Origin of the sequence: Thiohalocapsa marina, assembly GCF_008632335.1 — a bacterium.
Lineage (GTDB): Bacteria > Pseudomonadota > Gammaproteobacteria > Chromatiales > Chromatiaceae > Thiohalocapsa > Thiohalocapsa marina.
In genome coordinates this window covers 1-55,719 of record NZ_VWXX01000001.1, presented here as the reverse complement: position 1 = coordinate 55,719, position 55,719 = coordinate 1, and the positions used below count along the sequence as shown (strand labels likewise).

Genomic DNA, 55,719 nt, shown 5'->3' with positions numbered 1-55,719 from the left:
GCTATGAGTCGCCGTGCCTCCGGACTGAAGGCCTGGGTGATCCAGCGGGTCAGCGCCATCTACCTGGCCCTGTTCGGCACCTACCTGGCCATCCGCTTCGCCTTTGCCGCGCCCGCCGACCATGCCGCCATGATCGCCTGGGTGACCACGCCCTGGGTGGCCGTGGGGCTGCTGGTTTTCGTCCCCGTGCTGCTGGCCCATGCCTGGGTCGGCATCCGTGATGTCCTCATGGACTATGTCAAGCCCATCGGCCTTCGGGTCACTGCCCTGAGCCTGTTCGGCTTGCTATTTCTCGCCTCCGGACTCTGGGCCGTGCAGGCCATCATCGTCGCCCGGATCGCCTGATCCCGGCCCCAGCAGCGGAATCCGTCATGCCCATACCTCACAGAAAATTCGACGCCCTGATCATCGGCGCCGGCGGCGCCGGACTCAACGCGGCGCTGCGCCTTGCCAGCGCCGACCTGCGGGTGGCCGTGGTGTCGAAGGTGTTCCCCACCCGCTCCCATACCGTCGCCGCTCAGGGCGGCGTCAATGCCGCCCTGGCCAATGTGCTGCCGGACAACTGGCATTGGCACATGTTCGACACCGTCAAGGGCTCCGACTACCTGGGTGACCAGGACGCCATCGAGTATATGTGCCGCGAGGCCATCCCGACGGTCTACGAACTGGAACACGCCGGCGTGCCCTTCTCGCGGCTCGACAACGGCAAGATCTACCAGCGCGCCTTCGGCGGCCAGAGCCAGGACTTCGGCGGCGACCAGGCGGCGCGCACCTGTGCGGCGGCCGACCGCACCGGGCACGCCATCCTGCACACGCTGTATCAACAGAACGTCCGCGCCAGGACCCACTTCTTCGACGAATACTTCGCCGTCGACCTGATCCGCGACGAAGAGGGCGTGGCCATCGGCGCGCTGACGCTGGACATCGAGACCGGCGAGCCCCTGGTCATCGAGGCCAAGTCGACGCTGCTGGCCACCGGCGGCAACGGCCAGGTCTTCCGCACCACCACCAACGCCTTCATCAACACCGGCGACGGCATGGCCATGGCCCTGCGCGCGGGCGTTCCGCTGCAGGACATGGAGTTCTACCAGTTCCATCCCACCGGCGTCGCCGGCAAGGGCATGCTGATTACCGAGGGCGCCCGCGGCGAGGGCGGCTTCCTGGTCAACGCCGACGGCGAGCGCTTCATGGAGCGCTACGCACCGCGCGCCCTTGACCTGGCCAGCCGCGACGTGGTGTCCCGCTCCATGGTCACCGAGATCCGCGAAGGCCGCGGCTGCGGGCCGAACAAGGACCACGTGCTGCTCAAGCTGGACCACCTGGGCGCCGATGTGGTGCACCACCGACTGCCGGGCATCAGCGACATCTGCCGCGTCTTCCTCGGCATCGATCCGGCCAAGGACGCGATTCCTGTATTCCCCACCGCGCACTATGCCATGGGCGGCATCCCCACCGACCGTAACGCCCGGGTCGTCGCGCCGGCACGGCACGGACCGGAAGAAGTGGTTCCGGGCCTCTACGCCGCCGGTGAATGCGCCTGCGTGTCGGTCCATGGTGCCAACCGCCTGGGTGGCAACTCGCTGCTGGACATCCTGGTGTTCGGCCGCGCCGCCGGTACCGACATCCTGCGTTACGTGGCGGAGAATCCGAACCATCGCCCCATGCGCGATGCGGACATCGAGCCTGCCCTGGCGCGACTGCAACGCTGGGAGCGCACCGGCGACGGCGACAGCGTGCATGCGGTCAAGGCCGAACTGCGCAAGTTGATGGAAGACCACTGCGGCGTGTTCCGCGACCACGAGACCATGGCCGCCGGCGTGGAGAAGCTGAATGCCTTACGTGCGCGCGTCGAGGACGTGCGTCTGCAGGATCACAGCAAGGTATTCAACACCGCCCGCATCGAGGCGCTGGAACTGGACAACCTGGTGGACGTTGGCATGGCCACCCTGATGTCTGCGCTGCACCGCGAAGAGAGCCGCGGCGCCCACTCGCGGGTGGATTTCCCCGAGCGCGACGATGAGCGCTGGATGCGGCACAGCCTCTATGCACGCGACGGCGACCGCATGGACTTCAAGCCCGTGCGCACCAAGCCGCTTACCGTCGAGTCCTTTCCGCCCAAGGCCAGGGTGTACTGAGCATGAAGATCAGCGTTTACCGTTATCACCCCGAGACCGATACCAAGCCGCGGATGCAGACCTTCGAGGTCGAGGAGCGTCCGGGCATGATGCTGCGCGAGGCGCTGCTGGAGATCAAGGCCCAGGACGAGACCTTCGCCTTCCGCCACTCCTGCGGCGAGGGCGTCTGTGGCTCCGATGGCATGAACGTCAACGGCAAGAACATGTTGGCCTGCGTCACCCTGGTGGCCGACCTCAAACAGCCCATCGAGGTACGCCCGTTTCCGGGGCGGCCGGTGATCCGCGACCTGGTCGTGGACATGACCCAGTTCTACGAACAGTACCGCAACGTGCAGCCCTACCTGGTGCGCAAGGACCCGTTGCCGGAACAGGAGATCCTGCAGTCACCGGAAGAGCGCGATAAGCTCGACGGTCTGTACGAGTGCATCCTCTGCGGCTGCTGCTCCACCGCCTGTCCGTCGTTCTGGTGGAATCCGGACAAGTTCCACGGCCCGGCGGCGCTGCTGCAGTCCTGGCGCTTCCTGGCGGACAGCCGTGACCAGGCCACCGACGAGCGGCTGGATGCGCTGGAAGGCCCCTACAAGCTGTTCCGCTGCCACACCATCATGAACTGCGTCGAGGTCTGTCCCAAGGGGCTGAACCCCACCAAGGCCATCGGCCAGATCAAGGATCTGATGCTCGAGAAGTCGGTGTGAGCGCAGCGCCGCAGAACCCTGAACCAGCGCAGGGGCTGGAGCAGGAAGCGGATCAGGAGCAGGTTCGCCTGCGCTGGCAATGCCGTCGCGGCATGCTGGAACTGGACCTGTTGCTGAACCGCTTCCTGGACCTCGCCTTCACGGACCTGCCGCCGCAACAGCGCCAAGCGTTCGAGCGACTGCTTGGCTATCAGGACCAGATCATCTACGACTGGTTCATGGGGCAGGCCGTTCCCGCCGATCCGCTGCTGCGGCAACTGGTGGCCGAGGTCCGTCGGGCGATGGCGCACGGCGGGCCATGAACAGCTGATACAGCAGCGGGATCACGATCAGCGTCAGCACGGTGGAGAAGCCGAGCCCCCAGACGATGGCCGTGGCCACCGGCCCCCAGACCAGCGAGTGACCGCCGAGCCCGGTGGCCAGGGAAAACAGCCCGGCGATGGTGGTCAGCGAGGTGATCAGCACCGGGATGAAACGCCGCCGCGCGGCATAGACGGTGGCATGCAGCAGGCTCATACCGTCGCGCAGACGCTGATTGGCGGCGGAGATCAGTACGATGGCGGCGTTGACCGCGATGCCGGCCAGCGCCACCACCCCGTAGAGCGTATACAGGCTCAGCGGGTTGCTGGTGATCAGCAGGCCGAAGACCACCCCGGTAAAGGCCATGGGCACTGTGCTGAGGATGATCAGCGGCTGCAGGTAGCTGCGGAATTGCGTGCCCAGGATGGCATACATCAGGCCGACGCCGAGCACGAACAGCAGCGTCAGCTGGTCGATGCTCTCCTGGATGTCGTCGAGCTGACCGGCAAAGTCCAGATCGATGCCGGGAAACTGCGGCTGCACCCTCTGCCAGGCCTCGGCGATGCGCCGGTTGGCGGTCACCGTGTCCAGCGCCGGATCGGTCAGGTCCGCCTCCACGGTGATGGCGCGGCGGAAGTCGTAGTGCCGGATGTTGCCGAGCCCCTGCTGACGCGTCTCCTGCACCAGTTCCGCCAGCGGGATGGCACCGCCCTCCGCCAGCGGCAGGCGCACCTGCAGCAGGTCGGCGATGTCGGCATTCGCCCGGCGCGCGGCCTTGACCCGCACCTCCACCTTTTCGCCGGCATGGCGCAGGTCCGCCACCACCAGCCCGTCGATCAGCAACTGCACACTGCGACTGACCTCCAGTGGATCCAGGCCAGCGCGGTTGATGGCATCCGCATCCAGGCGCAGCACCAGCTCCGAGCGGCCGCGACTGGCGTCGTCCTGGATATCGGACACCCCCGGCAGACCGCTCAGGATGTCGCGCACCGCATCCGCCGCGGCGCGCAGTTCGTCGTAGTCGTCGCCGCGCACCTTGACATTGATGGGTTTCTCCGCCGGCGGTCCGCCGGCCAGGCGCAGAAACGAGATCTGCACTGGCCCCGGCGTGGCCATGACCTCCGCGCGCATGGACTCGATCATGGCCTCCACCGAGCGCAGCCCCGGCCCGACGGGGTTCAGCCCCACCAGGAGCTGGCCGTACTGGTCGCCGAGACGGGCCTCGGTCTCGGTGAACATGTTGCCGGCGTAGGCGACCATGGCACGGACCTCGCCGGGCCGCACCCGGGCCTGCACCTTCTGCTCGATCTGCCGCACCTTGGCCAGGGTCTGATCCAGCGGCGTCTCCGGTGGCATCTCCACATTCACGTAGAACAGGCGCACGGTGTCGGCGGCAAAGAAATCCAGTCGCACCAGCCCCGCGGCGATGGCCGCCACCGCACCGCCGAACAGCACCCCCGCCAGTCCCAGCGCCAGCCCGCGATGGCGCAGCGCCAGCACAAGGGCTCGTACGTAGCGGATCTGCAACCGATGGGTCAGGCGCATGCGCCAGCGCTGGAATCGCGACGGCCGGCGAAAGCTCACCCGCGCGGCGATGACATGGGCCGGTAGCATCCAGAAGGCCTCCAGCAGCGACAGGGCCAGCGCCAGCACCACCACCATGGGCACCACGCGCATGAAGTCACCGAGCATGCCCGGCATCAGCAGCAGCGGACCGAAGGCCGCCATGGTGGTGAGCACAGCCGCCGTCACTGGCGCGGCAACCTCGCGCAGGGCGGCCAGCGCCGCGTCGGTGGCGTCCATGCCCTGGCGCAGCCGGTGATAGATGGCCTCCACCACCACCACCGCGTCGTCCACCAGCATGCCCAGCACGATGACCACCCCCAGCAGGACCATCACGTTCAGGGTCTGGCCCAGGGCCCCGAGCAGCAGGAAGGTGCCCGCCAGCACGAACGGGATGCCGATGGCCGTGAGCGTGGCGATGCGCACGCCGAGAAAGGTCCAGGCCACGGCCAGCACCAGGAACAGGCCGATCAGGGCATTGTTCTGCATCAGCCGGATGGCGTTCACCGTGGGCACCGTCTGGTCGTCGCTGAGCACCAGCTCGACGCCGGTGCGGTCGCTCAGGGCATTGCGCGCGTCGATGTAGTCCCTGATCCGCGCCACCAGTTCCAGGGTGTTGCTGTCCGCCTGCTTCATGACGGCCAGCAGCACCGCCGGGCGGCCGTCGAAGCTCACCAGTTCTGCCGGCTCCTCGCGGGCCCGGGACACCTGGGCGATGTCAGCCAGCAGCACCTCGCCCGGGGCACCGACCACCGGCCGCCGCGCCAGGTGGGTCGGATCGGCGTCCGAGCCCACCACCCGCACCAGCCAGCTCTGCTCGCCAACGCGGGCATCGCCGGCGGCGATGTCCTGGAAGAAGGCGGTGACCGTATCGGCGACCTGGCCCGGCGACAGCCCCAGGGCCTCGAGCCGCAGCGGATCGAACGCGATGTGCAACTCCGGGTCCGCCAGACCCAGGGGATCCACCCGGTCCACCCCGGTCATGCGCTCCAGGTCCTTTTCCACGTTGCGCGCCTGGATCCGCAGGGTTTCGTCGTCCGCCTGACCCACCACCACCAGCGACGCCGACGGGAAGGCGTTGGCGCTGGTGATCTCCAGGATGATCGGGTCCTCGGCGGCGGCCGGCATCTCGTCCTGGGCGTTCTGCACCTCGCGCCGCAGGTCGTTGACGCGCTTGTCGAAGGTGCGCGGGTCGATGTCTTCGAAGCGCACCAGGATGCTGGAGATGGATTCGCGGCTGTTGGAAGAGACGAACTTGATGTCCTGCACCCGGCGCAGGGCGTCCTCCAGCGGATCGGTGACCTTTTTCTCGACGTCCAGCGCCGCCGCGCCGGGCAGCACGGTACTGATGATGATCCAGTTGAAGTTCAGCGTCGGGTCCTGCTGCCGCGGCAGGCCGAGATAGGCCAGCAGGCCCACGACCAGCACCAGCGCGAAGGTCAGGTTGGCCAGCACATGGTTGCGCAACAGTTGCCGATACATGCCGTCGTCTTGGAAGTAGGTCGTTGTGTTCCGGTGCGGGTCCGATTTCGAGTTCGGGTCCAGATCCGAATAGCTGTCAATCTTCCGCCACGACCACCACGGCCTCGCCCGGACGCAGGCGCTGGCGACCGTCGACGATCAGCGCAGTATCGCCGGACAGGTCCACCACCGCCGCCTGGCCTTCGATGGCCCGGGGCAGGGGATGGAAGCGGGCTCGGGCACCTTCGGCATGGAACAGTCCCAGCTGTCCTTCGCGTCGCACCAGGTACTGGGCCGGCAGCCGCCATTGACCGTCGTGCCAGACCAGCCGGCCGGCGGCACCGGCGGGGGGATGGACCGGGGGATGAGTGGGGGCCGCCTCAGCCCTGAAGGCCAGCCGGACCTCGCGTGTGCGCAGCCGTTCATCCACCACGGGCAGCACCCGGCGCACCTCTACTGCATGGTCCGTCCCGGCATGGGTGAAGCGCAACGCTGTGGCCTGCAACAGACCTGCGATGTCGCCTTCGCGCAGCCGGGCGCTGAGCTCAATCCGCCCGGTGGACACCAGCCGCAGCAACAGCGTGCCGGGGCTGGCCAGCCCGCCGGTGTCCGCTAGCCGCTCGGTGACGACGCCGGCAAAAGGGGCCCGCACCGTGCAGCGTTCCACGTCAAGCCCGGCCTGCACCAGCGTCTGTCGCTGCACGTCCATGGTGGCGCTCAGGCTGTCCAGCTCGCTGCGGCGCTGATCGACGATCTCGTCGCTGATGCTGTCCTTGCGCTTCAGGTCCAGCGCGCGGTCCAGCTGGCTTTGGGCGAACCGGCGCCGCGCCTCCAGCTCCGCCAGACTGGCCTGGGCGGCGGCCAGCCGCGACTGGTAGACCCGGCAGTCCAGGCGGACCAGCGGGTCACCGGACTGGACCCGGTCGCCGACCCGAACCGCGATGGACTCGATGCGCGCGCTGATCTCGGCGCCCAGGGCCGGCGCGTCGATGGCGATGACGGTGGCCGGAACATCACGCTGCGCCGGCACCAGCACCGTCGCCAAGGGCACGGTGGTGACCGACACTGCCGCCCGGTCTGCGGCGGCGGTTACCGCAGGTATCGAGGCCGAGGTCGCAGCGGTTTCGTCGGCGAGGGCAGCAGCCGGCCCATGAACCAGGGCCAGGGCCAGCATGACTGCCATCAGCGAGCGCGGACGCGGCCTGTATGCAGCAGGCACCCGAGTGAAGCTACCGCGACCTGAGCGGCCGTGGCTCACGGATCGCGTCGGGCTGTGAGCCCGTAGGGCGCCGGTGGCAGGATCGGTTCGCGTCCGAGGACCAGATCCGTCAGCAACCGGGCCGAGGCCGGGCCGGTGACCAGGCCGTTGCGGAAATGTCCGGCGTTCACGAACAGGCCCTCCACGCCGGGGACCTGGCCGATGTAGGGGATGCCGCTGGGCGACGCCGGGCGCAGCCCCGCCCAGTGGTCCTCGACGGGCGCCCGCCGCAACAGCGGGAAGGCCTCAACCGCCATCTGGTACAGCGCCTCCTTGGCCGCTGCCGTGGTCTGCTTCTCGAAACCGGCGTCTTCCAGGGTGCTGCCGAACAGCACCCGGCCGTCACGACGCGGAATGACATAGTGGTCGCGGAACAGGGCCACATGGCGGATGCGTCCGGGCCTGGCGGCAAACAGCAGCATCTGCCCGCGCACCGGCCGGATGTCCGGCGCCTGCTCCAGCTTTTCCAGCAGCTGCGCCGTCCAGGCGCCGGTACAGACCACCACCCGCTCCGCCGCCAGGTCACCGCCGGTGGTGCGCACGCCGTCGATCCGTCCCTGCTCGACCCGGAATTCGATAACCTTTTCGTGTTCGCGCAGCCGGATCCGGCCCTCCACCGCCGCCCGCAGGGCCTTGGTCAGCCGCGGGTTGCGCACCTGCGCGATCTCCGGCATCCACATGGCCTCGGCGGCGTTGGTACGCAGTTCCGGCTCGGTGGCCGCGATGCCGGCCGCGTCCAGCGTGCTCATGGCCGCCTGATGCCGCGCGGCCCAGGCCAATGCCGATTCGGTGTCGTCCGGATCGACGATCAGCAGGCCGGAGCGAAGATATTCGGCATCCACACCCGTCTGCGCCAACAGGGTCTGGCAAAGCTCCGCGTAGACCGCCTGACTCCAGCGGGCGAGGGCAGTGACCGCATCGGCGTAGCGCCAGGGATAGAGCGGTGACAGGATGCCACCGCCGGCCCATGAGGATTCGCGACCGGTACCCCCCATCTCCACCAGGGTCACCCGCTCACCGGCCTGGGCCAGCTCGCGGGCGGTCATCAGGCCAATGACACCGCCGCCGATGATCAGGATCTCGCTCATGGGGCCGCCGGCGTCTGCAGTTCCTTGGGCAGCGCAAAGACCACGTTTTCGCGGATTCCGGCCTGTTCTTCCACCGCGCCGGCACCCCAGGCGCGCAGCTGGTCGATGATCTGGCGCACCAGCACCTCGGGGGCAGAGGCACCGGCGGTGAGGCCTACCCGCGCCCCTTCCGGGATCCACTCCCGGCGCAGGTCCGCCGGGCCGTCGATCAGGTAGGCCGGCGTGCCCTGGCGTTCCGCCAGTTCGCGCAGGCGGTTGGAATTGGAGCTGTTGGCCGAGCCCACCACCAGGATCAGATCGGCCTGTTCCGCCAGGCTGCGCACCGCGTCCTGACGGTTCTGGGTGGCGTAGCAGATATCGCTCTTGCGCGGCCCCATGAGATTGGGAAAGCGCGCCTTGAGGGCGGCGATGATGCCGGCGGTGTCATCCACCGACAGGGTGGTCTGGGTCACGTAGGCGACGTTGTCCGGGTCGCGGACGTGGAGCCCGGCGACCTCGTCGGCAGTCTCCAGCAGATGGATGCGTCCCGCGTCGTCGCGGCACTGGCCCAGGGTCCCTTCCACCTCCGGATGGCCGCGGTGCCCAATCAGCACCACGTCGGCGCCGTTGCGGCAATGCCGCGCGACCTCCAGGTGCACCTTGGTGACCAGGGGGCAGGTGGCGTCGAACACCCGCAGCCCGCGGCTGGCCGCCTGTTCGCGCACCTGTTGCGATACCCCGTGGGCGCTGAAGATGCAGGTCGCGTCATCGGGGATGGCGTCGATGTCGTCGACGAAGATGGCGCCGCGCGCCTTCAGGCCATCGACGACGAACCGGTTATGGACCACTTCGTGGCGGACATAGACCGGTGCACCAAAGCGTTCGAGCACGCGCTCGACGATGTCGATGGCGCGGTCGACGCCGGCGCAGAAGCCCCGCGGATTGGCCAGGAGGATCTGGGTGGTGTTGGAATCGGACATGCATGTGCCTGCGGGCAGGGTGAACCAGAGTTTGGATTCTAGCAGTCGCAGCGCCCGCAGGCAGGCTGGACTGGCACAGGATCTGCGTGGTTTGGGCCCGTGACGATGCAGGGCGCGAACCCATCCGGAGCCCGTCGCCACTCAGCCGCGGCTGGTGCGCCAGGCGATCCAGAGCTTGCGCAGCGGCGTCAGCCCGATGCGCCGGTCGAGCAGGTCGAAGTCTGCGCGCACCAGTTCCTGCAGCAGGGCCGCATGGATGCGCAACTGGATGCGGATCGGCAACGGTAGCGCGGCAGCGGCCGCCGCCGGAAAGGGCGCCGGCGCCAGTTCCGCCAGCAGGCCGCAAAGCCTGGCACGTCGGGATGGATCCGGATGCGGCCCGCCGGTGCCGGCCTGTGCGGACTGAGCCATGGCGGTCCGAACCAGTTCGGACTGGCTGAGCCCGATCTGTTCCAGCAGGTCCTGCGGGGCGATCTCGCGGCCCTGGCGCAGCAGCCGGCCCACGGCACGCAACTGCCGTACCTGAGTGCACCAGGCCCCGGCATCCCGGGCCCCGGCCAGGGTCGCGTCGTCCGTGAGCCTGTTGCACGGGTCCCAATGGCAGTGGCAGATTAACTGGAACAACGCACCGCGGTCGTCACCCAGGCGATGCCAGTGGGCGGCCCGGGTGGTGGAGCGGCTGCCCTGCAACTCGTCTTCCACCCGCCGGGCCATGTCCAGGAAGGGATCCAGCGGCAGCGCGTGGGAGCGCTGAGCCGGCTCCAGCGGCCGGCACAGGGGGTGTTGCGCCCTGCCTTCGAGGCCGCGGCCGATCTCGTCCCGCCACCAGTCCAGCTTGCGCCGGGCGACGCCGGGATCGGAGACCTGCACCAGGATGTGGCGCAACTCCCGCCGCAGCGCGAACAGGGCGGCGAGGGCGTCGCGCCGCCCTGCTGCGCTGAAGCGGATACTGTAGTAGTCCGCCGACCCCGGCGGCGTGGCCGGGTTCGGGAACCGCCACCCATCCGCCGCGGCGGACCCGGGGCCTCCGCTCCTGGTCATCCGCGCCCGCGCTCCACCCAGTCCAGCACCTCCAGCGGATGGGCGATCAGCCCGTCGGCCCCCCAGTCGCCGGGAGGCGTTTCGGTGCCGAGATAGCCATAGCCGGCGGCGAGGGTACCCATGCCCGCCGCACGGCCGGCAACGATGTCGCGGGCGTCGTCGCCGACGTACCAGCAGTGGGCCGGATCCTGCCCGATCAGGCGCGTGGCGTGGAGCAGGGGTTCCGGATGCGGCTTTGCGTGGGGGGTGGTGTCGCCGCTGACGACGCAGGCCGGCGGCCTGTGTATGCCATGGGCCGCCAGATCGAGCCGAGCCATCAGGGGTTCCGTGAGCCAGCCGGGCTTGTTGGTGACGATGCCCCAGCAGAGCCCCCGGGCGTCGAGCTGCGCCAGGAGGTCCGCCATGCCCGGGAAGGGCCGGGTATGGCGGCAGATGTCATCGGCATAGAGCGCCAGATAGTCGTCGCGCAGGCGTTCATAGCCGTCGGCGTCCGGCGTCAGGCCGAAGCCCACCGCCAGCATGCCGCGGGAGCCGCTGGAGACATGCGCCCGCGCGTGCTCGACGGTGACCGGTGCACGACCGTGCCGCTGCAGCAGGCGATTCAGCGCCGCGACCATGTCGGCGGCGGTGTCGGCGAAGGTCCCGTCGAGATCGAACAGCACCGCCCCCGGTGTATCGCCTGGGCCATGGTGACGCGCTCCGTCCGACGCGGCACCCTGCGTACGCGTGCGGTTCATTCGGCGCGCAACCTGATGCAGGGACCAATCTCAGCCATGCGCGGGCCGGCGACAGGTCACCATGTAGTTGACGTCGAGATCGTCCTTGTCGAGCCGGTACGCCCTGGTCAGCGGGTTGTAGGTCAGGCCGGTGATGTCGGTCAGGCGCAGGTCGGTGCCGCGGATCCAGGCGTCGAGTTCCGAGGGCTTGATGAAGCGGGCAAAGTCGTGGGTACCGCGAGGCAGCAGGTTCAGCAGGTACTCGGCGCCGATGATCGCGAACAGGTAGGCCTTGGGGTTGCGGTTCAGCGTCGACAGGAAGACATGGCCGCCTGGGCGCACCAGCCGGGCGCAGGCAGCGATGACGGAACCCGGGTCCGGCACATGCTCCAGCAGTTCCATACAGGTGACCACATCGAAGCTGCCCGGGCGTTCCTCCGCCAGGTCCTCCACCGTGATCTGGCGGTAGTCCACCTCGACGCCGGTTTCCAGCGTATGCAGTTCTGCCACGCGCAACGGCTCCTCCCCCATGTCGATGCCCAGCACCCTGGCACCGGCCAGGGCCATGGACTCGGACAGGATGCCGCCGCCGCAGCCGACGTCCAGCACGTCCTTGCCCGCGATCCGGGCGGTGCGATCGATGTAGTCCAGCCGCAATGGGTTGATGTCATGGAGGGACTTGAACTCGCTGTCGGGATCCCACCATCGGGCCGCCAGGGCCTCGAATTTGCTGATTTCGGCGTGATCGACGTTATGGCGTGTTTCGGTCATGGCTGTTCTGATTGGCACGGCGTTGTTCGGGCGCGGAGATGGCGGCGGCAATTGTAACCCCTTTGCGGTTTGAACCGGGATTCGAATCCGGATGTGCTGTCCCTCGGATGCTGCGTGCACCGCGTTGGGGCGTTTCTGCTATCTTGAAGCATCATCGAACAGCCGGCGGGTCGGGCGACATGAGACCAGATGCGAGCAGGGGACAGCCGACGACGATCGAACACGAAAGGGCGCCTGCTGCGACGGATCACAGTGCGCACGTCCCCGGTACGATCGATCAAGGCGCCACCGGTCAAGGTACCACGGGCAGTGCATGGGCGCGGCCCCTGGTCGCGGTGCTGCTGCCCCTGGTGCTGGCTGGCCCGGTGGCGGCGGATGCGCTGTATCGCTGGGAGGACGACGAAGGCGTCGTCTCTTACACGGATGTCATCCCCCCGGAGCAGGTGAAGCGCGGGCATGTCGTCATCTCGCCGGACGGGGTCAGGCTGGCCACCATCCCGCGCGTGCTGACCGAGGAAGAGGCCCGCATGGAGCGGGAACTGCAACTGCTGCGGGCGGAACAGGAACGGTTGCAGCAGCAGCAACGGGTCACGGACCTGGCCCTGTTGCGCACCTTTCGCGGCGTCGACGAGATGCTGTCGATGCTGCGCAGCAAGCTCGACGCGGTGGACTCGCTGCTTGCGGTGACTCGCCGCAACATCCGTCATCAGCAGGTGTGGCTTGCCAGCCTGGCACCGCAGCTGGTCGATCCGGCGCTACCGGCCAATGGGGCGACCGGCAAGGCGACCGGCGATCAGGCCGACCTGAAGCACCAGGTCGCCGCCGCCATCGCTTCCATCAAGGAGTCCATGCGGGTCATCCTTCAGCGCGAGCGCCAGAAGCGCCAGGTACTGGAGGTCTTCGAGCGCGATGTCGAGCGTTTTCAGCAACTCAAGGGGTTGATACCAAAGGCGCTCGATGAGCTGGCGCCAGAGGTCTATGCCATTCCCAGCGACCGCCTGCTGGTCTGCCGCAGCCAGGAGTCCTGCGAGCGCCTGTGGTCACTGGCGCAGGAGTACGCACGCGATCGCGGACCCGCGCCCCTGATCACGCACGAGCCCGACCTCTGGATGACGGGGCCGGCGCAGGACCAGGGTCAGGACAGCATTGCCCTGACCCTGGTCCGCATCTGGGACGCGCCGGGCGAGCGGGCCTCCATCGTGCTGGACCTGCAATGCGCCGGGGGTACGGCCGGCGGCGGTGTCTGCTCCGCGGCGCAACGCCAGGCGGTCTGGGACGACCTGGCCGTGGCCGTGCGCGCCGACGGACGCCTGTACCGCTGGGTGGGCGAGCACGGACGGGTCTACTACATCGACGTGATCCCGCCCGGTCCCCTGCCGGATCAACGCATCACGTTGCCCCTGGACGGCCTCAGCCCGCCCACCGAAGAACGCAACCTGACGCCCCGGGAGGCGCTCCGCGAGCGCGAGCTGAAGGAGTTGCGGACCCAGCAGGAACGCCTGCTCGCGCAGCAGGTGGTGACGGATGAGGCCCTGTTGCGGACCTTTCCTACCCTGGATGACATGATCGCAGCGCGGGACCGCAAGCTGGCGGAACTCGACGAGATGATCCAGGTGACACAGCGAAACATCCGCTATCAGCAGACCTGGCTGGGCAGCCTGAACCAGGACCTGGCGCAACCGGATGGACGCAGCGCCCAGGCCAGCTACCTGATCGCACGCCAGATCGCCGCTGCAAAGCGCTCGATCGAGGAGTCCAGTCGCGTGATCCTGCAACAGGAGCAGGAAAAACAGGCCGTGCTCGATGCCTTTGCGCTGGACAAGCAGCGCTACCTTGAACTGAAAAGGCCCCCGTCGACCCCGATCCCGAAGGCTTCCGCCCGGGGTCCCGCCGGCGATTGATCATACCTGCAATGCCCAAGTCGCACCCCAGAGCAGGCATATCCAATGACCGCCCTCCAGCGCAGCACAAGCACACCGGCACCCAGGGTCTGTGCCACAGGGCCAGCGGGCATCCCGTCGGCCAGAGCGCGCCGCGTCAGGCTGGCGCTTGTCTGGCTGCTGCTCTGGCTGCTGGTCTGGCTGCCTTTGCAGGCCCAAGGCGGGCAGCGACTGACCATCCTGCACTTCAACGACTTCCACGGCCAGCTGCAACCCATGGCAGCCGCCCCCGGGTTGCCATCCCGCGGCGGCATCGCGCGCCTGGCCAGTGCGGTGCAGGCGGTGCGCTCGCAGGAGGCCACGGCTCCGGTGCTGCTGCTGTTCGCCGGTGACCTGCTGCAGGGCACGCCCACATCCACCGCCTTCCTGGGGCGTCCGGACCTGGACCTGTTCGCCGACATCGGCGTGGATGCCGCCGTCATGGGCAACCATGAGCTGGATTTCGGCCAGGACAACTTCCGCGCCTTGCTGGCGGCGGCCCGCTTTCCGCTGCTGGCGGCCAATGTCCGGGCCTCGCCGGAGCCCTTTGCAACACAGCCCTGGGTCTTGCTGCAGCCGGCACCCGGACTGCGTGTCGCCCTGCTCGGACTGGTGACGCAGGAACTGACCTCCACCACGCACCCCCGCCACACCCGCGGCATACAGGCGCTGGACCCGATACACACGGCCCGGCACTGGGTGTCGCGGTTGCGCCCGGAGGCCGACCTGCTGGTGGTGCTGTCGCACCTCGGAGTGGATGGTGATCGAGCGCTCGCCCGGGCGGTGCCGGGCATCGATGTCATCATCGGCGGGCACGATCACTTGCGCCTAACCGAACCCCTTGTGGAGGCGGGCGTGCCCATCCTGCAGGCCGGCGCGCGGGGGGCGGACCTGGGCTGGCTCTCGCTGGCGCTGACCCCGCACGGCATGGAGATCCTCGACTACCGGCTGATGCCCATCGACCAGCACCTGCCGGAGCAGCCGGTGGTGGCGGCCCGGGTGGCGGAACTGCAACAAGGGCTGGACGCGGAACTGTCCGTCGTGGTCGGACGGCTGGCCACCGACCTGGATGCGCGGCGGGAGGTGATCCGCCGCCACGAAACCGGCTTCGGCAACCTGGTCGCGGACCTGGCGCGCAGGCTCACGGCGAGCGACGTGGCGCTGTTCAACGCCGGCGGCTTCCGCGCATCGATCCCTGCGGGACCAGTCAGCCTGGAGCAGATCTACACCGCCTTGCCATTCGGCGGCGAGCTGGTCACCGGGACACTGGACGGGGCGCAGTTGCAACAGGCCCTGGCGCAATCAGCGGAACTGCCGCCCCAGAACAATCCCGGTGGTTTCCTGCAGGTCTCGGGTGTGCGCCTGGTCATCGACGACGGCCAGCTCAGTGACCTGCGCATCGGCGACGCCCCGGTGGAGCCGGGGCACCGATATCGGGTGGTCATGCCGGATTTTCTGGCGGCTGGCGGCGATGGCTATGAGGTCCTGTCACGGCTGCAGGATCCGGTGCGGACCGGCTGGCTGGTCACGGACATGCTCATTGAGGCCCTGCGCAACGGCGAACCCCTGCGGGCAGCCACGGACGGGCGCATCCAGCGCCGCTATTGAACGCTGCCGAAGGACTTGTCCACCGCACCAGCCGGCGCACGCAGGCCCGCGAGGCGGCAGCCCTGAGCGACGGGGCCGCCGGGAAAGATGCCGTACAGATACTTGAGCCCGCCCTTGGCGTGAAAGCGTTCGTCCAGCGCGTCGTGCAACTGGCGCACATTGGGCTGGGAATGCTCGGCGAAGTAGCCTTGCAGCGCCCCGATAACGTCCCAGTGATCCGGCGTCAGCTCGACCCCGTCGGCGGCCGCCGCGGCCGTTGCCGCTTGTGGCGTCCAGGCGTCCGGCGCCTGCGGAAAGTCCGGATCGCGCACGACGGCGCCCGGATTCATGATCTCTTGCATCGTATCGGCCATAATCGTCTCCTGGTCATCCTCTGCGGTGGCTTGTAACAGCTGTTCCGCTATGCTCCGGCTCTGGTGGAACGGCAGACGCGTGTCGCCGGCGGCCGGCTTCAGCCTGGCGGGCATTGGGTATACACTCCCTACCCGCAGGCCAGAGTCTAGCGCAGATCGTCTGGCAGCGCGTCGACGGCCGCCTAGCGCCAACCATGGCGGATTTATGCCTTTGCCGAGACTCGACTTGCCGCGGAGTATGCAGACAGACAATTGCCGGCCTTCCAGCCCGCAAGACGGAAAACACCCATGAAACAAACGGATTTCCACCCGGATGCCTCACCGGGTCTTTCCCCGGGGCTGGTCCCGGATCGCCCGGCAGATCGCCCACTGGATCTTTCGGGCGTCGACTGCCTTCTGTTCGAGGACGCCGCCGCGGTTGCCGAGGCGGCGGCCGAGTGGATTCTGGAACAGGCGCGCCGGGCCATTGCCGCGCGGGGCGCCTTTCGCATCGTGCTGGCGGGGGGAACCACGCCGCTGATGGCCTATCGGCGTCTGGCGCAGGCGCAGTCTGCGGACTGGTCTGCCTGGCATGTCTACCACGGCGACGAACGCTGCCTGCCCGCAGACGACGCCGAGCGCAACAGCCGCGCCGCTGATCAGGCCTGGCTGGGGCGCGTGTCCATTCCGCCCCGGCAGATCCACGTGATTCCTGCCGAACTGGGCCCGGAGGCGGCGGCCCTGGACTATCAGCAGCCGGTGGCGGCGGCCCTGCCGTTCGACCTGGTGCTGCTGGGCATGGGCGAGGACGGCCATACCGCCAGCCTGTTTCCGGACCGGCCGCTGCCATCGGCGGAGCAGGAAGATACCCTGGTCATGCCTGTGCAGGATGCCCCCAAGCCCCCGCCGGAGCGTGTATCGCTGACGCCGAGGGCCTTGTGCGCGTCCCGGGAGATCCTGCTGCTGATCACCGGCGCCGCCAAGCATGCGGCCCTGGTGCGCTGGCAGGCCGGCGAATCCCTGCCGGCGGCGTGCATCGCCCGTGCGGGCAATACCACCGTGCTGCTGGACCGGGCTGCCGCAGGATGACACAGCAACTCGCCCTGGCCATCGGGCTGCATCAACTGGCCACCCTGGTGTGGATCGGCGGCATGTTCTTTGCCCACTTCGCGCTGCGGCAGGCCGCCCAGCGCACCCTGGAGCCGCCGCAACGGCTGCGGCTGATGCTTGGCGTGTTCGAGCGTTTCTTCGTCTGGGTCTGGCTGGCGGTGGTTGTGCTGTGGGCCAGCGGCCTGTGGGTGTTCGTGGGGGTCTACAGCGGCAGCATGGGTTGGCATGTGCACACCATGATGGCGCTGGCGCTGCTGATGACGGCGCTGTTCGCCTACATCTACTTTGTGCCCTACCGCGCGCTGGCCAGGCGGGTGGCGGAGCAGGACTGGCCCGCCGCCGCGGAGCGACTGGGGCGCATCCGCGCAGTCATTCTGATCAACCTGCTGCTGGGACTGGTGACCGCCGGCCTGGGATCCGCCGGTCGCTACCTGGCCTGAAGGCCGTCGCGGGACCGAATGTCCCGCAGGCTGCGCGGGACATCGGTTGACTAAATCAGCCGATCGATCAAATCAGAAGGCGGGGCCGGCCTCCTTGCCCAGCTTTTTCAGGATCACCGCCAGGGGGCAGAAGCCTGTGAAGGCAGACTGCAACAGGTTCAGCCCGACAAAGGCGGTGAACCACAGCCAGTAGGGGCTGACGTAGTGGGCCAGCAGCACGGAGAGCAGGACGAAACTGCCGGCCACGGCCAGCACGATGCGTTCGATGGACATGGAAAACCTCGTGGGAAATCAGGGTATGGCAGGAATAGCCTGCTAAGCTTAAGCAAGTCCCTGACCCGCTGCAACACGACGAGGTTCGCCAGCACGGTGAATAACGCATCCGCTTCCGCTGCAACTGATCCCGCCGCATCCGGCGCCGCGGGGCGCTTCGACCGCTTGATCCAGGGCCTGCTGCATCCGGGCGCCTATCCCCACGCGGTGGGGGAGATCGAGCGGATCGAGACGCATATCTCCGTGGTGCTGCTGGCCGGTGACTATGCCTACAAGCTGAAGAAGCCGGTTGATCTGGGCTTTCTGGACTTCTCCACCCTGGAGCGCCGACGGGACTTCTGCCACGAGGAACTGCGGCTCAACCAGCGCCTGGCACCGGACTACTATCTGGCCGTCGTCCCGGTGACCGGGACGGTGGACGCACCCAGGCTGGGCGGTGTCGGCCCGATGTCAGGACCAGCTGCAGACTCAGCATCAGGCCCGGCGTCAGGCCAAGAGCAGGGTCCGGTGCTGGAGTATGCGGTGCAGATGCGGCGGTTTCCGTCCTCGGCGCTGCTCACCTGTCAGGCGCTGGACGGCCCGCTGGTGGACGCACTGGCGGCGCGGATCGCCGCGTTCCATGCCGCCGTGCCCTGTGCGCCGCCGGATACGCCCTACGGGACGCCGGAGGCGGTGATCGCGCCCATGCGCGCCAACTTCGCGCACAGTCGAGCCGTCGTGCAGGCGGGTCAGATGCGCGGTGCGCTGGAGCGGCTGGCGCGCTGGACCGAACTGCGCTTCCAGCAACTGCGCCCGCAGATCGAGCAACGCCGCCGCGACGGTTTCGTGCGCGAATGCCATGGCGACCTGCATCGCGGCAACATCGCGCGGGTGGACGGCGATCTGGTGATCTTCGACTGCATCGAGTTCAGCCCGATGCTGCGCTGGATCGACACCATCAGCGAACTGGCATTTCTGGGCATGGACCTGCGGGAGCGGGGCGAGACCGCGCTGGCGCGGCGTCTGCTCAACCGTTATCTGGAACTCACCGGCGACTACGGCGGGCTGGCGCTGCTGCGCTTCTATCAGGTCTACCGGGCCATGGTGCGGGCCAAGGTCATCGGCATCCGCCTGTCCCAGGGCCATCTGCAGCCGATGCAACGACAGGCCGCCCGGGACGAACTGCACAAGTATCTGGTGCTGGCCCGTCGCCTGAGTCTGCGCGAGCGTCCCTGGATCTGCATCACCACCGGCGTGTCCGGCTGCGGCAAGTCATGGCTGGCCGCCCGGCTGTGCGAGCGGCTGCCGTTGATCCACATCCGCTCCGATGTGGAGCGCAAACGGCTGTTCGGCCTGTCGCCGGAGGCGCGCACGAGCCCGGGACCCGATACCGCCCGAACCGGCATCGATGCCGGCATCTACGGTGCCGACGCAAGCCGGCGCACCTACCAACGCCTGGCGGCGCTGGCGCGGCAGATCATCACGGCGGGCTTTCCGGTGCTAGTGGATGCCACCTTTCTCAAGGCGGCCCAGCGAGGGGCATTTCGCGCGCTGGCCGCGGAGCTGGGCTGCGACTTCAGGATCCTTGCGCTGGAGGCGCCCGACGCGCTGCTGCGCCGGCGCGTCGCAGAGCGCCTGGCGGCGGCCAAGGATGCCTCCGAAGCCGACCTGCGGGTGCTCGATCACCAGCTCAAGACACGCGAACCGCTCACCGAGGCGGAACGGCGCCAGGCCGTCACGATCGATACCAGCGGCGAGCCGGACGTCGATGCCCTTGTGGAGGCGTTGCGCAACCCGCAAGCCAGCGTGAAGCGGCCGTAGGTTGATTCAGCCCGCGCTTTCCGGGCCCCGCGCATGCCGTTTCAGGCCGCCGACAACAGGTTGCGCGCCGCCGGGGTCTTCTGGCCAGTGGTGCTTCGGATAGCGCCCGCGCATCTCCTTTCTGACCTCGGCGTAGGCACCACCCCAAAAACCCGGCAGGTCGCCGGTCACCTGCAGTGGTCGGCCGGCAGGGGACAGCAGGTGCAGCAACAGGGGCTGACGCCCGCCGAAGATGGCCGGTGTGCCGCCGGTGCCGAACATCTCCTGCATCGGCACCGCCAGCACGGGCTGCTCGCCGGCGCCATAGTCGATGCGCCGGCGCGGTCCGGCCGGTGTCGCAAAGGTCTCCGGCGCCAGCTGTTCCAGACGGCGCGCGGCCTCCCAACCCAGGTGCTGATGCAGCACATCCGCCAGAGCCAGGGCACGGGCATCCGCCAGCCGGTACCGACCCACCAGCCAGGGGCCGAGCCAAAGGCCGAGCGTGGCCTTCAGGCCCGCGTCGGACAGGTCCGGCCAGCCACCATCGGGCTCCAGGCGACGGGCCAGCGCCACCCGCGCCTGCAGTTGCCGGGCGGCGGGGGTCCAGTCCAGGGCGCCGCCGAGATCGCGGGCCACGGCCTCGAGCAACAGCGCCAGCGCCGCCGCCTCGTCGGCGATCGGCGCCGGGCGTGACTCCAGGCGGATGGCCCCCAGACGTGACTCGTCACGGGCGCTGACCGCCGCGCGCTCTGCATCCCAGTACTGCACACGGCGGTGTTCGATCCGGTGGGCGGCAAGCCGGCGCACCTCCGGCTCGGTGAGCGAAAGCGCGGCGCGGATACGGTTGTCGCCGCCGGACGCCTCCAGGTCGGCAATGACCAGCCAGGGCTCCCGGCCAAGGTCATCCTCCGCCGGCATGGCAGCGCCCGCACCGCTTGCCAGCAGAAAGCGGGCGGTTGCGGCACCGGTGGAAGCCGTGCTGTCCACGCGACGGCAGGCGATGCGTTCCGGATAGGCCAGGGCCAGCAGGGCCCCCGGGCTGGCGGGCGGATCGGATCCGTAGGTTCCGTCCGGGCCGGTCGGCCTGGTCTGGGGGGCGGGGACGTTCGACGCACCCTCCGGCAGCGAACACAGCCGCTGAAACTGCTCACTCAGCCGCCGGATGGCGGCAAGCCGGTGCGCATCGAACCCCGCCGCGCGCGCGTCCGTCGCCCGGCGACGGCCGCCCGCCAGCGCCTGAAGCCGCAGTTCCAGATCCACCGGCCGGGGCTCGCCGCGTCGGGCCAGCCAGGGATCCCGTTCGCTGATCAGCGCCGCCAGGTCCGCCGCCAGCGGTAGCGCCTGGGCGGGCGTCTCGGTCAGCATGTGGGCCAGGCGCGGATGCGCGGGCAGGGCCGCCATGCGTCGCCCGGTGGCGGTGATGGCACCTTGGGGGTCCAGCGCGCCGAGCATCCGCAACAGGTCCACGGCCTGCTCCCAGGCGGCGGCCGGCGGCGGGTCCAGCCATGCCAGCTGCGCTGGATCGGAGATGCCCCAGAGGGCGAGTTCCAATGCCATGGGGGCCAGATCCGCCTGCAGGATCTCCGCCGGGCGATGTGCCGGTCGGCGCTGTTCCTGCTCCGAGGTCCACAGCCGCAGGCAGATGCCGGGCCCCAGCCGGCCGGCCCGCCCGGCACGCTGGGCGGCAGCAGCCTGGGAGATGGGCTCCGTGACCAGACGGGTAAGCCCGCGCGCCGGCTGGAAACGGGGCTTGCGCGTGAGGCCGCTGTCGATGACCACCGAGATGCCCTCGATGGTCAGCGAGGTCTCGGCGATGTCGGTGGCCAGCACGACACGGCGGCGACCGTTGGCAAGCGGCCGCAGTGCCTTGTCCTGGGCGGCCAGCGGCAGGCTGCCGTGCAGGGGCAGGAGCGCGATCTCACGAAGGTCGGCGAGCTGGTCGGTGACGCGCCGGATCTCGCCGGCGCCTGGCAGGAAGACCAGCAGATCGCCGGCATGTTGGCGCAGGGCATCGCGGATGGTGCCGGGAACGGCATCCACCGCATCCGCGGGGGGCAGTTCCACATGCCGCAGGCTGACCGGATGGGCCCGCCCCTGGCCGTGGATCACCGGCGCGCCACCCAGCAGCGTTGCCACGGCCCTGGCATCCAGGGTGGCAGACATGACCAGGATGCGCAGGTCCGGCCGCAGCGCGGTGGCGTCCAGGGTCAGGGCCAGGCCGAGATCGGCGTTCAGGCTGCGCTCGTGGAACTCGTCGAAGATGACGAGTCCGCAGCCGTCGAGTTCAGGATCCGATTGCAGGCGGCGGGTGAGGATGCCCTCGGTGAGCACCTGGATGCGTGTTCGCGGGCCGATGCGCCGCTCGAAACGCACCTGATGGCCGACGCGCTCGCCCACGGCCTCGCCCAGCAGGTGCGCCATCCGCGCGGCGGCCAGACGGGCGGCGGGGCGCCGCGGCTCCAGCATCAGGATCGTCCGTCCGGCGAGCCAGGGCGCATCCAGCAGCGCCAGGGGAACCCGGGTGGTCTTGCCCGAGCCCGTGGGGGCGGTCAGCACCGCATGGCCGCGGGCGAGGGCCGCATCGAGGGCCGGCAGCACCGGCTCGATGGGCAGGGCGTCGTCCGCAGACATCAGGCGCAAGTGTCATCGGCCTCCGGTGGTGAGATCTCGGACGCTGTCGGTCAGCTCGCGCCGCGTCCGGATGCCCGGGTATCCGCCACGGCGGGCGCGGTCCGGTTGCCCTGCGCCAGGGCGGTGCGCAGCCTCGCACCGGTACCCACCGGCACCAGCACCCGATGGGGTCCGTTGCTGGGGGTCTTGTTGCGTTTGAGGCCGGGGTTGAGATCGCGCAGGGTCTGCAGCGAGACACCGCAGGCGCTGGCCGCCTGCGCCAGATCGATCTGGTCCCGGGCCTCGACGACCTCAAGCCGGGCCCGATTCTCCAGCGTCGGCATGCGCAGGCCGTAGCGTCCGGGCTCGCGCACCATGCTGGCGATGGCCAGGAACTTCGGCACGTACAGCTCTGTCTCGGTGGGCAGATCCAGCGACCAGTAATCCGTGGGCTTGCCCTGCGCCCGGTTCCGCTCCTGGGCGGCGCGCACGCGCGCGGGTCCGGCGTTGTACGAGGCCAGGGCCAGGGCCCAGTCGCCGTCGAACTCCGCCCGCAGCTGTTTCAGGTAGGCGATGGCGCCCCGGGTGGAGGCCAGGATGTCGTTGCGGGCGTCGTACCAGCCGTCCTGCCGCAGCCCCATCTCGGTGCCTGTGTAGGGCATGAACTGCCACATGCCGGCGGCCCGCTTGGGCGAGACCGCCCGCGGGTTGTAGCGGCTTTCCACCTCCGGCAGCAGGGCCAGTTCCGGTGGCAGACCGGCGTGCTCCAGTTCACCGACGATGATGTGCAGATAGGGGCGCGCGCGCCGGTTCAGATCGGTAAGATAGTCACCATTGCGGCGTAGGTCGTTGCTGGCCTGTTCGATGCGCGGGTGGTACGTGACGCCGAGCGTGGAACCTTGGCGGACGCGATCCCAGAGATCGCCCCCGGGTCCCGGATCACGGTAGATTGCGTGGCCGGCGCTCGGGCCGCCACCGACAACGCGGACATCCACCGCGGGCCGGACGTAGCCGTACTCCCGGGCCGACACCACATGCGTGGAGGCGTCGATGGCGCTTTTGGTCGCCGTACGGCCGGACCCGGTGGCGCTGCAGCCGCTGGTGGTGACAAGGCCGAGGAGCGACAGGGCAGCAAGAGCGGTGGCAGGCAGGGCGACAACGCCGGAACGCGATGACGGCATGGGGCGCATCCTGTTCGTGGCAAAAAAGGAAAATTGGCGGCCGATCAAGCTGATGACGACGTGATCGTGCCTTCGACGCTGGAATATACGGGAAAACCCGACGTGTTTCTACATCTCGCACATCGCAGCCAAGGCGGCATGCCCCCCATGCGCGTCGAGAATGAACCGTCACATGTCGGGGCGGATGACCGATGAGTGTCGACCTGACAACGGGGATTGCGATCTTCGCAGGTTGCGTGTCGGCAGCGGGTGCGGCATGAAGCCCTGCCGTTGCGGCGATGCCGACCTGCTGACGTCGCTGGACCACTGGTATGCCAGCCCCTTGGGGCAGCATGTGGCGCGCAGCGAGTCCGCCTGCCTCGAATGGCTGCTGGCTGACTGTTTCGGCCACTACCTGCTGCAGGTGGGCGCACCGGAGCAGTTCTGCGATGCCTTCCAACAGTGCCGGATCCGCCATCGGGTGGTGCTGGCCGAAGGGGCCATGGATCAAGAGACCTGCACCGGCGGGACCGGCATCCGCGCCCGCATCCGGGCACGGCCGTTCGAGCTGCCCTTGGCCTCCGGCAGTGTCGATTCAGTGGTGCTGCCCCACACCCTGGACTTCAGCCCGGAGGCGCACCGCGTGCTGCGCGAGGTGGAGCGGGTGCTGATACCCGAAGGCCGGGTGATCCTGTTCTGCTTCAACCCCCTCAGCACCTGGGGGCTGATGCGCTGGCTGCCGCGGCAGTCCCGCCAGGTACCCTGGTGCGGGGGGCAGATGACGCCCTTTCGCATCGGCGACTGGCTGCGGCTGCTTGGCCTGCAAGTGGAGACGCGCGACATGCTGCTGTTTCGGCCGCCCATCCGCGGCGCCTTCACCCCGCGCATGGACTGGCTCGACACCTGGGGCGGCAACTGGTGGCCCCTGTTTGGTGGTGTCTACGCCCTGCGGGCGGTCAAGCGGGTCACCCCACTGACGCCCGTTCGGCCGCGCTGGCGGCGCCGCGCGCCGCTGTTGCCAGGTCGCGCGGTGGAGCCCACCGCCAGGCGCAACCGCCATGGCTAGACCGGTCGAGATCTTCACCGACGGCGCCTGCAAGGGCAATCCCGGTCCGGGCGGCTGGGGCGCCCTGCTGCGGTTCGGCGCGCATGAGAAGGAACTGAAGGGCGGCGAACCCGACACCACCAACAACCGCATGGAACTGATGGCCGTGATCCAGTCGCTTGAGGCCCTGACCCGCCCCTGCGCGGTCGAGCTGACGGTCGACTCCCGCTATGTGCGCGACGGCGTCGAACGCTGGATGCCGCGCTGGAAGCGCAACGGCTGGCTGACCCGGGAGCGAAAGCCGGTGAAGAACAAGGACCTCTGGGAACGCCTGGACCAGGCGATGACCGGCCATCAGATCCGCTGGAACTGGATCAAGGGCCACAGCGGCCATGCCGAGAACGAGCGTGCCGACCAGCTCGCAAACCAGGGCATTCCGCGCAGCCGCAGCCGCGGATGATTCGTTGTGGCGGTCGCTGATGGCCGCGAACTGGCCGATGGAGGCTGAGTATATGCGTCAGATCGTCCTGGACACCGAAACCACCGGGCTGGAGCCCTCCGAGGGCCACCGCATCATCGAGATCGGCTGCGTCGAACTGGTGCAGCGCCAGACAACCGGCCACAACTTCCATCGCTACCTGCAGCCGGATCGCGAGATCGATGCCGGCGCGGTGGAGGTGCATGGTATCTCCAATGCCTTCCTCGCCGACAAGCCGCGCTTCGCGGATGTGGCGGAGGCATTCATCGACTACTGCCGCGGCGCCGAACTCATCATCCACAATGCCCCCTTCGATGTGGGCTTTCTGAACCACGAGCTGCGGTTGTGGCGAAAGGACGCCCCCAGCATCGAGCAACTCTGCACCGTTGTCGACAGCCTGGTGATGGCGCGGCGGCTGCATCCCAACCAGCGCAATAGCCTGGACGCGCTGTGCAAGCGCTACGACATCGATAACACCCACCGCGAATTGCACGGTGCATTGCTGGACGCCGAAATCCTGGCGGACGTCTATCTGGCCATGACCGGGGGGCAGGTGAGCCTGCAACTCGGCGCCGGCGAACAGGCGGCCTTCGGGCGAGAGGCGATCCCGCTGCGCCGTCTGTCCGCCCAGCGGCCACCACTGCGGGTGGTGCGCGCCAGCGACGCCGAACTGGCCGCCCATGCCGCGCGCCTGGATGCCATCGACAAGGCCAGCGGCGGCGCCTGTGTGTGGCGAGCGGCACAAGAGGGTTGATCGACATTGGTCTTGTAAGAGCGTGGATCGCCATGAGTTAGGCCATACCGATTGCTTGCTTGATGAGAATCCCAGAATGTCCAAGAACCATCTGATTATTGGTGCGAGTTCCGGTGTGGGAGCCGCATTGTGTCGCGAACTCTCCGCGCGCAACCACACTGTGGTGCATGCCTCGCGTCAGCCCGATACCGCGGCCCTGGGCGCGAAGGCAGTGACCTGGGATGCCCGCGACGATGCCTTTCCGACCGATGAACTGCCCGAGACACTGGACGGACTGGTCTACTGTCCGGGCAGCATCCGTCTCAAGCCATTCGGGCGGATGAAGCCGGAGGAATTTCGCGACGACTTCGAGCTCAATCTGGTCGGTGCAGTCAAGGCCATTCAGGCGGCGTTACCGGCGCTGGCACGCAGCGAGTCGGCCTCGGTGCTGTTGTTCAGCACGGTCGCGGTTCAGACCGGCATGCCGTATCACGCATCGGTCGCCGCGGCCAAGGGTGCGGTCGAGGGCCTGACGCGGTCCCTGGCGGCGGAATTTGCACCAAGGATCCGCGTCAACGCCATCGCGCCGACACTGACCGATACACCGCTGGCCGCCCGGCTGCTCGGCAGCGAGGAAAAACGGCGTGCCGCGGCGGAGCGCCACCCGCTGAAACGCGTGATCGCACCGGAGGAAACAGCCAGAACGGCCCTTTGGTTGCTGGAGGATGCGCCTTCGGTGACTGGCCAGATCATACGGCTCGACGCAGGCATCGGGAGCCTGCATTTACTATAGGGCGACCGCTGATCCACTCGAGCCAGGCGCCCCTGATCATTCGAGCTCTATCCCATGACAACCCGTTTTCCTGAAACCCCCAGCATCGCCATCATCGGGCTCGGCTACGTCGGCCTGCCGCTGGCGGTCGAGTTCGGCCGCCTGTTGCCGACCATCGGCTTCGACATCGATGCCCGCCGCATCCGCGAACTCACCGACGGCCTCGACCGCACCCGTGAGGTGGAGGCCGAGGAACTGGCAGCGGCCACCCAGCTGCGCTACACCACCAACCTCGATGACGTGCGCCACTGCAGCGTCTTCATCGTCACGGTGCCGACGCCCATCGACGATAGCCGCAACCCGGACCTGACCCCACTGCTCCGCGCCAGCGAGACGGTGGGGCAGGTGCTGAAGCCGGGCGACATCGTGATCTATGAATCCACCGTCTTTCCGGGCTGCACCGAGGAGGTCTGCGTACCGCTGCTGGAGCGGTTGTCCGGGCTGCGGTATCTGAGCGGCGAGGCCGGGGACCGGGTGATGGATACAACTGTAGCTGCGACCGGTGCAGCGGCTGACACCGCCGATTCGGGCGGCTTTTACTGTGGCTACAGCCCCGAGCGCATCAACCCCGGCGACAAGACCCATCGCCTGCCGGATATCCGCAAGGTCACATCCGGCTCGACCCCGCTGGCGGCCGATTATGTGGACAGCCTGTATCGGCGCATCATCCGCGCCGGCACCCACAAGGCCTCCAGCCTGCGCGTGGCCGAGGCGGCGAAGGTGATCGAGAATACCCAACGTGATGTCAATATCGCGCTGATCAACGAGCTGGCGCTGATCTTCAACCGCTTAGGAATCGACACCGAAGAGGTGCTGCAGGCGGCCGGCACCAAGTGGAATTTCCTGCCGTTTCGCCCCGGCCTGGTCGGTGGCCACTGCATCGGCGTCGATCCCTACTACCTGACGCACAAGGCGCAGCAGGTGGGTCTGCATCCGGAAATGATCCTCTCCGGCCGGCGCACCAACGACGGCATGGGCCGCTATGTGGCCGGTCAGCTGGTCAAGGCCATGTTGCGCAAGCGCATTCAGGTCGAGGGCGCCCGCGCGCTGGTGCTAGGCCTGACCTTCAAGGAAAACTGCCCGGACCTGCGCAACACCCGGGTGGTGGACATCCTGGCGGAATTGGCGGACTACCACATCGCAGTGGATGTGCATGACCCCTGGGTCGACCCTGACGAGGCCGAGGCGGAGTATGACGTGCGCCCGGTCGCGGATCCCGAGCCCGGCGCCTACGACGCGATTGTGCTGGCGGTGGCCCACCGGGAATTCGCCGAGCAGGGCGCGGACTGGGTGCGGGGCTTTGGGCGTGCGTCGTCAGTGGTCTATGACCTCAAGTATGTGCTGCCGGCGGAGGCCGTTGACTTGCGGCTGTAACTTCAATTCAAGGACAACTTCAATTCGGGGACAGTGTCTCGAATGCCCTTGTCCCGATTCGGGCAACTAAATACACTGTCCCTGGTTTTCGTCCAGGAAGAACAGTTCGCGCAGGACCGCGGTGGCGTAGCTTCCCGGGGGCAGGGTGAAGCAAAGCAGCACCTGGCCTGAGTCCGCGCCGGATGCCACATCCGAGACCTGAGCAGAGTCGTGATCAGACCCCTGCTCCGAGACTGAATCCGGGACAGGGTCCGAATCCGACGCCGCATCCGGTGCCGGAAACTCCAGACCGATGTGCTCGGGCAACAGGCCCAGGGGGCGTCGCTCCTGGCGCAGGTCGGCCGCGGCCAGTCCCGCCAGCCAGTTGGGGAATCGGTCCGCCACCGCCGTCTCCAGGTCTGCCACGTCGGCGGTGGTCAGGGGCTCTCCGGCGCCGAACAGCGGCCCGGTGGGTTGCAGGTCGCCGCTGTCCACCCGCGCACGGATGTCGTCGTCGATCTGCTCCGCGAGAAAGTGCGAATGGCTGCCGAACAGTTGCAGCCGTTCGCCGGGCAGGGCCTGACGCCAGGTCCGCTGCTGCACCCGTGTTGCCAGCACCTCGTTGAACAGCTGGCTGCGGGCCGCGGACAGCCACAGACCGCGCTGATGCCGGTCCGGTTGCCGGGCGCCGCGACGGCCGCCCTTGGCGCTGGTCTGGTTGTCCGACTGGGTGCGGAACAGGGCATCGGCGCGGATCAGATTGCCGTCGTCGTGGCCGAAGCGTTGCGGGCCGAAGTAGTTCGGCACGCCGTCGATGGCGATGGTCTTGAGGCGTTGCGCCAGGCCGTCCAGATCCCCCTGCACGGCACGCAGGCGCAGCCTGAAATGATTGGCCGCCAGCAGACCACGGCGCAGCTTGCGCCGGTGGCGGTGACATTCCAGCACCTCGATCCCCTCGGCCTCCAGCGGCGACCAGTCCGGCGGCTGCTGGTTGCCCAGCAGCACCGAGAACCACTGGGTGGTGACGGCGTGGCGATCCTTCAGTCCGGCGTAGCCGACCGCCTTGGCCGGGATGCCGCAGAGCCGGGCCAGCAGGCGGGCGGTCCATTCGGTGTTGGCGCCGGTCTTGCGGACTCGCAGCAGGCAGTGTTCGCCTTCGCCGTCCGGGCCGAAGGCGAGTTCCTCCTCGACGATGAAGTCCTCCGGTCGCGCGCGCAGCACGCCACGCACGGGGGGCTCGCCATAGGCACGCGGCAGGTCGTCGAAGCGCAGCCAGGACGGCAGCGTCACGGCATTGGCGACGGCGTTCATTCGTTCAGCAGCACCACGGCAAAGGCGGCGATGCCCTCGCCGCGCCCGGTGAAGCCCATGCGCTCGGTGGTGGTGGCCTTGACGTTGACCCGCTCCGGCGGGCAGGCCAGGTCTGTCGCCAGGGTCCGGCGCATGGCCTCCACATGGGGGGCGAGCTTCGGCGCCTGGGCGGCGATGGTGATGTCGGCATTGTGCACCGTCAGGCCGCGCTGTTGCAGGCTGGCCATGACCCGCTGCAGCAGGATGCGGCTGTCGATGCCGGCATAGGCAGCGTCGGTATCCGGAAAATGGTGGCCGATGTCGCCAAGACCGGCGGCGCCGAGCAGTGCGTCACAGAGGGCATGCACCACCACGTCGCCATCGGAATGGGCTGCCAGGCCCTGCGTGTGCTCGATCTCCACGCCGCCGAGCACCAGGCGGCGGTCCGGCGCGAACCGGTGTGCGTCGATACCCTGTCCTATCCGCATGGTCGCCCTTGCTGCTCCAGAAAAAAGCGCGCCAGGGGGAGATCCTCCGGCCGCGTGATCTTGATGTTGTCGCCATGCCCTTCCACCAGGCGCGGCTGCAGGCCCAGCAGCTCCACGGCGCTGGCATCATCCGTGACCGCCTGCTGCCGCCTGTCGGCCTCGCGCAGGGCATCCCGTAGCAGGCCGAGGCGGAACGCCTGCGGGGTGTAGGCGCGCCACAACGCCGCCCGTGGCACGGTGCCCTCCACATGCCGGCCGTCGCGGCTGCGCTTGACCGTGTCGTGCACCGGCACCGCCAGCAGGGCGCCCACCGGCTCGTCCCGCAGGACCTCGAGCAAGGCGTCGAGATCCTGCCGTCTCAGGCAGGGGCGGGCAGCGTCATGCACCAGCACCCAGTCGGTGTCGTCCGCCAGCGGCGTCAGGGCCGCCAGGGCGTTGGCCACCGAGTGGCAGCGCTCGCGCCCGCCAGGGGCCCGCTGCACCCGCGGATGCTGTGCGTAACGGCTGTCCGGCCAGTAGCCGTCGTCCGCGCTCAGGGCCACGACGCAGCCGCTGATGGCGTCGTGCTCGACAAACTGGCCTAGCACCTGGTCGATCACCATAGCACCGGCCAGTTCGAGATATTGTTTCGGTGTGTTACCGCCGAAGCGGCGACCGACGCCGGCCGCCGGGATCACCACCCAGTGGCGCGGCGGGGAGGGCTGAGCGGCACTCACGGGCGCTCCCCCGGCTGACGTTCGATCACCTGCAGGAACACCTCGCCGCGCTGGATCATGCCCAGTTCGCTGCGGGCCCGCTCCTCGATGGCCTCAAGGCCGGTCTTCAGGTCTTCCACCTCCGCTGCCAGGGCCAGGTTGCGGCTGCGCAGGCGTTCGATCTCGTTGCGGTAGTCCTGGATCTGGGCGCGCAGGGCGTAGAGTTCCTCGACGCTGCCCTCGCCGATCCACAGGCGATACTGCAGCAGCCCCAGCAGTGCGATCAGAGTCAGGATCACCCAGCGCATGTCGGTCCACCATCCAGACGGGACCCGGCGCGCAGGCACGCGCCGGGAAGGGTGGGTATTACAGGTGCCGGAAGGCGGAGCGCCCAGCGTAGACGGCAGCGTCGCCGAGCTGATCCTCGATGCGCATCAGCTGGTTGTACTTGGCGACACGGTCCGAGCGCGACAGCGAGCCGGTCTTGATCTGGCCGGTGGCCGCGGCCACGGCCAGGTCGGCGATGGTGGTGTCCTCGGTTTCACCGGAGCGGTGCGACACCACGGCGGTGTAGCCGGCAGCGTGGGCCATGCGGATGGCGTCCAGGGTCTCGGTCAGGGAGCCGATCTGGTTCACCTTGATCAGGATCGAGTTGGCGATGCCCTTGTCGATGCCCTCCTGCAGGATCCGCGTGTTGGTGACGAACAGGTCATCGCCCACCAGCTGCACCTTGTCGCCGAGTCGCTCGGTCATGTCCTTCCAGCCATCCCAGTCGCCCTCGGCCAGGCCGTCCTCGATGCTCAGGATCGGGTACTTGCTCACCCAGTCCAGCAGCAGGTCGGTGAGGCCCGCGCTGTCGAGGGTGCGGCCCTCGCCCTTGAGCACGTAGGCGCCGTCCTGGTAGAACTCGGAGCTGGCCACGTCCAGGCCCAGGTAGATGTCCTTGCCGGCCTTGAAGCCGGTCTTCTCGATGGCCTCCAGGATCACCTCGATGGCCGCCTCGTTGGACGGCAGGTCGGGCGCGAATCCGCCCTCGTCGCCGACGGCGGTGGCCAGGCCACGGCCGTGCAGCACGGATTTCAGCGCGTGGAACACCTCGGCGCCATAGCGCACGGCCTCGCGCATGCTCGACGCGCCCACCGGCAGGATCATGAATTCCTGGAAGTCGACGCTGTTGTCGGCATGCTCGCCGCCGTTGATGATGTTCATCATCGGCACCGGCAGGCGGTAGTCGCCGTCACCCAGGGACTGATACAGCGGCATCGCCCGCTCCTGCGCGGCGGCATGGGCCGCGGCCATGGACACCCCGAGGATGGCGTTGGCCCCCAGGCGCCCCTTGTTCTCGGTGCCGTCGAGCTCGATCATGCGCCGGTCCAGCGCCTCCTGCCCGGTGACCTCCAGGCCCAGCACGGCGTCGCGCAGCTCGCCGTTGACGTTGCCGCAGGCGGTCAGCACCCCCTTGCCGCCGTAACGCGCAGGGTCGCCGTCGCGCAGTTCCAGCGCCTCGCGCGAGCCGGTGGAGGCACCGGAGGGGACAGCGGCCCGGCCGATGGCGCCGTCGGCAGTGATGACATCGACCTCGACGGTCGGGTTGCCGCGGGAGTCCAGGATCTCCCGGGCGCGGACATCGACAATTTCTGACATGACGTGGGTCCTTTGGATAAGAGAAATGAACAAGTCACTGAAACGAAACGCTGTTGGCCGGGGCGCTGCTGTGTTGCCTTTGGGTCACTGCCGGCCGGCTGCTGGCTGGCGACCGCTCGCTGGCCACCAGCTGAGCCCGGGGCGGCCTAGCGCTCCGCCTGCCTGCGCCGGCGCGCCAGCGCCGCCCGGATGAAGCCCCGAAACAGGGGGTGGCCGTCCCGCGGCGTGGACGTGAATTCCGGATGGAACTGGCAACCCACGAACCAGGGGTGGTCCGGGATCTCGACGATCTCCACCAGCTTCGAGTCCAGCGACCAGCCGGAGAAGCGCAGACCGGCGTCCTTCATGGCGTCGCAATAGTGGTTGTTGAACTCGTAGCGGTGGCGGTGACGCTCGCGAATCTGCGGATCGCCGTAGACCTTGCGCGCCAGGCTGCCGGGCTCCAGACGGCAGTACTGTCCGCCGAGGCGCATGCTACCGCCCAGATCGACATCGGCGTCGCGGGTCTCGCGGCGGCCGTCTTCGGTCTGCCATTCGGTGATCAGCGCGATCACCGGATGCGGGGTGTCGCGGTTGAATTCGGTACTGTGGGCGAGATCCAGCCCGGCCACATTGCGCGCAAACTCGATCACGGCAACCTGCATGCCGAGACAGATGCCGAGGTAGGGAATGCCGTTGGTGCGGGCATGGTGCACGGCGGCGATCTTGCCCTCGATGCCGCGCTGGCCGAAGCCGCCGGGCACCAGGATCGCATCCAGGCCGCTCAGGCAGTCGGTGCCGCTGCGCTCGATCTCCTCGGCGTCGATATAGCGAATGTCAATCCGCGTATGGGTGTGCACGCCGGCGTGGGCCAGGGCCTCGGTCAGGGACTTGTAGGCCTCCGTCAGGTCCATGTACTTGCCCACCATGCCGATGGTGACGCTGTCCGTGGGGTTGTCGAAGCCTTCCAGCACGCGCTGCCATTCCGTCAGGTCCGCCTCCGGCACTTCGAGCCTGAAGTGCCGCACCACCAGCGAGTCGAGCTGCTGGGCGTGCAGCAGCATCGGGATGCGGTAGATGTTGTCCGCATCCACGGCGGATATGACGGCGTTCTCCGCCACGTTGGTGAACAACGCGATCTTGCGCCGCTCGTCATCTGGCAGTTGCTGCTCGGCGCGGCACAGCAGAATGTCCGGCTGGATGCCGATGGAGCGCAGCTCCTTCACCGAGTGCTGCGTCGGCTTGGTCTTGATCTCGCCGGCGGTGCGGATGAAGGGCACCAGGGTCAGGTGCATGAACAGGGAGTTCTCAGGCCCGAGTTCCACCCGCATCTGGCGGATGGCCTCCAGGAAGGGCAGCGATTCGATGTCGCCGACTGTGCCGCCGATCTCGACCATGGCCACATCCGCCTCATTGGCGCCGAGCCGGATGCTCTGCTTGATCTCGTCGGTGATGTGCGGGATCACCTGCACCGTGCGGCCCAGATAGTCGCCGCGACGCTCCTTGCGGATGACGCTCTCGTAGATCTGGCCGGTGGTGAAGTTGTTGTTGCGGCCCATGCGGGTGCGCAGGAAGCGCTCGTAGTGGCCGAGGTCGAGGTCGGTCTCGGCGCCGTCGTCGGTGACGAAGACCTCGCCGTGCTGAAACGGGCTCATGGTGCCCGGGTCGACGTTGATGTAGGGGTCGAGCTTGATCATGGTGACCCGCAAGCCGCGGGCCTCGAGCAGCGCGCCGAGGGATGCCGACGCAATCCCTTTACCGAGCGACGAGACCACGCCGCCGGTGATGAAGATGAATTTGGTCATGATCCTTGGATTCGAGAGGAGGGCGGATACGGCCGGCCACCGCTGGCGGTCAGCAGTCGCAAAGGTAGCAAAATACGGGATTATCCTCAATTCGCGTGGGCAAGAATCGCACCGGTTCGTCCCCCTGGAGACGAACCGCGACCAAGGCTTCACAAGCAAAGGGTGGAAACGTATACTCGGTCGCGTTCGTAGAGAATGCGAACGATCATTGCATCGCGGAGGGGCATGACCCCATTTCGCGACTTACGGTGAGATAATGACTCTGGAGCGTCACAAATGAACAAGCTTGCAAAAGTCATCGGCATCGCAACCGTTGCCGGTGCTGCCACCTTCTCCATGAGCTCTGCCCAGGCGTGGTGGGGTCCGGGCTGGGGTGGCCCCGGTTACGGGTCCGGCTGGGGTGATGGCATGGGTGATGTGTTCTCCGACATGTTCGGCGACGGTTACGGCGACTTCAACATGAGCATGTCCGGCGGTGGTCGCGGCTGGGGTCGCGGTCGCGGTTACGGCTATGGTCGCGGCTACGGTTACCCGTACTACGGCGGCTACGGTTACCCCTACGGCGGCTATGGCCACCCCTATGGTGGCTACGGTTACCCGTACGGCGGCATGCCCTACGCCCCTTACGGTGCGCCGGTCGCTCCTGCCGCGCCCCAGGCCGGTGAGGCGAAGTAAGCACGCGCGTCCGTGAGGACCGCTTGCCGTTCAGGCCGGTAATCCCGAAGGGGCCGGCCAACGGCGGAAGGCCGCGCCCATGGCGCGGCTTTTTTTATGGGTTTATGGGGAATCTTGTTCGGGATTACGCTTGATCCAAATCAAGCAGAGTTGCACAATAGGCGCGTCAGAAACACAGGTCTGCTGCCTTGGCTCAAAGAAAAGTTATTTCCTTCGAGAACATCCGGGTCGCCTGCAGAAACTGCACCCTGTCGCAGCTCTGTTTGCCGATGGGGCTGGTGGCCGAGGATGTCGATCGCCTGGATGGCATCATCAAGCGATCACGGCCCATGCATCGCGGCGACCACCTCTTTCGGGGTGGCGAGCGGTTCCGGTCGTTGTTCGTCGTCAAGACGGGTTCGGTGAAGACCTATGCCCCGAGCTCGGAGGGTGGGGAGCAGGTGCTGGGCTTCCATCTGCCGGGGGAGATCATCGGTCTGGACGCCATCGAAAAGGACTGTCACGCCTGTTCGGCAAAGGTGCTCGAGACCTCGGCCATCTGCGAGATCCCCTTCCACCGGCTCGAGGAGCTGGCATCGAGCATTCCGTCGTTGCAGCACCAGATGTTCCGCTTGCTGAGCAAGGAGATCGGGCACGATGCGGAGATGTTGCTGTTGCTGGGCAAGAAGAACGCGGAGGAGCGTCTGGCCGCCTTCCTGATCAGCATGTCGAAGCGCCTGAGCAAGCGCGGCTTGTCAGCAACGGACTTCTATCTGAGCATGTCTCGGCACGAGATCGGCAACTATCTGGGGCTCGCGGTGGAGACGGTGAGCCGTCTGTTTACCCGGTTCCAGGACGAGGGTCTGCTGAACGTCGACCGCAAGCACGTCCAGGTGCTGGATCTGCGTTCCCTGGAGGGCATCGCCGGCATCGTCCAGGCCGAGGACCATCAGCAGCATTCCAACTGATCGGTCCTTTGTTTGCTGTTCCCGGGGTATCGTCGCACCCCTACCTTGCCATTGTCAGCGGCCTGAGCCGCTGACAGTCAAGAGACCTGGAAACCGTGTTTTCGGGTTTTTTTAGCTGATATTGGCCTGGTTCGTACCAGGGAGGCCAACCAGTCAGCATCGCCTTCCAGTCATTCTGGCCGCAAGCGTCTTGGGCTTTGCGGGCAACGCTTTCTAGATCCCTTCGTGGCGCCGCCGCTCCAGCCGGCATTGTGGCGGCAAGCACCTGCCGGGCTACAGGAAATAGAGCAGCAGCGAGCAGCCGAGCATCACCGCCACCCAGAACACCATGCTGCCCGTGGGCCAGGTCCTGGCCAGGATGCCATGGGGCCCGTGGTGGGCGTACAGGTTGTCGATCAATCGACCGATCCTGGCGCGACCGCGTTGTTCCAGGTCTGCGCGGGTCTGCGAGGTGCGGTCGCTCACGTCCAGTGCCAGGCCGTGGAAGAAGCGGCGATAGAACCAGTCGAAGTCGAGGCTGATGGTCAGGGTACGTTTCATCAGGCCGAGCAGCACGAAGAATGCGAAGCCGGAGAACAGCAGCAGCTGGAATTGGGACACCAGATGGCCGACGGTGTAGGGCTGGTAGTCCACCGGGTAGGGCAGCAGCGCGTACAGGGGCTGCGGGAATAGGCCGATGGCGATGCACAGGAAGGAGAACAGCCACATGGCCCGGAGCATGTTCTTCGGCGGCTCCGCGGGGCGCAGTCCGGAGTCTTTCTGGAAGAAGACGAACCAGGGAAACTTGATGCCCGCGTGCAGGAACACGCCGGCGGAGGCGGCCAGCAGTAACAGCCAGACCACCAGCAGGCCCTCGTTGGCCGCGGCGGAGGTCTCCAGGGACTTGGTGACGAAGCCGGAGGTGAACGGAAACGCGGAGATGGCCAGAGCGCCGATGATGCCGTTGATGGCGGTCAGCGGCATGGTCTGGAACAGGCCGCCCAGGTCGGTGCATTTGCGCCGGGCAGTCATCATCAGCACGCCACCAGCGGACATCAGCAGCAGCGCCTTGTAGATGATGTGCGCGAAGGCATGGGCCGCGGCGCCGTTGAGCGCCAGTTCGGTGCCGATGCCGATGGCACAGACCATGAAGCCCACCTGATTGACGATGCTGTAGGCCAGGATGCGGCGCATGTCGTTCTCGAGCAGCGCGTAGATGATGCCGTAGAACACCATGTACAGGCCGATCCAGATCAGGATCTCGGTGCCCGGAAACATGACCAGCAGCGCGAACACGGCGGTCTTGGTGGTGAAGGCGGACAGGAACACGGTGCCGCTGGGGGAGGCCTCGGGATAGGCGTCGGCGATCCACGCAGACAACGGCGGGGCGCCGGCGTTGACCAGGATGCCGATCAGCATCAGCACTGTGCCCAGGGAGTCGGGCTCGAGGGCCTGCACGCTGAGATCGCCGGTGTCGACTCCGTGGGCGACGATGCCGGCCATCAGGAGCACGCCCCCCAGCAGGTGGATCAGCGCGTAGCGGAAGGCGGCGCGCCCGGCGGCGTCGGTGCCGGCGGCGAAAATCACCAGGGTGGAGCCGATGGCCATCAGTTCCCAGTAGATGAACAGCGTGACCAGATCGCCGGCAAAGGTGACGCCGATGGCGGAGCCGGCGTAGACATAGGCCGCCACCAGTTCCAGGATGGAGGCCTGGCGCAAGGCATAGAGTCCGCCGGCAAAGGCCATGATGGCGAATACCGTCGCGAACAGTCGACCGGCGGCGGTGGCGTGGACCGGATCCAGTTCCAACCCCATGAAGGGGATGCCCGCACCGCCATTTCCGGAAACCAGCCAGACCAGCGCCAACGCCAGCACCGGCAATCCCAGCACCAGGGCGGTACGGTGCTTGCCCCGGCTTTGCGGGATCAGGAATGCGCCCAGGATCAGGACCAGGCCGGGCGGCAGCGCGAGATCAATCATCGTAGTAGGTATCCTCGCGCTTCAGGAAGATGCCAAGCAGTTTGGCTCCCACCACCATCAGCGCACAGGTGACGAAGCCGTACCAGGCGAAGAAGCCGAAACCGGTATCCAGCCTGAAGTCCGATCCGGCCACATGGGCATGGTGCTGGATGAAGAACTCCGGCGCCAGGGCAAGGGCCAGGATCAGAATCTGCAACGCCCACAGCTTGGGCAGATTCTCCTTGCGATAGAGCCAGTGCCTTTTCTCGCTCATGGCAGTGCCTGGGGAATGTTTGACGGTGGGACGTACGGCTGGGACCCGTTCGGCTGGAAATCATCCGACAGGGGTAGCTCGACCAGTTGTCCGGCAAGGTCCAGCGGAACCTGATGGAACAGGAAGAACAGCACCGTCAGCCCGGCGGTACAGGCCAGGGCGATGACGATGGGTCGGGGTGCCTCGCCATGCTGGGCCGGATCATCCTCGGCCGGTCGGGCAAAGGCGGTGAAGATGATGGGCAGGAAGTAGGCCGCATTCAGTACCGTGGACAGCACGATGACGCCGACCGCGAACAACTGCTGTGTCTCGAACGCCCCCAGCAGCATGTACCACTTGGAGATGAAGCCCGCCGCGGGCGGCACGCCGATCATGGACAGGGCGCCGATGCTGAAGGCGGTCATGGTCCAGGGCATGCGCCAGCCGATGCCGCGCAACTGTGAGATCTCGGTCTTGTGCGCCGCGGTATAGATGGAGCCGGCGGCAAAGAACAGGGTGATCTTGCCGAAGGCGTGGGCGACGATGTGCAGGGCCGCACCGATGATGGAGACCGGTGCCAGGATGGCTGCGCCGAGCACGACATAGGACAGCTGGCTGATGGTGGAGTAGGCCAGCCGGCGCTTCAGGTTGTCCTGTCGCAACGCGATCAGCGAGGCCACGATGATGGTGAAACCGGCCACGTACAGCAGCCAGGAGGCCGCGGGCACGGCGTGCAGACTGTCGACGCCGAACACGTAGACGATGACCTTGACCACGCTGAAGACACCGGCCTTGACCACCGCCACCGCGTGCAGCAGCGCGCTGACCGGGGTCGGCGCCACCATCGCCGCCGGCAACCAGCGGTGGATGGGCATCAGCGCCGCCTTGCCGATACCGAACATGAACAGGAACAGCAGCAGCCCGAGCCAGGGACCCTGCAGCTTGTCGCCCACAAGGCCGCCGACGGTGAAGTCGGTGGTACCGGTCAGGCTCCACACCCACAGGATGGCCGGCAGCAGCAGGCCGATGGAGGTGGTGATGAGGATGCCCAGGTAGACGCGTCCGGCGGCACGGGCCGCATCGTTGCCCTTGTGCGTCACCAGCGGATAGGTGGACAGGGTGAGCAGCTCGTAGAAGACGAACAGGGTCACCAGATTGGCGGCGAAGGCGATGCCCATGGTGGCGAACAGCGCCAGCGCAAAGTAGCCGTAGAAGCGCGTCTGGTGCGGTTCGTTGTTGCCGCGCATGTAGCCGATGGAGTAGACCGAGTTGATCGGCCACAGCAGTGCCGCCACTAGCGCGAACAGCATGCCCAGGGGCTCGACGCGAAAGGCGATGGCGATGCCGGGAAACAGCTCGGCAAACACCCACTCCGGGCGCAGCCCCGCCAGCACCGACGGCAGCAGGCTCAGCACCACCAGCAACAGCAGCCCGGCGGCGACCAGGGTGACGCGTTCGCGCTGCTCCGGCCTGCCGTGGAACAGCCAGATGCCCCCCATGGCCCCCAGCGGGATGACCAGGGCAAGGACGATGCCGATGGCATTCCAGTCCGTCATGGGCCCACCCCCAGCAGATCCGCGGCGGCGCTACCGGCCAGGCCGATCAGGGGCCTGGTATGGATGCCCAGATAGACATTGGCAAGGGCCAGCAGCCAGATCGGCACCAGCAGTGTCAGCGGCGCTTCAGACACCGGTGCTGAACCGGCCGGCCGCGCGCGGAAGTAGGCCGCCTCGACCACCCGCCAGACATAGACCACGGCGATGAGCGAGGTGGCCAGGATCAGGATCACCAGGGGCCACCAGCCGTTCTCCATCGCCCCCAGCAGCAGATACCACTTGGAGACGAAGCCCACGGTCAGCGGTACGCCGATCAGGCTGAGCCCACCCACCACGAAGGCGGCCATGGTCCAGGGCATCTCTCGGGCGATGCCGCCCATGCGCTCGATATTGGTGCTACCGATGCGGTAGACCACCGCGCCCAGGGCCAGGAAGAGCGCGCCCTTCATCAGGGCGTGGTTGAACAGGTGCAGCAGGCTCGCGGTGAGCCCGGTGAGGTTGACCATGCCCAGGCCGAGCAGCATGTAGCCGATCTGGGCCACGGACGAGTAGGCCAGCATGCGCTTGATGTCGTGCTGGAACACCGCGACCACCGAAGCGATGAAGATCGCCGCCGCCGCCAACGGCAGGATCAGCCACTCCACGTGCATGGTGCCGAAGCTGAACGGGGCGCCGAATACCGTGTAGAACATCCGGATCATGGCGTACAGGGCCACCTTGGTGGCGGTGGCGGCCAGGAAGGCGCTGACCACCGAGGGTGCATAGGTGTAGGCGTTGGGCAGCCACAGATGCAGCGGAAACATGGCCAGTTTCAGCGCCAGGCCGACGCTGATGAAGGCGAAGGCCGTCTTCACGGTGCGCAGATGCGCCAGTTCCGGCAGCCGCTGGGCAAGGTCCGCCATGTTCAGCGTGCCGGTGACCATGTACAGCAGGCCGACACCGATGATGTAGAAGGTGGCGCCGATGGTCCCCATCACCAGGTACTGGTAGGCGGCGGTCAGCGCCCGCCGGTTCCGCCCCAGGCTGATCAGGGCGTAGGTGGACAGCGACGACACCTCCAGCAACACGAACAGGTTGAACGCGTCGCCGGTGATGACGATGCCCAGCAGACCCGCCAGGCACAACAGCAGCAGGGTGTAGAACAGCGGCTGCCGGTCGGCATCGATCTCGGCATCGACGCTGTGGCGGGCATAGCTCAGCACCAGCGCGCCGATCAGCGACACGATCAGCAGCACCATGGCCGCCAGGCGGTCGACCACGTACTCGATGCCCCAGGGCGCGGCCCAGCCGCCGAAGGCATAGCGCAGCACGCTGCCGTCGCTCACCTGCAGCAGCAGGGCCAGGCTGATCAGCAGACCCAGCCAGGCCACGAGCGTGGCCCATGCCCAGGCCGCACGCCCACGGCCGAGCAGCAGGCACACCGGGGCGGCGAGCAGCGGCAGCACTACCTGCAGCGCCGGGAGGTTCTGGGCGATGGCGGTGCCGAGACTCACCGTCGGGCCTCGCCGGCAGAATCCGCAGTCGCCGTCTCGGATCCCTGAGCCAGGGCTGGGGCGCTGCCGTGCGGGGGATCGTCCTGGGCGTAGATCTCGTCTTCTTCCACGGTGCCGTAGGCCTCCTTGATGCGCACCACCAGCGCCAGTCCCAGGGCGGTGGTGGCGACGCCGACCACGATGGCGGTGAGGATCAGCACATGCGGCAGCGGGTTGGAGTACAGGCTGCCCGGATCGGCCACGATGGGCGCCGTGCCGCCGCTGACCTTGCCCATGGAGATGTAGAGCAGGAAGACCGAGGTCTGGAAGATGTTCAGGCCGACGATCTTCGCCACCAGATTGCCCCTGGCGATGACCACGTAGAAGCCGGTCATCATCAGGAAGAACACCACCCAGTAGTTGTACTGGCCCAGCAGTTCCATGTCAGCGGTTGCGCTCCATGAAGGCGTAGAAGATGGTGAGCATGATGCTGGCCACGGTGATGCCGACCCCCAGTTCGATCAGCAGGATGCCGTAGTGCTGCCCGTGCACCGGATCGTGCGCCAGCAGGTTGTAGTCCAGGAACGCGCCCCCCCGCAGCATCGACACGACGCCGACGCCGCCGTAGAGCAGCACGCCGAAGGCGGCGATGGGCGGCAGGATGCGTGGCGACACCAGGCGGACCGCCTGCTCGAAGCCGTTGACCAGGGCGTAGAGGATGATGCCGGCGGCAAAGATGACCCCGGCCTGGAAGCCGCCACCGGGCCCGAAGTCGCCATGGAATTGTACGTACAGTGCGAACAGCAGAATGTACGGGATCAGCAGCTTGGCGATGATCCGCAGGACGAAGTCGCGTTGCATGGTCAGTCTCCGCTGCTGCCCGGGTCCCTGTGCTGCCGGCGTCGCCGGCCCAGCAGTACCAGCACGGCAACGCCGGCGGTGAACACCACCGCGGTCTCGCCGAGGGTGTCGAAACCGCGGTAGCTGGCCAGCACCGAGGTGACCATGTTCGGCACGCCGACCTCGGCGGGCGAATCCTGGATGTAGCGCGGCGCCACATGCTGGTGCACCGGGGCCTCGGGATCGCCGAACCGCGGCATGTCCGCCGTGCCCCACAGCAGCACGACACCGGTGATCACCACCACCGTCAGCGGCAGCGCACGGGAGTGCTGTTGCGGTGCCTGCCGGTGCCCCACCAGCGCCAGGGTGCCGAGCATCAGCACGGTGGAAATGCCAGCGCCCACCGCCGCCTCGGTGAAGGCCACATCTACCGCATCCAGCGCGATGAACACACCGGCGGTGATCAGGCTGTAGATGCCGAACAGCATCACCACCGCGAACAGGCTGTTCAGCCGCACGATGGCGATGGCGGTGGCGACCAGGAAGGTCAGCAGCACGATGTCGATCAGGTGGGTCATGACGCGTCCCGTGGTTCGGACAGCACCGGCTTCAGGCCCGAGTGCTCCGCCGCCCGAGTCAGGGCATGGCTGGCCACCGGGCTGGTGTACCACAGGAACAGCAGGATGAAGAGGAGCTTCATGCTGATCAGGGTCAGGCCGGCCTGCAACATCAGTCCCAGCAGGATGCAGCCGGCGCTCAGGGTGTCGGTGACGCCGGCGGCGTGCACGCGGCTGTAGAAGTCGGGAAAACGATGGACACCGACGCCGCCGGAGATGCCCAGGAAGACACCGGCGGCCAGCAGTAGCGTGGTGAGGAGATCCAGCAGCAGTGCCATGGGGGTCAGTCCGGCAGGGTTCCGTTGTCCAGGCGCTCGACGAACTTGAGCACGGCGATGATGCCGATGAAGTTGATCAGCGCATAGGTGATGGCGATGTCGAGAAAGTCCGGCCGCTCGGTCAGGAAGCCGTACACCGCGATCAGCAGCACGGTCTTGGTGCCGAACATGTTCACCGCCAGGATGCGGTCGTAGACGCTCGGTCCCAGGAAGGCGCGCGCCAGGGCCAGTCCCATGACCACCAGGATGCCCAGGGCCGCGGCGGCAAAGATCATCGTGCGCCCTCCAGACGGGTCACGCGGCGGTCCATGTCGCCCGTTGCCAGATCCTGCAACGCGGCGCCGGACAGGGCATGCACCAGGATCTCGTTGTCGCTGACCTCGATGGCGACGGTACCCGGCGTCAGGGTGATGGAGTTGGCGTAGATGGTCTTGCCGAGCAGGGTCTGCTGGGTGCAATGCAGCCGCTGCATGGTCGGGCTGATGGGATGCTCTTGCGGCCACCAGATGCGCTTCACCACATCGATGTTGGCCTTGACGATCTCGCCGGTGAGCCAGACCCAGTAGGCCGGGATGCGCAGCAGCATGGCAGGCCGGTAGCAGGTGGGCTCCAGGCGCTCCATGCGCAGGCCGAAGCCGGCGGCGATGACCACCGACAGGGCACCGAAGGCCAGCAGCAGACCGTGGTCCCAGAAGCCGGACAGCAGCAGCCAGAAGGCGGGCAGAGTCAGCGATGACAGAATGAGATAGGCCACGTGTCAGGATCTCGGTTCGAATGGCAGCCGCCTTGCGAAAACCGGAATGCTACACGATACATGCGCAATTCCCAAGGCCATCGGGGCCGATCGGCGGCCATCGGTGTCGATCGGCGGCGGATCACGGGGCCGGATCGGCGTCAGGCCGGGATCAGACCGAACCCGAACCCGAACCCGAACAGGCCCCGGATGCGGCGGATTGACCGGTTGTATCAGATGCGCAGCAGCAGACGCGCGGGATCCTCCAGGGTCTCCTTGATGGTGACCAGGAACTGCACCGCCTCGCGGCCGTCGATGATGCGGTGGTCGTAGGACAGGGCCAGATACATCATCGGCCGGATCACCACGGCGCCGTCCACCGCCACCGGGCGTTGCTGCACCTTGTGCATGCCCAGGATCGCGCTCTGCGGCGGGTTCAGGATGGGCGTGGACATCAGCGAGCCGAAGACACCGCCGTTGGTGATGGAGAAGGTGCCGCCGGTCAGTTCCTCGAAGCTCAAGGTGCCGTCCTTCGACTTGACAGCGAAGTCGGCGATGCCCTGTTCGATCTCGGCCATGCTGAGTTGGTCGCAGTTGCGCAGGATGGGCACCACCAGACCGCGGGGCGAACTGACGGCGACGCCGATGTCGTAGTAGCCGTGGTAGATGATGTCGCTGTCGTCGACCGATGCGTTGACCACCGGATAGCGCTGCAGCGCCTCCACTGCGGCCTTGACGAAGAACGACATGAAGCCGAGCCGCACGCCGTGGGTCTGCTCGAAGCGGTCCTTGTACTGGCCGCGCAGGGCCATGACGGCGCTCATGTCCACCTCGTTGAAGGTGGTGAGCATGGCCGAGGTCTGCTGCGCCTGCACCAGTCGCTCGGCGACCCGGGCGCGCAGCCGGGTCATGGGTACGCGCTGTTCCGGACGCCCGGCCTCGCCACTGAGACCCGGCGCCGCGGGGACCTCGATCTCGTCGGCGAGGGCCGCATCCGGATCGCGGGCGCCCTGGTCGGACTCCTGTGCATCCAGCCAGGCCATGACATCCGCCTTGTGGATGCGTCCGTCCTTGCCGCTGCCGGGGATCAGGCTCGCATCCAGACCCAGTTCCTTCACCAGGCGGCGGGCCGCCGGCGCCAGGGCCGGGGTCTCGCCCCGATCCGGATGTTCGGCCCTGGCCGGCTTGTCCGACTTGGTCGCCTTGTCTGGCTGTCTGGCCTGCCCCTTGTCCGCCGCGGACCCGGCGGCCGCCGGTGCCGGCGGTTTCGTCCCGGCGTCCGGCGACATCGGCGCGGCAGTTGCGGCTTCGCCGCTGTCATCGCCGGCCTGCAGCAGGGCCAGCACGGCATCGGCCTGCACCACATCGCCTTCACCGGCCATGCGTTCCAGCAGGGTGCCGTCGGCCGGTGCCGGGACCTCCAGCACCACCTTGTCGGTTTCCAGATCGACCAGGGTCTCGTCCTTGCGGACGGTCTCTCCCGGTTGCTTGTGCCAGGTCAGCACGGTGGCGTCGGCGACGGACTCGGGCAGGGCGGGGACACGGACTTCGCTGCTCATTTCCTCTGTTCTTCCGGTGGCGTTTGCTTGGCGGCGTTGATGCTGGGTCGGTTGGCCTGGAGCAGGCTGTGGCCGGGGGCTCAGGCTCCGACCTCCTGTGTGGGGATACGTCGGTTCAACACCGGATTGATGCGCCCGGTCAGGGCTTCGTCGATCAGGCGTTCTTGCTGTTCTACATGGACCGCGCGGTGGCCCACGGCGGGTGCGGCGGAGGCCGGCCTGCCAACGTAGTAGGGCTGCTTGCCGTCGACAATCAAGTCGTGGAAGCGGTGCTTGATCTGATCCCAGGCGCCCTGGTTCTGCGCCTCTTCCTGACACCAGATGATCTCCCGGGTGTCCGGATAGCCGGCGATGGCCTCGGCAAAGGCCTCCTTCGGGAACGGGTACAGCTGCTCGATGCGCAGGATGGCCACATCCGTCAGCCCGCGGGCCCGCCGTGCCTCCAGCAGGTCGTAGTAGACCTTGCCGCTGCAGCAGACGAGGCGCTGCACCTGCGCTGGTTCGATGGGGTCGACCTCCGGGATGATGGTCTGGAAGCCCCCGTCCGCCAGTTCCTCCAGCGAAGAGACCGCCAGCCGGTGCCGCAGCAGGCTCTTCGGTGTCATGACGATCAGCGGACGCCGGTAGTCGCGCACCAGCTGCCGCCGCAGCAGGTGGAACATCTGCGCCGGCGTGGTGGGCACGCAGACCTGGATGTTGTGCTCGGCGCAGAGCTGCAGGTAGCGCTCCAGCCGGGCGGAGGAGTGCTCCGCACCCTGGCCCTCCAGCCCGTGGGGCAGCAGCATCACCAGGCCGCACTCCAGGCCCCACTTGGTGCCGGCGGAGGTGATGAACTGGTCGATGACCACCTGCGCGCCGTTGGCGAAATCGCCGAACTGCGCCTCCCACACGGTCAGGGCATTGGGCTCGGCGGTGGCGAAGCCGTACTCGTAGCCGAGCACCGCCTCTTCCGACAGGATGGAGTCGATGGCGATGAAGGCGCCCTGGTCTGCGGACAGATGCTGCAATGGGGTGTAGTCGTTGCCGGTGGCCTGGCAATGGACCTTGGCATGGCGATGAAAAAAGGTGCCGCGGCCGGCATCCTGCCCGGACAGGCGCACCGGGTAGCCGGCCTCAAGCAGCGTGGCATAGGCCAGATTCTCGGCGAATCCCCAGTTGCCCAGCTGGTCGCCCTGGGCCATCTTGCGGCGCTCGGCCCAGATCTTGTCCACCCGCGGATGCAGCTCGAAGCCCTCCGGCACCTGCAGCAGGCGTTCCGCCAGCGCCTGCAGCTGGTCGCGCGGCACGCGGGTATCCGCCGGCGCCTGCCAGTCATCGCCGGCGCAGGCACGCCAGTCCACGCGGTAGGCGTTGTCCAGGCCACAAAGCACCGGTCGCGCCACGACGATGCCGTGCTCGATGGAGTTGCGGTAGTCCTCGATCAGGCCCGCGGCATCGTCGCGGCTGAGCACGCCGTCGTCGATGAGCCGGTCGGCGTAGACCGCCCGCGACGTGGGCCGCTCGCGGATCTTCCTGTACATCATCGGCTGGGTGACGGAGGGTTCATCGGCCTCGTTGTGGCCGAGCCGGCGATAGCAGACCAGGTCGATGACGACGTCCTTGCGGAACTGGTTGCGATAGTCCAGCGCCATGCGGGTGACGAAGATCACCGCCTCCGGGTCATCGCCGTTCACGTGGAACACCGGCGCCTGCACCATCTTGGCCACGTCGGTGCAGTACTGGGTCGAGCGGGTGTCCAGCGGATTGCTGGTGGTGAAGCCGATCTGGTTGTTCACCACCACATGCACGGTGCCGCCGGTACCATAGCTACGGGTCTGGGACAGTTGCAGGGTCTCGGTCACCACGCCCTGGCCGGCGAAGGCGGCATCGCCATGGATCAGCACCGGCATCACCTGCTCGCCGGTGCGATCGCCGCGACGACGCTGGCGGGCGCGCACCGACCCCTGGATGACCGGATCGATGATCTCCAGGTGCGACGGGTTGAACCCCAGCGCCAGGTGAACGATACCGCCGGGGGTCTCGACATCGCTGGCGAAGCCCATGTGGTACTTGACGTCGCCGGCGAGCTGCCGCGGATTCAGCGGCACCTTGCCCTCGAACTCCGCAAAGATCTCCTGGGGCGGCTTGCCGAGGATGTTCACCAGCAGGTTCAGCCGGCCGCGATGGGCCATGCCGATGACGATCTCGCGCAGCCCCTTGCGGCCAGCGCGCTGGATCAGCTCGTCCATCAGCGGGATCAGCGCCTCGCCACCCTCGAGCGAGAAGCGCTTCTGTCCGACGTACTTGGTGTGCAGGTACTTCTCCAGTCCCTCTGCCGCCGTCAGCAAGGTCAGCAGCCAGCGCCGGTCTGCCGCGTCCAGTTCCGGCCGACCCTGGTAACCCTCCAGTCGCTTCTGGATCCAGCGCTTCTCTGCCGTGTTGGTGATGTGCATGTACTCCGAGCCCACCGGGCCGCAGTAGATACGCCTCACCAGGTCCAGGATCTGCCGCAGCGGCATGCGGTTGGGCGCGTACAGCGAGCCGGTGTGGAATACCAGATCCAGATCGCCGTCGTCGAGGTTGTGATAGCCGGGCTCCAGGTCCGGCACCCGGGGTGTCGGTCGCAGCTTCAGCGGATCCAGGTCGGCGACCTGGTGGCCGCGGTAGCGGTAGGCGTTGATCAGCCGCAGCACGGCGGACTGCTTCTCTGCCGCCGCCGGTGCCAGGCGGTCGATGTGCCGGTTGCGGGCGCGGATGCGGCTCTCGCTGGCGAGCCGCTCGAAGTTCTCCCGCACCGGGCCGTGCGGGACCTCGTTGGCCGCCTCCCGGGGCATGGCGTCGAAGCGCCGCCGCCAGGCGAGATCGACGCTCTCCGGATCCTTTAGATACCGTTCGTAGAGGTCCTCGATGAAGGCCGCATTGCCGCCATAGAAGGCGGATGAGGATCGGAACAACTGGAGCAAGGCGCTCATGGTGATCTGCTCTGGTGGTTGCTGTCGTTCTGTTCGCTGCAAGCGCGATTAGGGAAACGCGTCGGAAACCGCGTCTTCGAATCGCGTGCTGATTTTTGGCCAGGATGGCCGATAAATCAGCGTCTCCTTGGGGGTCTCGCACTGCAGTGTACCGCAACCCATGCGACCATGGGCAAATCACCGACGAGCGCCGCGGTTGCGGCGCCGGTTTGGCTCAGTGGTGGGACTTAAGCAGCAGTTTGAGGATCTTGAAGTTGATGACCCAGAAACGGTAGAACTGCCACGCCGGATTGGTGCGGAAGTAGCGCGTGAAGCCGGTGGGCACCGGTGGATAGTAGGCCTGCTGATAGGGTTCCTTGTTCTTGACCGGGACGGACATGGCAGGGGCTCCGATGGTGTTGGTGGATCAGTCGGGCAGCACGGACCAGAACGGCCGGAGCTTGGCCTGATAGAGAAAGACATGGTGCAGGATGTACTTCATCCAGTGCCCGGCCAGGCCGATCTCGCCGAAGGTCAGGTCCATGTCGCGGCCGTAGTCCGGGTAGGCCTCGTAGTCGGGCACCACCGGGAATACGGTCATGGTGGCCGCGCTGCCCTTCAGGATGTGCGAGCCTGTGGAGGCGACACAGGCGGCACCCATCTCGCCCATGGAGGCCGTGTGCGTGGGCTCCGGGGCACCGTCGAGCATGTCGCGGATGCTTTCGGCCACAGCCTTGCCGATGGCCGCCGACGGCATGCCGGTGCGCGGCGGCGTCGGGCTGATGGACGTCCCGTTGGGGCTCTGCATCGGCTTGCTGATGGCATGCGGGGGTGCAAAGGCGATGCCGATGGCGAAGATGTTGCGATACCCGGGGGTCTGGTAGGTGCGTGGCCAGTCGGCCTTGCTCCATTCCTCGTAGGGCTTGGGGTTGTAGTCGGCGTCCACCTTCATGAAGCCGTTCGGCGCGAACAGATCCTTGGTGATGTCCGTGCCGTCCTTGGCGAAGGCCGTCAGGGGCTGGCCGGCGAAGGGCGGGATCAGCATGGCGAAATCGAACGCGAGTTCGTGCTCTTGGCCGTCCAGGGTCTCGTAGTGCAGTTTGCCGGGCTCGACCCGCTTGACCGCCGCGCGCACGATCCACTCCATGCCGCGCTCCACCATCATGGATTCGGCAAAGACCTTGCCATTGGTGATGTAGCCGCCGCGGCGGATGTGCACACCGCCCATGCCGAAGTCGCCGAGCTCGTACTCGTTGCTGATCCAGACCATGCGCGCCTTGTCGCGCACGCCCGCCTCGCGCAGGCTGTGGTCGACGTTGTAGATATATTCGAAGGCGGCGCCCTGGCAGGTGCACATGCCATGGCCGGTGCCAACGACAAAGGTCTTCTGCTCACCCCGCTGCATGGCGGCAATGGTGGCCTGCAACTGCTGGTTTGCCTCCAGGGCATGCCCCGGCGTGCAGACGGACGTGGTATAGCCGCCGTCGGGACCCAGGCCAGGGGTGGCACTGAAGTTCAGCTTGGGGCCGGTGGCATTGATCAGATAGTCATAGGTGATACGCGCGGTCTCGCCCGGACGCCGCGGGTCGGTGTACTCGACCGTGACGTAGGGCTGCACGGACGCGTCGCCCCCCTGCGGATGGATGGACAGGGCGCGCGCCTGATGGAACTTGACGTTGACCTTCTTGTAGACCGGCTCCAGCGGGAAGGTGACCTGCTTCTCCGTCATCTCGCCGACACCGACCCAGACATTCGACGGGATCCAGTTCCAGGTGGCGTTGGGCGACACGACGACGACCTCGTGCGTCTTGCCGACCCATTTGCCGAGGTAGCGCGCGGCAGTGTGCCCCGAGATACCAGCGCCAAGAATGACAATGCGTGCCATGGGCATCCTCCGTTGGTTTCGCAGCGTCTACGTTAGAACCAGCGGCCGTTCACTCACAACGACCTCCGTCAATCGTTGTCCACGAAAATCGGCTGGCGCTACGAACCGTCTGCGCCAGAGCGGCGCCCCCAGAGCGCATGCAGCGGGTCGGACAGGGCGACGCGGCCGGCATACTTGTCGTCGGCGGGACGCGGCAGGCCGCGCAAGCTCCAGGTGTTGAGGTCGGCGAACCGGCCCGACCGAAGAAAATACTCCAGCACCAGGCCCGCCCGCTCGAACGGGTGGATCTCCCGCCAGACCCGCACTGCCTTGGGCGGAAACCAGCGGTCGGAGACGGTGACGACGAACAGCCCTCCCGGCCGCAGCACCCGGGCCAGTTCCCGGAACACCTCCAGCGGCTTGACCAGGTATTCCACTGAGACGGTGCAGAGCGCGGCATCGAAGGCGCTGTCGTCGAAGGGCAGGGTGGGGTCACGGTTCAGGTCATGCACCACCCGCGCGTCGAGAGCAGCATTGGCTGCCAGCTCGGCGGCGTTCAGGCCCAGCCCGGTCACGGCGGCAGGCTGCAGGCTGTCGGGCAGATGCGAATCCCAACTGGTCATCAGGTCCAGGATGCGTGCCCCCGGCGGCAGAAGCCGGCCGAACAGCGCCGACAGCTCCGCCCGCGCGCTCTGGTCGAGGTGATGGACGAGACGCGCCTTGGCGTAGAAGCCGGCGTCGGGGCGCGGATCCTGGCGATCGAAGGCCCGATCGGAGAAGAAGTCCGTGGGCTGGTCCCGCCAGCGCGCCTGCATGCCCGGACCATCCGCCGTGATCCGGGCGGCCAGGGTGTTGGCTGGGGCCTCGGTTGGGGCATTGGTTCGCGCACCGGCCAGGGCGCTGTGGCCGGCATGCGGGTCGCGGTCGGTGATCGCCTCGATGCGCGCGCCCAGGGTCAGCGCCTTGCCGGCCAGGGGGTGATTGAGCTCTGCGCGCAGGCGGCCTGCGTCCAGGGCTGCCACGCGCATGGGCGAGCGGTCCGTTGCGGCGATGCCCTCGACGCCGGTGAGGATGCCCTTGGGATAGAAACGCCCCACCCGCGGATGAATCAGGCGTCCGGCCAGCATGCGGCGATTGAACTGCGCCGGATCCAGCTCCAGCAGCCGATCCTCCCGATAAGCTGGGACCCAGTCCGTCACATCGCGTCGCTGGACCTCGCAACGGCCTCCCATTCGGCTCCGGCAGTGATCCAGAGACTGGTCCAGCAGGTCCGCTGCCAGCGAGGCCGGCAGGTCGGTGCGTGACAGGTCCAGGTCGGGTTCGACCCAGCAGTCGCAATGGGCCGCGTGATCACTTTGCCAGGACAGTTCGAAGCGGACCATCGCCAGGGTGTCGGCGCCGGTCGGTTGCCGGGCGGCGGAGGGGTCGGTCATGGGCAAGGCCTGATCCGTGTGGTTGAGCCGCACAGGTTACACCAGGGGGCCGACATCCGTCCTTCGGTTGAACGCCAGGCCTCGGCCCATTACCATCCTTGATTCCTGGCACGGTATCATTCGGCGGCCAGGCACAACACGGCCTGTCCATGCCCCGGCGTGCCGATCCTTCATTATTGAGTTATTCCTTCTCTTCCATGGCAAACGATACGAACGTCACCTGGCACCAGCACCAGGTCTCCCGCGCGGTGCGCGAGCAGTCCAAGGGTCACCGTGGCTGCGTGATCTGGTTCACCGGCCTGAGCGGCTCCGGCAAGAGCACCGTGGCCAACACCCTGGATCATCTGCTGACGGGCCATGGCTTCCACAGCGCCGTGCTGGATGGCGACAACGTCCGTCACGGGCTCAATGCCGGCCCCGGCATGCTGCGCGAGACCCACGGCGAAGACTACGCCCAACGGTTCGGCCTGGGTTTCACCGCCATCGACCGCGAGGAGAACATCCGTCGTATCGGCGCCGTTGCGGAACTCTACTGCCAGGCCGGCCTGATCGCCCTGACCGCCTTCATCAGTCCCTATCGCATCGACCGCGACCGCGTGCGCGCCACTATGAATCCCGGCGACTTCATCGAGGTCTTCGTTGACACGCCGCTGGAGATCTGCGAGCGGCGCGACCCGAAAGGGCTCTACAAGAAGGCCCGTGCCGGGGAGATCAAGAACTTCACCGGCATCGATGATCCCTACGAGGCCCCGGTGTCGCCGGAACTGACCCTGCTGGCCGGCGAGCGCTCCCCGGAGATGCTGGCGCAGGAGGTCATCGACTACCTGGCCGCGTCGCGCATTATCCCCGCAGTGGAGCGCGGCTGATCACCCCTTCCGGCCCGTTCAAAACGCGGCCGGGCAAACCGGCCGAGGCAGCCTAAGACGGCCTCAGGCGGCCTCAGGCGGCCTCTGCAATCACCGCCACCGTAGCCTCGCACAGCTGCTGCAATTGTGCGTCGCTGATGATGTAGGGCGGCATCAGGTAGACCAGACGGCCAAACGGCCGCACCCAGACGCCACGCGCGACGAACCGGCGCTGGATCTCCCGCATCGGCACCGGCTGCGTCATCTCGACGACGCCGATGGCGCCGAGTACGCGCACCTCGGCAACCCCCGGCAGCGTCTGGCAGGGAGCGAGCCCGGCGCTCAGCGCGGCGGCGATGCGGGCGATGTTGCCTTGCCAGTCCTGCGACAGCAGCAGGTCGATGCTGGCATTGGCGATGGCACAGGCCAGCGGATTGCCCATGAACGTGGGGCCGTGCATGAAGACCCCCGGCGTTCCGCGAGAGAGGGTGTCGGCCACCTGTCGCGTGGTCAGGGTGGCGGCGGAGGTGAGATAGCCGCCGGTGAGGGCCTTGCCCAGGGTCATGATGTCCGGGCTGATGGCGGCGTGCTCGCAGGCGAACAGCCGCCCGGTGCGACCAAAGCCGGTGGCGATCTCGTCGGCGATCAGCAGCACGTCGAAATGATCGCACAGGGCGCGCACCCGGGCCAGATACTCGGCGGAATAGAAACGCATGCCGCCGGCGCCCTGGACGATGGGTTCCAGGATCACGCCAGCCAGGGTGTCGACGTGCTCCTCGATCAGGGCGGTGAAGGCCGCGATGTCCGCATCCGTGCAGGGCTCCCCGAAGCGCGGTGCCGGCGCCGGCGCGAACAGTTGCCGGGGCAGCACCCGGCCGAACAGGTGATGCATGCCGGTGACCGGATCGCAGACGGACATCGCATCGAAGGTGTCCCCATGGTATCCGGAGCGCACCGTCAGAAAGCGGCTGCGGTCGGGCCGGCCCAGGGCCTGCTGATACTGCAGGGCCATCTTCATGGCCACTTCCACAGACACCGAGCCGGAGTCGCACAGGAACACCTGCTGCAGGGGTTCCGGGGTCAGCCGGACCAGGCGCTCGACGAGCCCGACGGCGGGGGCATGGGTCAGGCCGCCGAACATCACATGGGCCATGTGCTGCAACTGCGTCACGGCGGCGGCGTTGAGCACCGGATGGTTGTAGCCGTGGATGGCGCACCACCAGGACGCCATGCCGTCGATGAGCCGGCGACCGTCCATCAGCTCCAGCTCGCAGCCGGCGGCGGCCCGCACCGGGTAGACCGGGTCGCGGTCGATGGTGGAGGTGTAGGGATGCCAGGCGTGGGCGGCGTCCAGGGCCAGCAGTCGTTCTGCGTCCAAGGTCTCCGGGTCGGGGTCAGGCTCGGCAGTCATCAACGGTTGACCGTCAACCCAGCACTTCCAGTTCCCGCACCAGGGCGTTCAGGTCGGCTTGCTGCGCCAGCGCCCCCTCCCAGAAGCGGTAGCGGCGCGCATCCGCCCCGTCGCCGATGGTCAGTTCGGCGATGAACCCGCTGGCCCCGTCCGGCGCCGGATGATCGCGGGCCTCTCCCAGGGCATCCAGCGCACGCCGCAGCCGCTGCTGGTGCTCCTTGTCCACCTGGCCCCGGCTCGGCTTGTGGCTGGTGTAGTCGCCTTGGTCGATGGTGAATACGCCGTCGGGCTCGACCTGGATGATCAGCATGTAGTCGTCCTGGCCGACGACGCGATAGTGGATGCGGGGCAGCGGGGACATCAGGGAACCTCCATTGTTGGGTTGGTGCAGACAGCATAGCGCATCCCGGGACTGAAATGACGTCCCCTCCGGCCTGCCATGATTCACCGCAACGCGGTCATGCCTTACCTGCGCATGACCCGCGCACTCACTGCCTTTGCGGTTTGAATTTCGCGGTTCAGGGGCTCAGCCCGCGGTCAGCCGGGGGTCTGGTAGCCCGCGCAGTCGAGGTCGAACACCTTGATCGGTTTCTTGCGGCGGATACGCACGGCGGTGAGCCGACCGCCCCACAGGCAACCGGTATCCAGGGCCCAGACGTTGTGCTCGGCAAGATAGCCCAGGGTAGACCAGTGGCCGAAGACGATCCGGTGCTCACGGCTGGCGCGGCCGGGCACCTTGAACCACGGCACAGCCCCATCCGGCTGCAGCCCCGGGGCGCGCTTTTCACGCAACAGCAGGCGACCGTCGGCGGTGCAGTAGCGCAGCCGGGTGAAGCAGTTGGTAATGAAGCGCAGGCGATCCATGCCCGCCAGGTCCGGTGACCAGCGATCAGGCTGGTTGCCGTACATGGCGTGCAGGAACTCCCGGTACCCGGGCCCCTGCAGCGTCGCCTCCAGTTCGGCGGCACAGGCGCGGGCCTGGGCCAGATCCCACTGGGGCGGCAAGCCGGCATGCACCATCGCGAAGCGCTTTTTCTCGTCCAGGTGCAGCAGGGGCCGGTGGCGCAGCCAGTGCAGCAGTTCGTCGCGGTCCGGTGCCGTGAGCACATCGTTCAGGGTACTCTTGCCGGCGTGCCTGGCGTTGCCGGCCGCTAGCGCCAGCAGATGCAGGTCGTGGTTGCCCAGCACCACCGCCGCGCGGTCGCCCAGGGCCTTGAACCAGCGCAGTACCGAGACCGAGTCCGGTCCCCGGTTGACCAGGTCGCCGACCGACCAGAGCCGGTCCGCGGCCGGATCGAACCCGATGTGATCGAGCAGGTGCCGCAGTTCGTTGTAGCAGCCTTGAATGTCGCCGACAGCGTAAGTGGCCATGCTCAAGCGGCTTTCGGTGTCCTGTGGTGAGGGGCGCGCCGATCGCTTCAGTGGAACCGGCTACGATCCCCCAGGGAAAAGGCCGGGATCTCGGCCTCGAAACGGATGCCATCGTCCGCCAGCATGCCGTAGCGACCATGCATGGTGCCCACGGGCGTCGAGATCTGGGTGCCGCTGGTGTAGCGGTAGGATTCGCCGGGTTGCAGGTGCGGTTGCTCGCCGACGACGCCGGCGCCGCGCACCTCCTGGGTCTTGCCGTCGGCATCGGTGACGATCCAGTGCCGGTCGAGCAGTTTCGCCGCAACCAAACCCAGGTTACTGATGGTGATGGTGTAGGCAAACACATAGGTGCCCGCCGCGGGGTCGGACTGCTCCGGAACGGGCTGGCTCACCGCGCTGACCTGGATGCGATAGCGTTGGTCGGTCTGAGAATCCATGACTGCTCCCTGATGACACCTGTGTGAGATGGCAGTTTGATCGACGCGGATTGGGTGTCGGCCAAAAGACGGATGGTCGTTGACGATGACTGGGGCAGGCTGACTGGGTCAGGCAAAGCCCGCCACGCCGCGCCGGGAACCCCGCACAAAGTGCACGATGGCCTCGGTCTCCGGGCCGGGATGGCGCTCCAGCGCGGCATCCAGGGCCTCGGCGAGGCGCAGGCCGGAACGAAACAGCAGCCGGTAGACGGCCTTGATCCGGCTGCGCTGGGCCTGATCGAAGCCGTTGCGCCGCAGTCCGACCAGGTTCAGGCCGATGATGCGCGCCCGCTGCCCACTGGCAGTGACATAGGGCGGGATGTCCTTCGGGATTCCGCTGACCCCGCCGAGCATGGCGTAGGCGCCGATGCGACAGAACTGATGCACCGCCACATGGCCCGAGACGAAGACGTGGTGCTCGAGTTCCACATGCCCGGCCAGGGTTGCCGTGTTGGCAAAGATATTGTAGTCACCGACACAACAGTCGTGGCCGACGTGGCTCGCCGTCATGAAATAGTTGTGGCTGCCGATGCGGGTGCCGGCCTCGGACTTGAGGCCGTGGCTGACGGTGACGCCCTCGCGGAACTGGTTGTCGTCGCCGATGATCAACGGTCGCGCCCGGTCTAGATGGTAGCCCAGATCCTGCGGCTCGGCACCCAGCACGGCACCGTGACAGACACGGTTGCGCCGCCCCAGGCGGGCTTGGCCGCAGATACGCGCGCCGGTCTCCACCACGCAGTCCTCGCCCAGGACTGCGCCGGATTCGATGACCGAGTAGGGGGCGCCCCGGCCGGCCCGGGGGCCGGGGGGGCCCGGCGCGCGGGTAGGGGGGGGGGGGGGGGGGGGGGGGGGTTTTTGGGGGGGGGGGGGGGAGGAAGGGCCCCGGCGGGGTTAACGGGGGCCCCCCCCCCCCCCCCCCCCCCCCCCCCCCCCCCCCCCCCCAACACAAAAACCCGGGCCC

General features: G+C 67.5%; 55 protein-coding genes (1 of these 55 only partly in view). 18 read left to right on the top strand and 37 right to left on the bottom strand.

Features of this window, described 5'->3' with window-relative positions; translation table 11 throughout:
* The 5 genes in view from sdhC to F2Q65_RS00255 are tightly spaced (at most 26 nt apart) and all read left to right on the top strand, a layout consistent with a single transcriptional unit that may run on beyond the window.
* A protein-coding gene (gene sdhC, locus F2Q65_RS00275) for a succinate dehydrogenase, cytochrome b556 subunit (protein WP_150089234.1) crosses the window boundary here: on the top strand, positions 1-7 show its end. 371 nt of this gene lie to the left of the window's left edge; 7 of the gene's 378 nt are visible here — the last part of the coding sequence; its start codon lies beyond the left edge, outside the window; its stop codon occupies positions 5-7.
* A complete protein-coding gene (gene sdhD, locus F2Q65_RS00270; RefSeq protein ID WP_150089232.1) occupies positions 4-345 on the top strand; it encodes a succinate dehydrogenase, hydrophobic membrane anchor protein in 342 nt (113 codons plus the stop codon). Before sdhC ends, sdhD begins: the two co-directional genes overlap by 4 nt.
* A gap of 26 nt (positions 346-371) precedes the next feature.
* Positions 372-2,135, top strand: coding sequence for a succinate dehydrogenase flavoprotein subunit (gene sdhA / locus F2Q65_RS00265; protein ID WP_150089230.1), 1,764 nt, complete (start codon positions 372-374; stop codon positions 2,133-2,135).
* Positions 2,136-2,137: 2 nt separating this feature from the next.
* On the top strand, positions 2,138-2,830 hold the full coding sequence (locus tag F2Q65_RS00260) for a succinate dehydrogenase iron-sulfur subunit (protein WP_150089228.1): 693 nt from the start codon (positions 2,138-2,140) through the stop codon (positions 2,828-2,830).
* On the top strand, positions 2,827-3,132 hold the full coding sequence (locus tag F2Q65_RS00255; protein WP_246155800.1) for an FAD assembly factor SdhE: 306 nt from the start codon (positions 2,827-2,829) through the stop codon (positions 3,130-3,132). The genes F2Q65_RS00260 and F2Q65_RS00255 overlap by 4 nt, the downstream gene beginning before the upstream one ends.
* Here the strand turns inward: F2Q65_RS00255 and F2Q65_RS00250 are convergent.
* The 7 genes from F2Q65_RS00250 to ubiG all read right to left on the bottom strand — a co-directional run bounded on the left by F2Q65_RS00250 (position 3,047) and on the right by ubiG (position 11,987).
* Positions 3,047-6,175: an efflux RND transporter permease subunit gene (locus F2Q65_RS00250; protein ID WP_150089226.1), complete on the bottom strand. Its 3,129-nt coding sequence runs from the start codon at positions 6,173-6,175 to the stop codon at positions 3,047-3,049. The genes F2Q65_RS00255 and F2Q65_RS00250 overlap by 86 nt on opposite strands.
* A gap of 76 nt (positions 6,176-6,251) precedes the next feature.
* Positions 6,252-7,337, bottom strand: a complete 1,086-nt coding sequence (locus F2Q65_RS00245; protein ID WP_150089224.1) for an efflux RND transporter periplasmic adaptor subunit — start codon at positions 7,335-7,337, stop codon at positions 6,252-6,254.
* A gap of 71 nt (positions 7,338-7,408) precedes the next feature.
* Complete coding sequence (gene thiO, locus F2Q65_RS00240; protein ID WP_150089222.1) at positions 7,409-8,500, bottom strand: glycine oxidase ThiO; 1,092 nt, start codon at positions 8,498-8,500, stop codon at positions 7,409-7,411.
* Positions 8,497-9,459, bottom strand: a complete 963-nt coding sequence (gene ispH / locus F2Q65_RS00235) for a 4-hydroxy-3-methylbut-2-enyl diphosphate reductase (RefSeq protein ID WP_150089220.1) — start codon at positions 9,457-9,459, stop codon at positions 8,497-8,499. The genes thiO and ispH overlap by 4 nt, the downstream gene beginning before the upstream one ends.
* A gap of 141 nt (positions 9,460-9,600) precedes the next feature.
* Entirely contained in the window at positions 9,601-10,500 is a 900-nt protein-coding gene (locus tag F2Q65_RS00230) for a squalene/phytoene synthase family protein (protein ID WP_150089219.1), read from the bottom strand.
* Entirely contained in the window at positions 10,497-11,237 is a 741-nt protein-coding gene (locus F2Q65_RS00225) for an HAD family hydrolase (RefSeq protein ID WP_150089217.1), read from the bottom strand. Before F2Q65_RS00225 ends, F2Q65_RS00230 begins: the two co-directional genes overlap by 4 nt.
* Before the next feature lie 30 nt (positions 11,238-11,267).
* Positions 11,268-11,987, bottom strand: a complete 720-nt coding sequence (gene ubiG / locus F2Q65_RS00220; protein ID WP_150089215.1) for a bifunctional 2-polyprenyl-6-hydroxyphenol methylase/3-demethylubiquinol 3-O-methyltransferase UbiG — start codon at positions 11,985-11,987, stop codon at positions 11,268-11,270.
* 335 nt (positions 11,988-12,322) lie between these two features.
* Here ubiG and F2Q65_RS00215 point away from each other — a divergent pair, with 335 nt between their 5' ends.
* Entirely contained in the window at positions 12,323-13,888 is a 1,566-nt protein-coding gene (locus F2Q65_RS00215) for a DUF4124 domain-containing protein (protein ID WP_170265421.1), read from the top strand.
* A gap of 45 nt (positions 13,889-13,933) precedes the next feature.
* On the top strand, positions 13,934-15,514 hold the full coding sequence (locus tag F2Q65_RS00210; protein WP_150089211.1) for a bifunctional metallophosphatase/5'-nucleotidase: 1,581 nt from the start codon (positions 13,934-13,936) through the stop codon (positions 15,512-15,514).
* On the opposite strand, the gene F2Q65_RS00205 is transcribed toward F2Q65_RS00210, so the two are convergent.
* On the bottom strand, positions 15,508-15,867 hold the full coding sequence (locus F2Q65_RS00205; protein ID WP_150089689.1) for a TusE/DsrC/DsvC family sulfur relay protein: 360 nt from the start codon (positions 15,865-15,867) through the stop codon (positions 15,508-15,510). The two genes, F2Q65_RS00210 and F2Q65_RS00205, sit on opposite strands and share 7 nt — an antisense overlap.
* A 288-nt stretch (positions 15,868-16,155) precedes the next feature.
* On the opposite strand from F2Q65_RS00205, the gene pgl reads away from it, so the two are divergent.
* Positions 16,156-16,935, top strand: coding sequence for a 6-phosphogluconolactonase (gene pgl / locus F2Q65_RS00200; protein WP_150089209.1), 780 nt, complete (start codon positions 16,156-16,158; stop codon positions 16,933-16,935).
* On the top strand, positions 16,932-17,396 hold the full coding sequence (locus F2Q65_RS00195) for a CopD family protein (protein ID WP_150089207.1): 465 nt from the start codon (positions 16,932-16,934) through the stop codon (positions 17,394-17,396). Before pgl ends, F2Q65_RS00195 begins: the two co-directional genes overlap by 4 nt.
* Before the next feature lie 72 nt (positions 17,397-17,468).
* On the opposite strand, the gene F2Q65_RS00190 is transcribed toward F2Q65_RS00195, so the two are convergent.
* Complete coding sequence (locus F2Q65_RS00190; RefSeq protein WP_150089206.1) at positions 17,469-17,669, bottom strand: YgaP family membrane protein; 201 nt, start codon at positions 17,667-17,669, stop codon at positions 17,469-17,471.
* A gap of 96 nt (positions 17,670-17,765) precedes the next feature.
* Here F2Q65_RS00190 and F2Q65_RS00185 point away from each other — a divergent pair, with 96 nt between their 5' ends.
* A complete protein-coding gene (locus F2Q65_RS00185; RefSeq protein WP_150089204.1) occupies positions 17,766-19,469 on the top strand; it encodes a bifunctional aminoglycoside phosphotransferase/ATP-binding protein in 1,704 nt (567 codons plus the stop codon).
* A gap of 6 nt (positions 19,470-19,475) precedes the next feature.
* On the opposite strand, the gene hrpB is transcribed toward F2Q65_RS00185, so the two are convergent.
* Together hrpB and F2Q65_RS00175 are read right to left on the bottom strand one after the other, a co-directional pair.
* Positions 19,476-22,079 (bottom strand): ATP-dependent helicase HrpB, encoded by a 2,604-nt coding sequence (gene hrpB / locus F2Q65_RS00180; RefSeq protein ID WP_150089202.1) that lies wholly within the window; start codon positions 22,077-22,079, stop codon positions 19,476-19,478.
* A 50-nt stretch (positions 22,080-22,129) separates the two neighbouring features.
* Positions 22,130-23,239, bottom strand: a complete 1,110-nt coding sequence (locus tag F2Q65_RS00175) for a transglycosylase SLT domain-containing protein (RefSeq protein ID WP_170265420.1) — start codon at positions 23,237-23,239, stop codon at positions 22,130-22,132.
* A 256-nt stretch (positions 23,240-23,495) separates the two neighbouring features.
* On the opposite strand from F2Q65_RS00175, the gene F2Q65_RS00170 reads away from it, so the two are divergent.
* From F2Q65_RS00170 to F2Q65_RS00150, 5 genes are read left to right on the top strand one after another with little or no spacing between them, the layout of a single operon-like run.
* On the top strand, positions 23,496-24,284 hold the full coding sequence (locus F2Q65_RS00170; RefSeq protein WP_150089198.1) for a class I SAM-dependent methyltransferase: 789 nt from the start codon (positions 23,496-23,498) through the stop codon (positions 24,282-24,284).
* The gene (gene rnhA, locus F2Q65_RS00165) at positions 24,277-24,723 is read left to right on the top strand and encodes a ribonuclease HI (protein ID WP_150089196.1); all 447 of its coding nucleotides are present in this window, start codon (positions 24,277-24,279) and stop codon (positions 24,721-24,723) included. Before F2Q65_RS00170 ends, rnhA begins: the two co-directional genes overlap by 8 nt.
* A 52-nt stretch (positions 24,724-24,775) precedes the next feature.
* Positions 24,776-25,495: a DNA polymerase III subunit epsilon gene (gene dnaQ / locus F2Q65_RS00160; RefSeq protein WP_150089194.1), complete on the top strand. Its 720-nt coding sequence runs from the start codon at positions 24,776-24,778 to the stop codon at positions 25,493-25,495.
* A gap of 22 nt (positions 25,496-25,517) precedes the next feature.
* Entirely contained in the window at positions 25,518-26,267 is a 750-nt protein-coding gene (locus F2Q65_RS00155) for an SDR family NAD(P)-dependent oxidoreductase (RefSeq protein ID WP_246155798.1), read from the top strand.
* Between the two features lie 54 nt (positions 26,268-26,321).
* Entirely contained in the window at positions 26,322-27,680 is a 1,359-nt protein-coding gene (locus tag F2Q65_RS00150; RefSeq protein WP_150089192.1) for a nucleotide sugar dehydrogenase, read from the top strand.
* A 66-nt stretch (positions 27,681-27,746) separates the two neighbouring features.
* Here the strand turns inward: F2Q65_RS00150 and truD are convergent, their stop codons facing one another.
* From truD to F2Q65_RS00120, 6 genes are all read right to left on the bottom strand, one after another.
* On the bottom strand, positions 27,747-28,970 hold the full coding sequence (truD, locus tag F2Q65_RS00145) for a tRNA pseudouridine(13) synthase TruD (RefSeq protein WP_150089190.1): 1,224 nt from the start codon (positions 28,968-28,970) through the stop codon (positions 27,747-27,749).
* Positions 28,967-29,437 carry a 2-C-methyl-D-erythritol 2,4-cyclodiphosphate synthase gene (gene ispF / locus F2Q65_RS00140; RefSeq protein ID WP_150089188.1) on the bottom strand — a complete coding sequence of 157 codons (471 nt, stop codon included), beginning with the start codon at positions 29,435-29,437 and terminating at the stop codon, positions 28,967-28,969. Before ispF ends, truD begins: the two co-directional genes overlap by 4 nt.
* Positions 29,428-30,153: a 2-C-methyl-D-erythritol 4-phosphate cytidylyltransferase gene (ispD, locus tag F2Q65_RS00135; RefSeq protein WP_211353907.1), complete on the bottom strand. Its 726-nt coding sequence runs from the start codon at positions 30,151-30,153 to the stop codon at positions 29,428-29,430. The genes ispF and ispD overlap by 10 nt, the downstream gene beginning before the upstream one ends.
* Positions 30,150-30,440: a cell division protein FtsB gene (gene ftsB / locus F2Q65_RS00130; RefSeq protein WP_150089186.1), complete on the bottom strand. Its 291-nt coding sequence runs from the start codon at positions 30,438-30,440 to the stop codon at positions 30,150-30,152. The genes ispD and ftsB overlap by 4 nt, the downstream gene beginning before the upstream one ends.
* Before the next feature lie 58 nt (positions 30,441-30,498).
* Entirely contained in the window at positions 30,499-31,776 is a 1,278-nt protein-coding gene (gene eno / locus F2Q65_RS00125; RefSeq protein ID WP_150089184.1) for a phosphopyruvate hydratase, read from the bottom strand.
* A 146-nt stretch (positions 31,777-31,922) separates the two neighbouring features.
* Positions 31,923-33,560, bottom strand: a complete 1,638-nt coding sequence (locus F2Q65_RS00120) for a CTP synthase (protein ID WP_211353906.1) — start codon at positions 33,558-33,560, stop codon at positions 31,923-31,925.
* 276 nt (positions 33,561-33,836) lie between these two features.
* Here F2Q65_RS00120 and F2Q65_RS00115 point away from each other — a divergent pair, with 276 nt between their 5' ends.
* Both F2Q65_RS00115 and fnr read left to right on the top strand, forming a co-directional pair.
* Positions 33,837-34,235: a sulfur globule family protein gene (locus F2Q65_RS00115; RefSeq protein ID WP_150089182.1), complete on the top strand. Its 399-nt coding sequence runs from the start codon at positions 33,837-33,839 to the stop codon at positions 34,233-34,235.
* 188 nt (positions 34,236-34,423) lie between these two features.
* Entirely contained in the window at positions 34,424-35,182 is a 759-nt protein-coding gene (fnr, locus tag F2Q65_RS00110; RefSeq protein WP_150089180.1) for a fumarate/nitrate reduction transcriptional regulator Fnr, read from the top strand.
* 273 nt (positions 35,183-35,455) lie between these two features.
* Here fnr and F2Q65_RS00105 read toward each other — a convergent pair whose 3' ends face one another.
* From F2Q65_RS00105 to F2Q65_RS00040, 15 genes are all read right to left on the bottom strand, one after another.
* On the bottom strand, positions 35,456-37,141 hold the full coding sequence (locus F2Q65_RS00105; RefSeq protein WP_150089178.1) for a Na(+)/H(+) antiporter subunit D: 1,686 nt from the start codon (positions 37,139-37,141) through the stop codon (positions 35,456-35,458).
* Complete coding sequence (locus tag F2Q65_RS00100) at positions 37,134-37,394, bottom strand: hypothetical protein (RefSeq protein ID WP_150089176.1); 261 nt, start codon at positions 37,392-37,394, stop codon at positions 37,134-37,136. Before F2Q65_RS00100 ends, F2Q65_RS00105 begins: the two co-directional genes overlap by 8 nt.
* A complete protein-coding gene (locus F2Q65_RS00095; protein WP_150089174.1) occupies positions 37,391-38,929 on the bottom strand; it encodes a monovalent cation/H+ antiporter subunit D family protein in 1,539 nt (512 codons plus the stop codon). Before F2Q65_RS00095 ends, F2Q65_RS00100 begins: the two co-directional genes overlap by 4 nt.
* Positions 38,926-40,422, bottom strand: a complete 1,497-nt coding sequence (locus tag F2Q65_RS00090) for a monovalent cation/H+ antiporter subunit D family protein (protein ID WP_211353905.1) — start codon at positions 40,420-40,422, stop codon at positions 38,926-38,928. Before F2Q65_RS00090 ends, F2Q65_RS00095 begins: the two co-directional genes overlap by 4 nt.
* Positions 40,419-40,844 (bottom strand): cation:proton antiporter subunit C, encoded by a 426-nt coding sequence (locus tag F2Q65_RS00085; protein WP_150089172.1) that lies wholly within the window; start codon positions 40,842-40,844, stop codon positions 40,419-40,421. Before F2Q65_RS00085 ends, F2Q65_RS00090 begins: the two co-directional genes overlap by 4 nt.
* 1 nt (position 40,845) lies before the next feature.
* Positions 40,846-41,262, bottom strand: a complete 417-nt coding sequence (locus F2Q65_RS00080) for a Na(+)/H(+) antiporter subunit B (protein WP_150089170.1) — start codon at positions 41,260-41,262, stop codon at positions 40,846-40,848.
* A 2-nt stretch (positions 41,263-41,264) separates the two neighbouring features.
* A complete protein-coding gene (locus F2Q65_RS00075) occupies positions 41,265-41,819 on the bottom strand; it encodes a DUF4040 domain-containing protein (protein WP_150089168.1) in 555 nt (184 codons plus the stop codon).
* Complete coding sequence (gene mnhG, locus F2Q65_RS00070) at positions 41,816-42,136, bottom strand: monovalent cation/H(+) antiporter subunit G (protein ID WP_150089166.1); 321 nt, start codon at positions 42,134-42,136, stop codon at positions 41,816-41,818. Before mnhG ends, F2Q65_RS00075 begins: the two co-directional genes overlap by 4 nt.
* A gap of 5 nt (positions 42,137-42,141) precedes the next feature.
* The gene (locus tag F2Q65_RS00065; protein WP_211353904.1) at positions 42,142-42,411 is read right to left on the bottom strand and encodes an MrpF/PhaF family protein; all 270 of its coding nucleotides are present in this window, start codon (positions 42,409-42,411) and stop codon (positions 42,142-42,144) included.
* Positions 42,408-42,890, bottom strand: coding sequence for a Na+/H+ antiporter subunit E (locus F2Q65_RS00060; RefSeq protein ID WP_150089164.1), 483 nt, complete (start codon positions 42,888-42,890; stop codon positions 42,408-42,410). The genes F2Q65_RS00065 and F2Q65_RS00060 overlap by 4 nt, the downstream gene beginning before the upstream one ends.
* Positions 42,891-43,102: 212 nt before the next feature.
* On the bottom strand, positions 43,103-44,428 hold the full coding sequence (odhB, locus tag F2Q65_RS00055) for a 2-oxoglutarate dehydrogenase complex dihydrolipoyllysine-residue succinyltransferase (RefSeq protein ID WP_150089162.1): 1,326 nt from the start codon (positions 44,426-44,428) through the stop codon (positions 43,103-43,105).
* An 80-nt stretch (positions 44,429-44,508) separates the two neighbouring features.
* Positions 44,509-47,379: a 2-oxoglutarate dehydrogenase E1 component gene (locus F2Q65_RS00050; RefSeq protein ID WP_150089160.1), complete on the bottom strand. Its 2,871-nt coding sequence runs from the start codon at positions 47,377-47,379 to the stop codon at positions 44,509-44,511.
* 214 nt (positions 47,380-47,593) lie between these two features.
* A complete protein-coding gene (locus tag F2Q65_RS19345) occupies positions 47,594-47,758 on the bottom strand; it encodes a hypothetical protein (RefSeq protein ID WP_170265419.1) in 165 nt (54 codons plus the stop codon).
* A 27-nt stretch (positions 47,759-47,785) separates the two neighbouring features.
* Positions 47,786-49,243: an NAD(P)/FAD-dependent oxidoreductase gene (locus F2Q65_RS00045; RefSeq protein WP_150089158.1), complete on the bottom strand. Its 1,458-nt coding sequence runs from the start codon at positions 49,241-49,243 to the stop codon at positions 47,786-47,788.
* A gap of 98 nt (positions 49,244-49,341) precedes the next feature.
* Positions 49,342-50,655 carry a methyltransferase domain-containing protein gene (locus F2Q65_RS00040; protein WP_246155796.1) on the bottom strand — a complete coding sequence of 438 codons (1,314 nt, stop codon included), beginning with the start codon at positions 50,653-50,655 and terminating at the stop codon, positions 49,342-49,344.
* Positions 50,656-50,852: 197 nt separating this feature from the next.
* Between F2Q65_RS00040 and cysC the strand changes: the two genes are divergently transcribed.
* Entirely contained in the window at positions 50,853-51,521 is a 669-nt protein-coding gene (gene cysC / locus F2Q65_RS00035; protein ID WP_150089156.1) for an adenylyl-sulfate kinase, read from the top strand.
* A gap of 73 nt (positions 51,522-51,594) precedes the next feature.
* Here cysC and bioA read toward each other — a convergent pair whose 3' ends face one another.
* The 5 genes from bioA to lpxA all read right to left on the bottom strand — a co-directional run bounded on the left by bioA (position 51,595) and on the right by lpxA (position 55,526).
* Positions 51,595-52,911, bottom strand: coding sequence for an adenosylmethionine--8-amino-7-oxononanoate transaminase (bioA, locus tag F2Q65_RS00030; protein WP_386113923.1), 1,317 nt, complete (start codon positions 52,909-52,911; stop codon positions 51,595-51,597).
* Positions 52,912-52,924: 13 nt separating this feature from the next.
* Positions 52,925-53,272: a hypothetical protein gene (locus F2Q65_RS00025; protein WP_170265418.1), complete on the bottom strand. Its 348-nt coding sequence runs from the start codon at positions 53,270-53,272 to the stop codon at positions 52,925-52,927.
* A 176-nt stretch (positions 53,273-53,448) separates the two neighbouring features.
* Positions 53,449-54,282 carry a symmetrical bis(5'-nucleosyl)-tetraphosphatase gene (locus F2Q65_RS00020; protein ID WP_150089154.1) on the bottom strand — a complete coding sequence of 278 codons (834 nt, stop codon included), beginning with the start codon at positions 54,280-54,282 and terminating at the stop codon, positions 53,449-53,451.
* Between the two features lie 47 nt (positions 54,283-54,329).
* On the bottom strand, positions 54,330-54,719 hold the full coding sequence (gene apaG, locus F2Q65_RS00015; protein ID WP_150089152.1) for a Co2+/Mg2+ efflux protein ApaG: 390 nt from the start codon (positions 54,717-54,719) through the stop codon (positions 54,330-54,332).
* 108 nt (positions 54,720-54,827) lie between these two features.
* Entirely contained in the window at positions 54,828-55,526 is a 699-nt protein-coding gene (gene lpxA / locus F2Q65_RS00010) for an acyl-ACP--UDP-N-acetylglucosamine O-acyltransferase (protein WP_150089150.1), read from the bottom strand.
* Positions 55,527-55,719 lie beyond the last annotated feature (193 nt).

Excerpts from the sequence above, each read along its gene's own strand:
- F2Q65_RS00050 (WP_150089160.1), bottom strand. The coding sequence starts at position 47,379 with ATGAGCGCCTTGCTCCAGTTGTTCCGATCCTCATCCGCCTTCTATGGC.
- F2Q65_RS00040 (WP_246155796.1), bottom strand. The coding sequence starts at position 50,655 with ATGACCGACCCCTCCGCCGCCCGGCAACCGACCGGCGCCGACACCCTG.
- F2Q65_RS00205 (WP_150089689.1), bottom strand. The coding sequence starts at position 15,867 with ATGGCCGATACGATGCAAGAGATCATGAATCCGGGCGCCGTCGTGCGC.
- thiO (WP_150089222.1), bottom strand. The coding sequence starts at position 8,500 with ATGAGCGAGATCCTGATCATCGGCGGCGGTGTCATTGGCCTGATGACC.
- sdhD (WP_150089232.1), top strand. The coding sequence starts at position 4 with ATGAGTCGCCGTGCCTCCGGACTGAAGGCCTGGGTGATCCAGCGGGTC.
- F2Q65_RS00065 (WP_211353904.1), bottom strand. The coding sequence starts at position 42,411 with ATGATCTTTGCCGCCGCGGCCCTGGGCATCCTGGTGGTCATGGGACTG.
- F2Q65_RS00260 (WP_150089228.1), top strand. The coding sequence starts at position 2,138 with ATGAAGATCAGCGTTTACCGTTATCACCCCGAGACCGATACCAAGCCG.
- odhB (WP_150089162.1), bottom strand. The coding sequence starts at position 44,428 with ATGAGCAGCGAAGTCCGTGTCCCCGCCCTGCCCGAGTCCGTCGCCGAC.
- F2Q65_RS00150 (WP_150089192.1), top strand. The coding sequence starts at position 26,322 with ATGACAACCCGTTTTCCTGAAACCCCCAGCATCGCCATCATCGGGCTC.
- F2Q65_RS00120 (WP_211353906.1), bottom strand. The coding sequence starts at position 33,560 with ATGACCAAATTCATCTTCATCACCGGCGGCGTGGTCTCGTCGCTCGGT.
- F2Q65_RS00105 (WP_150089178.1), bottom strand. The coding sequence starts at position 37,141 with ATGATTGATCTCGCGCTGCCGCCCGGCCTGGTCCTGATCCTGGGCGCA.
- F2Q65_RS00020 (WP_150089154.1), bottom strand. The coding sequence starts at position 54,282 with ATGGCCACTTACGCTGTCGGCGACATTCAAGGCTGCTACAACGAACTG.
- cysC (WP_150089156.1), top strand. The coding sequence starts at position 50,853 with ATGGCAAACGATACGAACGTCACCTGGCACCAGCACCAGGTCTCCCGC.
- F2Q65_RS00225 (WP_150089217.1), bottom strand. The coding sequence starts at position 11,237 with ATGAACCGCACGCGTACGCAGGGTGCCGCGTCGGACGGAGCGCGTCAC.
- ftsB (WP_150089186.1), bottom strand. The coding sequence starts at position 30,440 with ATGCGCTGGGTGATCCTGACTCTGATCGCACTGCTGGGGCTGCTGCAG.
- sdhA (WP_150089230.1), top strand. The coding sequence starts at position 372 with ATGCCCATACCTCACAGAAAATTCGACGCCCTGATCATCGGCGCCGGC.
- F2Q65_RS00025 (WP_170265418.1), bottom strand. The coding sequence starts at position 53,272 with ATGTCCCCGCTGCCCCGCATCCACTATCGCGTCGTCGGCCAGGACGAC.
- F2Q65_RS00210 (WP_150089211.1), top strand. The coding sequence starts at position 13,934 with ATGACCGCCCTCCAGCGCAGCACAAGCACACCGGCACCCAGGGTCTGT.
- truD (WP_150089190.1), bottom strand. The coding sequence starts at position 28,970 with ATGAACGCCGTCGCCAATGCCGTGACGCTGCCGTCCTGGCTGCGCTTC.
- F2Q65_RS00095 (WP_150089174.1), bottom strand. The coding sequence starts at position 38,929 with ATGACGGACTGGAATGCCATCGGCATCGTCCTTGCCCTGGTCATCCCG.
- F2Q65_RS00100 (WP_150089176.1), bottom strand. The coding sequence starts at position 37,394 with ATGAGCGAGAAAAGGCACTGGCTCTATCGCAAGGAGAATCTGCCCAAG.
- F2Q65_RS00175 (WP_170265420.1), bottom strand. The coding sequence starts at position 23,239 with ATGCCGTCATCGCGTTCCGGCGTTGTCGCCCTGCCTGCCACCGCTCTT.
- dnaQ (WP_150089194.1), top strand. The coding sequence starts at position 24,776 with ATGCGTCAGATCGTCCTGGACACCGAAACCACCGGGCTGGAGCCCTCC.
- bioA (WP_386113923.1), bottom strand. The coding sequence starts at position 52,911 with ATGACTGCCGAGCCTGACCCCGACCCGGAGACCTTGGACGCAGAACGA.
- F2Q65_RS00045 (WP_150089158.1), bottom strand. The coding sequence starts at position 49,243 with ATGGCACGCATTGTCATTCTTGGCGCTGGTATCTCGGGGCACACTGCC.
- mnhG (WP_150089166.1), bottom strand. The coding sequence starts at position 42,136 with ATGGCACTGCTGCTGGATCTCCTCACCACGCTACTGCTGGCCGCCGGT.
- ispF (WP_150089188.1), bottom strand. The coding sequence starts at position 29,437 with ATGCGGATAGGACAGGGTATCGACGCACACCGGTTCGCGCCGGACCGC.
- eno (WP_150089184.1), bottom strand. The coding sequence starts at position 31,776 with ATGTCAGAAATTGTCGATGTCCGCGCCCGGGAGATCCTGGACTCCCGC.
- F2Q65_RS00195 (WP_150089207.1), top strand. The coding sequence starts at position 16,932 with ATGACACAGCAACTCGCCCTGGCCATCGGGCTGCATCAACTGGCCACC.
- F2Q65_RS00075 (WP_150089168.1), bottom strand. The coding sequence starts at position 41,819 with ATGACCCACCTGATCGACATCGTGCTGCTGACCTTCCTGGTCGCCACC.
- pgl (WP_150089209.1), top strand. The coding sequence starts at position 16,156 with ATGAAACAAACGGATTTCCACCCGGATGCCTCACCGGGTCTTTCCCCG.
- F2Q65_RS00250 (WP_150089226.1), bottom strand. The coding sequence starts at position 6,175 with ATGTATCGGCAACTGTTGCGCAACCATGTGCTGGCCAACCTGACCTTC.
- F2Q65_RS00080 (WP_150089170.1), bottom strand. The coding sequence starts at position 41,262 with ATGCAACGCGACTTCGTCCTGCGGATCATCGCCAAGCTGCTGATCCCG.
- F2Q65_RS00245 (WP_150089224.1), bottom strand. The coding sequence starts at position 7,337 with ATGGCAGTCATGCTGGCCCTGGCCCTGGTTCATGGGCCGGCTGCTGCC.
- F2Q65_RS00085 (WP_150089172.1), bottom strand. The coding sequence starts at position 40,844 with ATGGAACTGCTGGGCCAGTACAACTACTGGGTGGTGTTCTTCCTGATG.
- ispH (WP_150089220.1), bottom strand. The coding sequence starts at position 9,459 with ATGTCCGATTCCAACACCACCCAGATCCTCCTGGCCAATCCGCGGGGC.
- apaG (WP_150089152.1), bottom strand. The coding sequence starts at position 54,719 with ATGGATTCTCAGACCGACCAACGCTATCGCATCCAGGTCAGCGCGGTG.
- F2Q65_RS00230 (WP_150089219.1), bottom strand. The coding sequence starts at position 10,500 with ATGACCAGGAGCGGAGGCCCCGGGTCCGCCGCGGCGGATGGGTGGCGG.
- F2Q65_RS00170 (WP_150089198.1), top strand. The coding sequence starts at position 23,496 with ATGAAGCCCTGCCGTTGCGGCGATGCCGACCTGCTGACGTCGCTGGAC.
- F2Q65_RS00190 (WP_150089206.1), bottom strand. The coding sequence starts at position 17,669 with ATGTCCATCGAACGCATCGTGCTGGCCGTGGCCGGCAGTTTCGTCCTG.
- F2Q65_RS00115 (WP_150089182.1), top strand. The coding sequence starts at position 33,837 with ATGAACAAGCTTGCAAAAGTCATCGGCATCGCAACCGTTGCCGGTGCT.
- rnhA (WP_150089196.1), top strand. The coding sequence starts at position 24,277 with ATGGCTAGACCGGTCGAGATCTTCACCGACGGCGCCTGCAAGGGCAAT.
- ubiG (WP_150089215.1), bottom strand. The coding sequence starts at position 11,987 with ATGACCGAAACACGCCATAACGTCGATCACGCCGAAATCAGCAAATTC.
- F2Q65_RS19345 (WP_170265419.1), bottom strand. The coding sequence starts at position 47,758 with ATGTCCGTCCCGGTCAAGAACAAGGAACCCTATCAGCAGGCCTACTAT.
- hrpB (WP_150089202.1), bottom strand. The coding sequence starts at position 22,079 with ATGTCTGCGGACGACGCCCTGCCCATCGAGCCGGTGCTGCCGGCCCTC.